The sequence below is a fragment of the Gemmatimonadota bacterium genome, from assembly GCA_041390125.1.
Lineage (GTDB): Bacteria > Gemmatimonadota > Gemmatimonadetes > Longimicrobiales > Gaopeijiaceae > JAGQIF01.
Genome location: JAWKQN010000007.1, coordinates 288,358 through 332,374 on the forward strand (window position 1 = coordinate 288,358; position 44,017 = coordinate 332,374).

The window sequence follows — 44,017 nt, forward strand, 5'->3', positions numbered from 1 at the left end:
GTGTCGCCCCCGTCCCGGGTGGCGAAGATCCCGCTTCCGGGGCCCCCGCTCCACCGGCCCCACGTGCGGATCCACATCTGCCACGTGGAGGCGTACAGCACGGACGGGTCCTCCGGGTCCATCTCCAGGTCGTAGGCGCCCGTGCTGTCGTCCACGAACAGCACGCGGTCCCAGGTTTCGCCACCGTCCCGCGTTCGGAAGACGCCGCGTTCCTCCTGCGGACCATAGAGGTGCCCGAGCGCGGCCACATAGACCGTGTTGGGATCGCGGGGATGGATGCGGATGCGTCCGATCCGTCCGGTCTCGGCCAGCCCCATGTGCGTCCAGGTGCGCCCGCCGTCGAGCGAACGGAACACACCGGCTCCGATGGAGACGTTGGAGCGGATGTGCGCTTCGCCCGTGCCCACCCACACGATGCTCGAGTCCGACGGTGCCACGGCGAGCGCGCCCACCGACATGACGTCCTGGTCGTCGAAGACGGGCGTCCAGTGCACGCCGCCGTCGGTGGTCTTGAAGACCCCGCCCGAGGCCGCGCCGAAGTAGTAGACGAAGGGCGCGCCCGGCACGCCCGCCACCGCGGAGACGCGGTTGCCCACCGGCCCGATATACCGGTACTGCAGCCCGTCGAAGAGGCCGGCGGGCAGGGCGTCGGCGTGCTGGGCCGCGAGCGGGGCGAAGGCCGCGCCGAGGAGGGCCGGCAGGAGGAGGGCGAGCGCGCGCAGACGATTCATCACGGGCGGGCCGGGGCAGAGGTGGAGGACGCGCGGGGCGCGCCAGGAGGACGGAGTGCAGCGGGTCGGGCCCGCGCGGCACAGCATGCGGACCGGATCAGTGCTCGGCCAGCAGACGGCGGACGGCCGGCTCGAAGGAGACCATCGCGAGTGGGCCGAGCGCGGCGTGGCGCACCCGACCGGACCGGTCGAGCAGGAAGGACGTGGGATAGCCGCGCACGCCGCCGAAGCGGGCCTCGGCCTCCTGACCGACCACGGCCACCGGGTAGGTGACGCCCCGATCGTCCAGGAAGGCCCGCACCTGCGCCTCGGGCGCCACGTCCCGCGAGAGGCCGAGCACCACGAGACCCGCGTCGGCGTGCCGCTCCGCCATGGCCTGGAGCGCCGGCATCTCCACCCGGCAGGGCGCGCACCACGTGGCCCAGAAGTTCACCAGCACCACCCGGCCCCGGAGCGCTTCGGCGGAGACCGTGTCCCCGTCCAGGGTGACGTACGCAAAGGCGGGCGTGCGGTCCCCACCCGTCTCGATCCCCACCACGGCCGCCAGGTGGGGCGCGAGGCGCACGAGCACGAAGATCCAGAGCGCCGCGAGCAGGACGCTCCAGAGGGTGATGCGCCTCCGGGGTGCGGGGCCGTCGTTCTCCGCCGTCATGCCGGAAGATCGCGCCAGCGGCGCGGCCGGTCACCCCGGCGCGGCCGCTCCCTGGTCCGGGGATTGCTCATCGCTCCCGGATCGGCTGGAAGCCGGAGGACGCGTCAGGCCCGGGGCAGGAGGACGGCCATGCTGTGGCTGGGGATCGGAGCCGGAGTGGTGATCGGGGCGCTGGCGCTCCTGTGGGGAGCGCGCTCCGCCTGGCGGGCGGCCATGCGTGCCGAGATCCGGGCGCACCTCGCCGAGACGTGGCCCGGATGGACCCTGGTGGAGGAGGGCTCCGCCCGTCTGCGCATCCAGGCCGGGGACGATGCCCTGCAGGTGGATCTCACCCACCTCTACCGCGAGCTCTCGGAGATCCGCAGCGGAGACGCCGCGGCCGACCGGACCGCCCGCCAGGAGCGGTTCCGCCACTTCTTCGCCGGTGCCGCCGATTCGCTGCGCGAGACGTCCGCGGCCCTCACGCCGGCGGACCGCGAACGCGTCCTTCCCATGCTGGTCGGACCGTCCTTCCTGGCCGAGCTCCGGTCCACGGTGGAGCTGCCCGTCCGTCCGGTCTCCGGCAGCTCGCTCGCGGTGGTCTACGTGCTCGACGGTGCGCACGCGATGTCGTATCTGACCGAGGTCCGGCGCTCGGAGCTGGAGCTGGACGCGGAGGCGCTCCACGCGCTGGCGCTCGCCAACCTGCGCGCCCGCACCTCGTCCGAGCCCGTGCGCACGGCGCTCGATCAGGAGGGGCTGGTGGCCGTGGCCACCGGCGACGGGTACGACGCGACCCGGCTGCTCCTCGTCGGAGAGCAGCTCGGGCCCGGCGAACGCCTGGCGGCTGCGGTGCCGGGTCGGGACATGCTGGTGCTGTCGAAGGTGCCCGCCGACGGCGACTGGAGCGGGCTCGCGGCGCTGGCGCAGACGTTCCAGGGCGACCGGCCGGTGCTCGACCGCCCGCTCCTGGTCACGGCCTCCTCCATCGCGGAGATGTAGAGGTCCGCGGGCGCGCGTGCAGTCGGCTGCGGTCGGGTCTGCGCCGAGCGGCCGCCCCGCTCCCTATTTCTCCGACCAGACCGCCAGGTGGTTGCCGCCCGGCTCCACGAAGTGGAACCGGCGCCCGCCCGGGAAGCTGTGCTCGTTCATCACGGTGCCGCCAGCCGCCTCCACCCGCGCGCGCGTGGCGTCGAGATCGGTGGCGTAGAGGATCACCAGTGGCGCGCCACCTGGCGTTCCCGCCGTGAAGCCCCCCGCCAGCCGGCCGTCCTCGAAGGACGTGTACTCCTCGCCCCAGTCCTGGAAGGACCAGCCGAAGACGTCGGCGAAGAAGCGCTTGGAGGCCTGGAGGTCGGTGGTGCCGAACTCCACGTAGTCGATCCTGCGGTCGTGGTCGCTCTGCATGGGTGCGCGGGGGATGAGGGTCAGCGTGAGGAGCGCAGGCATCAGGAGGGCCGGCGCCCGAAGGGCAAGGGGGAGGAGGTCCAGGGCGGACGCTCGCGCATCAGCGCCGCCCGGTCTTGAACGGATCGGACGCCGGCGCGCCCGCGTGGCCCGCGCGATGGCGCGACGGGGGCTGTCCGCTGAACCGAACGAACTCCCGCGTCATGTGCGCGTGGTCCGCGTAGCCGCAGGCGTGGGCGACCTCCGACAGGGTGGTCCGACCCCCGTGCAGGCGCACCAGGGCCCTCCGGAACCGCCCCAGGCTCCGCGTCTCGGCCGGGCTCAGCCCCCACAGGGCGAGGGTGCGGCGGTGGAGCTGCCGCTCGGAGAGCCCGAGCGATCGGGCCAGATCGCGCACACGCCCCGGGCCCACCGCCGACAGCGTGCGGGCCAGGGCGGCATCGGCCGGCTCGATCGGAGCGCGTGCGAGCGCGCAGGTCAGCCACTCGGCCAGCCGAGCCGGGCGCTCGCGCTCCGGGCTCGCCCGTACCCGGTCCGCGAGCGCTCCCGTGCCCGCCACCAGGTCGGCCGCGGGCACGGCCAGGTCGCGGAGCGCGCGCAGGGGAAAGAGCCGGGACGCCGGCCCCGGCCGGAACCGGATCCCCACGAGCTCGATCGAGCCCGGGGAGCGCACCTCCAGGCTCCGGGTCATGGGGCCGATGACCCGGGGCTCGACGATGCGCTCGCCCGCGGCGCCCCGCTCCACGTCGCCGGCGAGCGGGAGGAGCAGGTCGAAGCAGCCGTCCGGCAGGATCCGCCACGGGGACCCGGCCCCCGCGCCCTGCCCGCGCAGCGACCAGAAGCACACGACCGCGTCGCGCAGCGGGGCAGGAGGCGGGATCTCCCGGTACTCGATCATCGAAGCGTCCGGCAGGGGAGCGGGGTGGTGCGCATGGGGACCGGATGCCATCCTATCGAGCCCGGTGGTCCGGCGCATCCGGCTGCGCCCCACTCCGCCCGACCCTGCGAGGGAAGCCATGCTCCGCCCGGTCCTGCTGGTCACGTTGCTCGTCGTCCCGACCGCCTGCGCCTCCGTCTCGCGCGGGGGCGGGAGCGGCCCCTCCGCTCCCGGAGGCGGCGCCGACGGCCCCATGCCGCTCTACAGCGAGCAGGTGCTGGGTCCGCATCAGCGCACGGTGACCACGACGTCGCGGGAGGCGCAGGCGTACTTCAACCAGGGCATGCAGCTCCTGTACTCGTTCACACCGCCGGACGCGGCCCGCTCCTTCCGCGAGGCCCAGCGGCGCGATGCCACGTGCGCCATGTGCTTCTTCGGGGAGGCGTGGGCCCTGGGTCCCTACCTGAACGGCCCCATGCGTGCGGAGGACGCGCCGGCAGCCTGGGAGGCCGTGCGCAAAGCGCAGGAGCTGGCGCGCGACCGCTCCAACGAGATCGAGCGCGCCCTCATCGATGCCATGGCGGTGCGTTACGAGCGGCGGCACGACGCCGCTGCCCGCGTCCGTCTGGACAGCGCGTATGCGCGCGCGCTGGCCGAGGTCTGGCGGGAGTATCCGGACGATCCGGAGGTGGGGACCCTCTACGGGGAGTCCCTCATGCTGCTGCTCCCGCGCCGCGGCAACTGGGATCTGAACGATCCTACGGTGCAGGAGGTGCATCGGACGCTGGAGGCGGTGCTGTCCAAGGACATCCGCCATCCCGGCGCCTGCCATCTCTACATCCACGCCACGGAGTCCACGACGGCGCCCGGCAAGGCCGAGGCCTGTGCGGAGCATCTGGGCAACGCCATCCCCGGCGCCAGCCACATCAACCACATGCCCTCGCACACCTACAACCGCATCGGGCGCTGGGCGGACGCGGTGCGGGCCAACGTGCAGGCGTGGCACTCGGACCAGAAGTCCGAATACGGCGAGGGCTTCGCCATCTATCCTTCGCACAACGTGCACATGCTGCTGTTTGCGGCCTCGATGGACGGCCAGGGTGCCGTGGCTACGCAGGCCGCCCGCGACTACGAGAAGATCGTGGAAGGCGGACAGTTCTACCGCGGCCTGGTGCTCGTGCGCTTCGGGCGGTTCGACGAGGTGCTCGAGCTGGACGTGATGCCGGAGGATCCCACCTTCCGTGGCTTCCTGCAGTTCAGCCGTGGCTACGCCCACTACAAGCTGGGTGACGCCGACAGCGCCCGGGTCTATCTGGACGCGCTGAAGGCCAACGTGCGCTCGATGCCGGAGACCGCACAGTTCCGGGGACACCCGGGCACGGACCTCGTCTCGGTGGTGGGCGGCATCCTGGAAGGCGAGATGCTCGCCGGACAGGAACGCTGGAACGACGCCGTGCGGGTGCTGGAGGAGGCGGTGCGCATCGAGGACGGCATCCGCTACGACGAGCCCGAGCCGCTCATCTTCTCGGCCCGCCACTGGCTGGGGGCCGTGCTGCTGGAGGCGGGGCGGCCGGAGGAGGCGGAGGCCGTCTACCGCGCGGCGCTGGAGGATCATCCGCGCAACGGCTGGTGCCTGTTCGGCCTGGAGCAGGCGCTCCGGGCGCAGGACAAGACCGGGAGCGCCGATCAGGTGCGCACGCAGTTCGAGCGGAGCTGGGCGCGCGCGGACGTCTGGCTGCGCTCCTCCCGCTTCTAGCCGCGCACGCCCGGCCGAGGCGTGCGCACCACCCGGCCTAACGTTTGCGGGGGGCCGGCTGTCGTGGTCATGACGATCTGCGTCCTCGCGCGGCGCGGCCAATCCCAGAACCCCCCGAGCCCCGAGAACCGGTGTCGAACGTCTCCGCCCCGCTTCCCCTCGCCGCGCTGTTCCTGCTCGCCGCCCCTCTCGCGGCACAAGACCTGTCGGAGACCCTGCCCCCCGCCGCATCCGCGGCCGACTTCCGGCTGGAGGCGCTGCGGCTGGACGGCGCGAGCGAGATCCGCCTGGACGGACGGCTCAGCGAGACCGCCTGGGCACAGGCGACGCCCATCACGGAGTTCCGGCAGCAGGATCCGCGCGAAGGCGCCCTGCCCACCGAGCGCACCGAGATCTCGGTGCTGATCGACCAGGACAACCTGTACATCGGGGCCATGCTCTACGACAGCGACCCCGACGGGATCCTGGCCTTCCAGAAGCGGCGGGACGAGGGGCTCGGCACCGACGACCGCTTCATGTGGATCCTGGACACCTTCCTGGACGGGCGCACGGGGTACTTCTTCGAGATCAATCCCGCGGGCCTGATGGGCGACGGCATCCTCACCGGCGGGGGCGGCGGGGGTGGCTTCGGGGGGGGCGGCGTCAACAAGTCCTGGGACGGCATCTGGGAGGCCCAGGTGGCGCGGGTGCCGGAGGGCTGGTCGGCGGAGATCCGCATCCCCTTCCGCACGCTCAACTTCGATCCCACGCTCGACACGTGGGGGATCAACTTCCAGCGCACGGTGCGGCGCAAGAACGAGGAGATCCTCTGGAGTGGCCACCGCCGCAACGAGGGGCTGCGTCGGCCCATCCACGCGGGCCGCCTGACCGGCCTGGGTGGCATGTCCCAGGGGCTGGGTCTGGAGGTCAAGCCCTACGTGACCACCGGAGTCCGCACGGTGACGGAGGACCTGGACCCGACCACCTGGCCGCGCGACGTCGGGTTCGACGTCTCCTACAGCATCACGCCGGGGCTGCGCGCCGCGGTCACCGTCAACACGGACTTCGCCGAGGTGGAGTCGGACGACCGCCGCGTGAATCTCACGCGCTTCCCCCAGCGCTTCCCGGAGCGGCGGGACTTCTTCCTCGAGGGATCGGGTGTCTATTCGTTTGCGTCCTCGAGCGGGCCCTCTCCGTACTTCAGCCGGCGCATCGGTCTGAACGAAGGCTCCCCGGTGCCCATCCGCTACGGGGCTCGCCTCGGCGGCCAGGTGGGCTCGACCGAGGTGGGCTTCCTCCAGGTCTCGACCGGCGACCTGGGTGTGTTGGCGGGGGAGGAGTACACGGTGGCGCGCGTGCGCCAACCGCTCTTCCAGCAGTCCACCATCGGCGCCATCTACACGCGCCGCTCCAGCGGCGCGGACTCCACCGGCTTCCGGCCGGACGCCCAGCACACCGCCGGCGTGGACGTGGACCTCTTCACGTCGCGTCTGTTCGGGGACAAGAACGCCCAGTTCGAGGCCTTCGTGGTCTGGAACTCGGACCCGGACGCGGGGGCACCCGGTGCGCCGGCGAAGAGCACGGGAGACCTGACCGCGCGTGGCCTCCGCTTCGACTTCCCCAACGATCTCTGGAGCGGCCACCTCTCGTACCGCGAGTTCGGCTCCGCCTACGATCCTGCGGTGGGGTTCGTCACGCGCAACGGCTTCCGGCGCGTGGAGCCGTCGTTGCGCTACGGTCCGCGGCCCCAGGGCCTCACCTGGCTGCGGCGCATGCAGTTCGGGGTGACGTTCCGATCCATGTGGGATCTGGAGAGCCAGCTGCTCGAGCGCTCGTGGGACCTGAACCTGCTGGAGCTGCAGTTCGAGAGCGGCGACAACTTCGAGATCAGCTACGGCAGCCAGTACGAGTACCTCGACGAGTCCTTCGAGGTCTCCTCCGGGATTCCGATCCAGGCGGGAGGCTACGACACCCGAGAGCTGCGGGCGTCGGTGCGGACCGCCGGGCGCCGCCGGGTCTCCGGTCGCGTGAGCTTCTCGGACGGCGGCTTCTGGAACGGGGATCGCACGTCGTGGGACCTCAACGTCACCGTCCGCCCCAACCCGGGCATCAGCCTGGGGACGGGCTACGAGATCAACGACGTGCGCCTGCCCCAGGGCGCGTTCCGCACCAACCTGACCAACATCCAGGGCGCCTGGGACATCAGTCCCTGGGCCTCCGTGACGGGCAACGTCCAATACGACGACGTCAGCGAGCTCGTGGGGCTGTTCACGAAGTTCCGTTGGATCCTGAGCCCCGGCAACGACCTCTTCCTGGTCTACACCCACAACTGGGTGGACTATCGCGCGCTGGACGCGCTCGACCCTCGGACGCCCGGGTTCCAGACGGTGTCGCGCGGCGCCACGCTGAAGGCCAACTACACCTATCGCTTCTAGCCGCCGCTGCTCGCTTCTAGCCGCCGCTGCGCTGCGTGCCCGCCGCCGCTGCGCCGCGTGCCCGCCGCCGCTCAGCGATCCGGTAGCGCGCGCAGCTCCCGCAGGACGTCCTCGTTGGTGGGACGGACCTTGTAGTCCACCTCCACGAAGCGCCAGCGCACCACGCCGTCCGCATCCAGCACGAACGTGGCCGGATGCGCGATCTCACGGCCGCGCGGATCCTCCTGGTTGAAGAGGCCGTAGCGATCGATCACCGCGTGATCCGGATCCGAGAGCAGGGGGAAGTCGAGCGTATGGCCGTCCTGCGCCACCCGCTCGATCATGAGGCCCTGCTTCTCCCGGTCGTCCACGGAGACGGCGACCACCTCCGCGTCCAGCGCGGGATCGGCGTCCAGCAGCTCACTCAGCTCCCCGAGCTGACCGGCGCACCAGGGTCACCAGTGCCCGCGGTAGAAGACCAGGACGATCGGGCGTCCGCGCAGGTCGGACAGACGCACGGGATCGCCTTCGTAGGCCGCCAGCGTGAAGTCGGGAGCGGGAGTGCCCACCGCCACGCGCTCGAGATCCGTGCGCGGCAGGTCGCGCCCATCGGTGGGACCCAGCCGGGCGTCCTCCGCCGCGCAGGCGAGCGCCAGCGGCGTCAGGACGAGGGTGAGGCCACGGAGTCCGGTACGGGTTCGCATGCGTCCGAACCTAGGACCGGTCGGACGGCCGTGTCCAACGGGACCCCGCCCGGAGCCGAGCTCGGAAGGCGGCGCAGCCCGAAGCCCGTGCGCTCCCACAGACCCGCCCAGGTCAGCGAGAAGACCGGCCCCAGCCAGCAGAAGACCGCCCAGGGCGCGTAGGCCACGGTGGGCACGCCGAGCGTGGTGGCCATGAAGACGGCGGAGACCGTCCAGGGCATGAGCGGCTCGGTGATCGTCACCGAGTCCTCCAGGGAGCGCGACAGGTTCTCGGGCGCGAGCGCGCGCTCGCGGTAGGCACCCTGGAAGAGCCCGCCCACGATCAGGGCGGTCACCCCACCGTGGCTCGTCAGCGCGATGGTGGTGGCGCCAGCGCCCATGGTGGCCGCGATCAGCCCGAACGTGGAGCGCACGGTGCCCAGCAACCGCTCGACCAGCAGGTCGAGCGAGCCCGAAGCGTCCATGGCGCCCGCCAACAGGAAGGCCGCGAGTACGACGACGAGCGTGGGCGCCATGCTGTAGAGCCCGCCGCGCTCGACCAGACGCGCGAACGCATCCCCCGCCGACGCGCTCTCCGTCAGCATGGGAAGCCGCACGCCGCTCACCACCGCGGTCAGCGCGTCCCCGACCGCGACGCCCTGGATCCCGACGGCCAGCAGGACGGCGACGGCGGAGGAGACCGCGATGGCCAGGACCGGCGGCGTGCGCCGCACGATGCCGATCACCACGATCAGCGCGGGCACCAGTGCCACCGCACCCAGCGTGAACGAGGCGTCCAGGTCCGTCAGCAGCGTCCGGGCGCTGTCGGGCATGGCGGACGGGGCGCTGCCCAACCGGCCGACGAGCGCATAGACGACGGTGGCCACCAGGAACGACGGCACCGCCGTGTAGAGCATGTGACGGATGTGCGCGTAGAGCGGTGCGCCCGCGCCGATGGCGCAGATGTTCGTGGAGTCGGAGAGCGGCGACATCTTGTCGCCGAAGTAGGCACCCGACACCACCGCGCCCGCCGTCGCGGCCAGGGGTGCGTCCAACGCGGCGGCCGTGCCGAGCAGCGCGACGCCGATGGTGCCGGCCGAGCCCCACGACGTCCCCGTGAACAGCGACATCAACGCGGTGGTGAGGAAGGCGGTCAGCACCAGGAAGCGCGGGTCCACCCACCGGATCCCCCAGTAGACCAGCGTGGGGATGGTGCCGGAGATCACCCACGAGGCGATCAGCATGCCGATGGACAGCAGGATCAGCAGCGCGGGCAGCACGGAGGCCACCTTGGCGCCGGTCGCGGTCTGGATGTCGTCGAACGTGCAGCCCTGCCGCACGGCGACCGCGCCCGCGACCGCCGCGGCGCCCAGCAGCACCACGATCAGCAGCTCGGCCGTGGGCGACAGCACGAGCGCGCCCAGCACGAACAGGCCCGCCATGGCCGCGATCGGAAGCAGCGCGGCGCCGAGCGTGGGGGGGCGGCGGGTCACGAAGCGTTCGCCAGCGCGGACGCGAGATCGTCGATCAACACCTCCGCGCCCTCGAGGCCCACCGACAGCCGGATGAGCCCCGACGGGATCCCCTTGGCTTCGAGCGAGCGCGCATTGTCGGGCCGCATGGGGGAGATCACCAGGCTCTCCACGCCGCCCCAGCTCACCCCGATGCGGAACACGCGCAGGGCGTCGATGACCGCCTGCACCGACCCGAAGTCGCCCGGGGCCAGCTCGAACGCGAAGGTGCCGCTGTACCCGGTCATCTGCCGCTCGGCCAGATCGCGGTCGGGTCCGAGCGCCGGATGGTGCACGGCGCGCACGGCCGGATGCGCCTGCAGCCAACGCGCGATGGCCAGCGCGTCCGCTTCGTGCTGGCGCAGGCGGGTGGGCAGCGTGCGCATGCCGCGCAGCAGCAACCAGGCGTCGAACGGGGGCAGGATGCCTCCGTTGAGCAGGTAGGCGCGATAGAAGATGCGCTCCATGCGCTCCCGGTCGCTCACCACCACGCCGGCCACCAGGTCGCTGTGGCCGCCGAGGTACTTGGTGCACGTGTGCATGGAGATGTCGATGCCGAGCGGCAGGGGCTTCTGCAGGAGCGGCGTGGCCCAGCTGTTGTCGATGCCCGTCGTGATCCCGCGAGCCCGCGCCAGCTCCGCCACGGCCGCGAGATCCAGGGACCGGAACAGCATCGTGCCCGGGCTCTCCATCCAGATCAGGCGGGTCTCGGGGCGTAGGGCGGCCTCGATGGCGGCGGGGTCCGGGTCGAGACACACGTCGTGCTCGATCCCGAAGCGGCGCAGGTGGCGCGCGAGCTGGAGCGTGGGTCCGTAGATGTGGTTCAGGAACAGGATGTGGTCGCCCTGTTCCAGCAGCCCCAGGAAGACGGCGCTGATGGCGGCCATGCCGGACGCGAACGCCTTGGCGGCCTCACCCCGCTCGAGCCGGGCCACCTTGCGCTCCAGCTCCTCCACGGTGGGGTTCTGCCCGCGTGAGTAGACGTGATGGCTGCTCTCGGAGGTGAAGGCGTCCAGCAGGGCGCCGAAGTCCGGGAAGGAGAACAGCGACGTCTGCACGATGGGGACGGACGTGGGGACGCTGTCCCCGGGGCGGCCCGGCGCCACCTCGTCGGCGATGCAGAGCGCGATGTCACTGGGATCGATGTGCATCGGCCGAACATCCCGGACGGGCGGCTCCGGCGTCAAGCGTGCGGGACGCCGCCGCCGAGCGGACGGCTCCCGCCCGCGGATCGGTCGGTCGGCGGCACGCGCCCCCGCGGGGAGGCCCGCCCGCGGACCGGTCGGTCGGCGTCGCGCGTCCCTGGCGCGGAGGCCCGCCCGCGGGATACCATCCCGTCCATGCTCCGAGCCGTTCCCGCCGCTCCACGCCCTCCGGTCCCCGTCCGCACCGCCCGCTCGCTCGCGACGGTGTGCCTGTTCGCCTTCCTGGTCCCCCCGCCGCTCCTGGCCCAGGAGGCCGTGGACGCCGGTGGAGCCGGAGCCGAACCCGAGCGCATCGCCGACCTGGACGCCGCGCCGCGGCCGGCGGCGGCCGCCGTGCGAGCCACGGGTCCCATCGACGTGGACGCGCGCCTGGACGAGGCCGCCTGGGCGGCGGCGCCCGTCATCGATCGCTTCGTGCAGCAGAAGCCGTTCGCGGGCCTCCCGGCCACGGAGCGCACCGAGGTCCGCATCCTCTACGACGACGAGAACCTGTACATCGGCGCCGAGATGTACGACTCGGATCCGGGCGGGCTCGTCATCCCCACGCTGCAACGCGATCCCAACACCCGGGACGGCGACGCCTTCGGCTTCACGCTGGACACGTTCCACGACGGCCGCAGCGCGTATGCGTTCTTCATCAACCCGGGGGGCGCCGTCCGCGACTCGCAGACGTCCGACGACGGCCGGATCAACAACGCCGCCTGGGAGGCGGCCTACGACCTGCGCACCCGCATCCACGAGACCGGCTGGACGCTGGAGATCGCGGTGCCCTGGTCCACGCTGCGCTTTCCGGCGGGCGTGGACCGGCAGGTGTGGGGGCTGAACCTCCTGCGCCGGATCCGCCGCAAGAACGAGGATGCCACCTGGGCACCGATGGATCGCCAGTGGCAGCTCTATGTGATGTCGCGTGCCGGCACGCTGGAGGGCCTGGACGGCATCCGTCCTGGCCGCAATCTCTCGCTCAAGCCGTTCGTCCTGGCCGCGGAGCCGTCGGGCACGCTGCGCGCGGGGCAGGGCACCGAGCTGGATGGTGGCGCCGATCTGAAGGTGGGGCTCACACCCGGCATGACGCTGGACCTGACCGTCAACACCGACTTCAGCCAGGTCGAGGTGGACCAGGAGCAGGTCAACCTCACGCGCTTCTCGCTCTTCTTCCCCGAGAAGCGTGAGTTCTTCCTGGAGAACGCCGGCATCTTCGAGTTCGGCGACCAGGGCCAGCCCATGCAGAGGAACGGCGTCTCCAACCGTGACTTCACGCTGTTCCATTCGCGGCGGATCGGGCTGACGCCGGGAGGCGCGCCGCTGCCCATCCTGGGCGGCGGCCGCGTGACGGGCACCGCGGGTCCGCTGACGGTGGGTCTGATCAACATGCAGACCCGCAGCGAGGACGAGTTCGTCCCCGAGAACTTCACGGTGGCGCGGGTGAAAGGCACGGCGCTGCCGGGGCTGACACTCGGCGGGATCTTCATCAACCGCAGCGCCACGTCGGGCAACGAGTTCGCCAACCGCAGCTACGGGGTGGACCTCAACTACCAGGCGTTCCAGGACTACCTGCTGGTGCAGTCGTACCTGGCGGGCACGTCCGGCAGGGCCGCCGACGGCACCGCGAACGATACGGAGTGGGCCGGGCGCGTCTCCGCCATCTGGCGTGACCCGTTCTGGGAGGCGGTGCTGCTCTACCGCCAGTTCGACGACGACTTCGACCCCGCCGTCGGGTTCGTGCGCCGCAAGGGCATCAAGCACCTCTACGGCACGCTGGGTATCCGGCCGCGCGTGTCGAGCCCGGTGCTGCAGGAGCTCAATCCCTACGTCGAGGTCCACCACTACGACGACCTCTCCGGCTCGCTGCAGACCCGCGAGGTGGCGGGAGGGCTGGATCTGGACTTCCGCGACGGCGCCACCGCGCGCTTCAGCGTGAACAACCTCCATGAGGCCATCGACGATCCGTTCACGGTGAGCGGCGCGACCGTGCCGGTGGGCATCTACGACTACACCGAGTTCTCCGCCTCCTACGATGCCAGCCGCGCGCGGGCCATGTCGGGCCGCGTGAACGTGGGCGGTGGCGGCTACTTCGGAGGCAACCGCTTCTCGGTCGGCGGCAACGTGCTGGGACGGCTGGGCTACCGCTGGCTGCTCGACCTGTCCCTCAACCACAACCGCATCGACCTGCCGGGCCAGGCGCCCGTGACCGCGGACGTGTTCGGTGCCAAGCTGAACGGCTTCTTCTCCACGCGGCTGCTCACCACCGCGTTCGTGCAGTACAACGAGGCCAGCCAGCAGCTCGTCACGAACATCCGTCTCAACTGGATCCACGCGCCGCTGTCGGACCTCTTCCTGGTCCTCACCGAGCTGCGCGACACGGACTCCGGGACCGTCCGGGAACGGCTGATCACCCTCAAGTTCACGAAGCTGCTGTCGTTCTGAGCGGGCGTAACGCCCTTCCGCTCCCGCCCGTATCTGCGGGGTGGTGGCGGGGTGGGTCCGGCCGGGTCGGCTCGCATGTCCGCCGTCCGCGCCCCTCTCCGCCGGGAGGCCCCCGATGCCCCTGACCGTCCACCGTGCCGGCCGCGTCCTCGCGGTCGGGATCGTCCTCGCGGTCGCCGCCGCCTGCGGCGGAGACGCCACCACGTCCGGGCCGTCCACCCCGCTGATGGTGCGCCTGCGCACCCCCAACACGGTCGAAGGGGCTGCGGTCTTCCGCGTGCGTGGCGCCGGTGTACCGGAGCCGCAGGCGGAGGCCGGCACGCTCTTCACGCGGCCGCTCGCGGACGGGTGGTCCGTGGTGGTGTTGCTGGACACGGCGGGCGTCCCGCGCTTCCGCGTTCCCACCGACGCGGAGGCCGTGCAGGTGGAGCTCGTCCAGGTGGCCGCGCCGGACAACACGCTGCGCACCGATCTGTCCGGCTACACGGTGGAGGTGGCGCGATGAGCCGGCGGTCGCGGCGGCACGCCGCGCTCGCTCGCTCGCGTGCACCGTCGGATCCACACCGGTCCGGACCGCGGCGCCGGGCTACGCGCTCCGCGCATCTCGTGGGCGCGCTCCTGGCGCTCGGAACCGTCCTGACCTGGTGCGCTGCGCCCGGGAACGCCGCGGCCCAGGCGCTCCCGCCGTTCGTGCTCCACGTCGAGCCGTTCACGCCGCCGGGTGGCCCCGCCCTGCCCGAGGGTGTGCGCGTGCCGACGGGACTCGCGCGCGCCCCGGCCCTCACCGCCGCGATCCCACGGACCGGCACGGCCCGTCTGCCGGTGATCCTGGCGCGCTTCGCGGACTCGCCTGCGCCGCCGGTGACGCAGGACGAGATCGACCAGGCCCTGTTCACCGGACCGGCATCGAGCACGCTCAGCGGGTTCTATGCGGCCGCCTCCGGCGGACGCCTGACCGTGGAGGGAACGGTCACCCCGTGGGTGGACACGGAGATGACGGTGCTGGAGGCGTCGGGCAGCGTGGACGGGCACGGATGGATCACACCGGAGACCCGCACGTGGGTGGCCCAGGCCGTCGCGGCCGCGGACCCCTTCATCGACTTCCGGACCTTCGACGAGGACGGGAACGGCCTGATCGAGATCGCCGTGCAGTACCCGGACGTGGCCGGGAGCTGTGGCGGCCCCGCCATCTGGCCCCACATCGGGGGATTCCCCAATGGCGCGCTGCCCACGCAGGACATCGCCTCCAACGGGGAGCCCATCCGCGTGCAGCTCTACATCGCGCAGAGCGCGGTGGACTGCACGGGCGCCACCGCGCAGGTGGCCAACGTCATCGCGCACGAGTTCGGGCACACCATCGGGCTGCCGGACCTGTACGCCGCCACGCCCGGGGTGGGGCGTGAGGGCCGCTACTGGAACGTGGGCTGCTTCGACCTCATGTCGGCGGGTGCGTGGGGCTGTGGCACCGGGCCGCAGGTGCCGCGCTTCGGGCCGGTCTACTTCACGTCCTTCCTGCGGGATCTGGTGGGCTGGCAGCCGCTCGTGACGGTAGGCCTGGTGCGCGACGTGGAGTACATCCTCGATCCCATCAGCCGGGATGGAACCGGCCTGCGCATCCCGTTGGACCTCGCCGGCGACGAGTCCTTGATCGTCGAGTACCGGGACCGCAGTGGCTTCGATGCCGCGCTGCCCGACCAAGGGATCCTGGTCCTGCACCGGGACGAGAACGCGCAGCTCCTGCCCCCCAGCGATCCCCCGCTGACGCGCTACCACACCGTCGAGGCGGACGGGGACGCCGCACTCCGGCGTCTGGAGGCGGAGGGGGGCAACCGGGGCGTGGCCGCAGACCTCTTCGCGCGCGGGGGCAGCGTGGCGCGACTCGACAACACCACCGTGCCGTCCACCCGCACGCACCGGGGCGTGCCCACCACCGTGACGCTCCACGAGATGTGGATCGCGGACGGCCAGGCCCATGTGGTCCTGTCCACCGCGCGCGAGGCCCGCCTGCAGGACGGCAACGCGCCGGTGGTCCTGCGGCAGGACGCAGGCGTCGTGGCCCGCTACCGGATCGCGGGCGGCGCGCTGCCGTACAGCGTGGGTGTGGAGGGCGCGCTACCGCCCGGCGTGACGTGGTCCGCCACCGGCGACCACGTCGACCTGGGCGGGACCGCGGACGCGCCCGGCCTGTGGCGGGTCGCGGTCGGGATCCTGGACGCACTCGGCACCCAGGTCGTGGATTCGCTGGAGCTGATCGTGGATCCGCCGCTGGTGTTGGCGCGCATCGTGGACGCGCTCACCGGAACCGGCTCGCTGCCGGACGGCGAAGCGGACCACCTGGACCTCACCGGCAACGGAGATGGCACGCTGGACGTCGGGGACCTGCGCGCGTGGTGGCAGCGCACAGGGGGATAGCGGCGCGGGGCGCGCACAGGAGGATAGCCGAGCCGGGGCGCGCACAGGGGGATAGCCGCGCGGGGTGCGCGCAGGGCACCGCCGCGTCCGGCCCCGGACGTTGCCACGGGGAGGAACCGGGGCGCTCCGCGCCCCGGCCCCACGTCCGCGCCTCGCCTCAGCTGCCGGGCCGGTACTCGCGCTCGGTGTGGCCGTCCAGCTGGTTCGGGTAGAAGTAGACGGTGCGCAGGTCGCCGGTGGTGTAGCGCTCCGCCTGGTCGTCGAAATGGGGAGAGGCGGGATCGCCGCTCTGCCCCCCGGCGGTGATGGCGATCGCCCGCACCGAATCGCCGAACTCGACGCCGGCCACGAAGCTGTTGCCGCGCGTTCCGTAGATCTTCTTCGTGTCGCCGTAGTTGGCGACGCCGTACGCGGCGAGCGAGCCCCAGCGGGACGACGTGAAGCCCACCGGGATGCTGGGCTGGCTGTCGTCGAACGGCTGCACGATGTCTCCCGTCAGGCGCTGGAAGCGGTTGATGTCGCCCCAGGGTGTGGCCCACGCGCCGAAGTCGGTCTCCAGCTGCTCCACGACCGTGGCCAGGGCCTCCAGGCGCTCACGGTCCGACGCGCGGCGCGCCATGTAGTCGTACTGCGACATCCCGGCTGCACGCGCGTCGCGGCCGATCCGGCTCCAGAGCTCCTCGCCCCAGAACACCGCCAGCGACGTAGGCACGGATTCCACGCTCCAGGTCAGGTCCCAGTCGCGCAGGGCGTCGATGGGGCCTTCGAGACGGTCCTTGAGCGGGTCCGAGGTCGGAAGGCGCTCCCAGGCCCGGACCAGCGGTGGGATCAGATCCACGAACGCGGGCAGGAACGGATCGAACGCGGCGTCGCGCAGCGACTCCAGGGTGAAGTCGGTCTTGCCCTGCAGCACGCGTACGGCGTTGATCCCGCGCGGGTTCTCCGGAAAGGTCTCCATGTAGGCCGGGAAGTCCTCCTGGCGCGGGCTGTTGGGCCCCGCCGCCGAGAACGGCCAGTTGTTCGTGTTCTGGATCCAGCCGTTCGGGGGGTTCAACACCAGGGGCGACTCGTCCACCGAGTGCAGGCCCTGCCACTCCGTGGCGGGATCGCTCCCGTCCACCGGCGCGTTCCAGTCGAAGCGGGGATCCCTACGCGGGACGAAGTTGGCGTGGAAGTACGCGATGTTGCCTTCCGCGTCCGCGAAGACGGTGTTGTTCGACGAGTTGGTGTGGAGTTGCATCGTCTCCTTGAACTCGTCGAAGTTGCGGGCCTTGGTGCGGCTCCACGACTGGGTCAACGCCTGCACGGGGTCGTTCATCAGGCCGATGCTGATCCACTTCCCGTCCTCCTCGCGGATGACGGGACCCCGGTGGGTGTGGTAGACCGTGAACGTGCGCTCGGTCAGACCGGTCCCGTCCCGGTACGGCACGGTCAGCTCCGTCGTGCGCAGGGGCCGTTCCTCGTCACCCACCACGTAGAAGCGCTCCCCGTCGCGCTCGACGATCGTCTCGGCGAACTCGTCGATCGCGTCCGCCCCGCTGGACGTGTGCATCCATCCGGCCGTCTCGTTGAAGCCCTGATAGACGAAGAACTGGCCCCAGGTCACCGCGCCGTAGGCGTTGACGCCTTCCGCGCTGGTCATCTGCAGCTCAGCGCGGAAGTAGAAGGACGTGTGCGGGTTGATCCAGAGCAGGGCGTTGCCGCTGGCGGAGTTGGAGGGCGCGATCGCGAACCCGTTGGAGCCGGTGGGCTCGGCGGGGAAGCCGTCATCGGGACCGTCACCGCTGGCGGTCCCGGCGGTGGCGGGCACCCCCGCACCCTCGCCGTAGAAGCGCTCCAGGTCCCCCAGCGAGACGCGCTCGATGTCCCCGCCGATGCTGCCCTCGGTGAAGGAGAGCGCCATCCACGGCTCGAAGCGCGTCAGCACGCGCGGCTGCACGTCCGGATGGGTGTGCAGGTAGTAGTTGAGCCCGTCCGCCCAGGCGTCCATGAGCTGTTGCAGCCACACCGGGCTCTCCCCGTAGAGGCGCTGCAGCTCGGCGGGATCGATGAACAGCTTCATGCGCAGGTCGCGCCAGAGCTCGGACTCGCCCTCGGCCTCGGCCAGACGGCCCATCGCATTCAGGTAGTTGACCTCGATGCGGTTGAAGTCGTCCTCGGCCTGGGCGTAGATCATCCCGAAGACGGCGTTCGCGTCCGTGTCGGCGCGCACGTGCGCGATCCCCCAGTCGTCGCGGACGATGGTGGTGGCCTGGGCCCGCTCCTCCCAGCGACGGACCTCCGGATCGGCGCTCGGACCACCGCCGCAGGCGACGGCGGCGAGCGCGAGCGCCAGGACGAGCTTCTTCATCGTAGATCGACTCCAGGGGAGGGCGAAACGACGGCGGGGACCGCCTCGGCATCGCGAGCAGAGTGGCCCCGCGCCGCCCTCCGAGGCAAGCGGTCCCCGCGGTCGCGGGGCCCGGTCGGAGGGGTCCCCTCTTGATCCCGCACGCCGTTTCCGACTGATTCCCGGGGGCCCCGACGGGGCGTAGCGACCAGAGGAACTCCGGAGCGTTGCCGTGAAGATCGTCGTGCTGGGTGCCGGGCGCGTGGGTGGGGCCATCGTCCGCGATCTCTCGTCCGAAGGGAGCTTCTCGCTCTCCGTGGTGGACCTGGATCCGCTCGCCCTGGAGCGCCTGGAGGGATTCGGGGTCACGTCCAGCCTGGCCGACCTCTCCAATCCGGACGGGGTGGCCGAAGCGGTCGACGGCGCGGACCTGGTCGTGGGTGCCGTCCCGGGCTTCATGGGCTATCAGACCGTCGAGGTCGTGCTGGAGCAGGGCAAGCCCGTCGTGGACATCTCGTTCTTCGCAGAGGACGCCTACGGGCTGGACGGCCTGGCGCGCGACAAGGGCGTGCCCTGCCTCGTCGACTGCGGCGTCGCGCCCGGACTGACCAACCTGATCCTGGGGCGGCTCGAGGAGGCGCTCGAGGAGACCCACAGCTTCCGTGCGTACATCGGCGGGCTGCCGGTGGAGCGTGCCTGGCCGTGGGAGTACAAGGCGCCGTTCTCACCCCGCGACGTGATCCAGGAGTACGTGCGGCCCGCGCGTCTGCGCCGGAACGGGCAGGCGCTCACGCTGCCCGCCCTGTCCGAGGTGGAGCTGGTGGACTTCCCCGGCCTCGGCACGCTGGAGGCGTTCAACACGGACGGCCTGCGCTCCCTCCTGGACACGTGCCGCACGCCGGACATGGTGGAGAAGACCATCCGCTATCCTGGCCATGCGGAGAAGATGCGCATGCTGCGCGACGCCGGATTCTTCGAGGACCGCGAGATCCTCGCGCCCTCCGGCATGGTGCGGCCGCGGGACGTGACCGAGACGCTGCTGTTCGATGCGTGGCAGTTCGAGGAGGGAGAGCCCGATCTGACGGTGGGCCGCTTCACCGTCGAGGGCCGGCAGAACGGAAAGCACGTCCGCCACACGTACAACCTGCTGGACTACTACAACCCGGAGACGGAAACGTCCTCCATGGCGCGCACCACCGGGTACACGTGCGCGGCCATGGTGCGGCTGGTCGCCGGCGGCATGTGGACGGAGCCGGGCGTGGCGGCGCCCGAGGTCGTGGGGCGTCGCGCCGACTGCTTCGAGTTCGTGCTCGAGCACCTCAAGTCGCGGCGGGTAGGGCTCTTCCACCACCTGGAGGAGCTGGATTAGGCGCGGATCTCGACGCATCCGCGCGCGCTGCGCCGGCGGCGCCCTGCGTCGGCCTAGCCGCCGTCCTCGCCGAACAACGACGTCGTGAGGTAGCGCGCGCCGGAGTCGGGCGCGATGCAGGCCACGCGGTGTCCGGGCCCCAGCTCGCGCGCCACCTGCAGGGCGGTGTGCACGATGGCACCGCTGCTCATGCCCACGAACAGTCCTTCCTCGGACGCGAGGCGTCGCGCCAGCGGGAACGCGTCCTCCTCCCACGCCTTCACGACCCGGTCGAGGACCGTACGATCGAGGTTGGGAGGCACGAAGCCGGGTCCCATGCCCTGGAAGCGGTGCGCACCCCGAGGCTCTCCGGACAGCACCGCGGACCGCGCGGGCTCCACGGCGATCACCTGGATCTGCGGCCGGCGCTCCTTGAGGAAGCGGCCCACACCGCTGATCGTCCCGCCCGTGCCGCTCCCGTAGACGAAGGCGTCGAGGCGCCCGTCCAGCCCCTCCCACAGCTCCGGGGCCGTGCCGCGGTAGTGGGCCAGCGGGTTCGCGGGGTTGGCGAACTGGTCGGGCAGCCAGGCGCCGCGCTCGTCGCGGATGCGCTCGGCCTCCGCGCGCGCCGCGATCATGCGCAGCTCCGGATCCGTGAGCACCAGCTCGGCTCCGTACGCCTGCAGCGTGCGCTTGCGCTCCATGCTCATGGAGGAGGGAAGACAGAGCACCAGCCGGTAGCCGCGGGCGGCGCAGACCTGCGCGAGCCCGATGCCCATGTTGCCCGAGGTGGCCTCCACCACGGTGGCTCCGGACCGGAGCAGTCCGCGCGCCTCCGCATCCTCGATCATGGACAGGGCGGGCCGGTCCTTGATGGAGCCGCCCGGGTTGGTGCCCTCCACCTTGACCCACACCTCGGCCATGCCGGCTTCGACCACCCGCTCGAGCTGGACGAGCGGCGTACGCCCGATGAAGCGATCGATGCCGGTGGCCGTCAACGCCACATCTCCTCCTCCAGGACCTCGTCGATCACGCGCTCGAGCCACTCCAGATAGAGGTCCACGTAGCTCCGCCCGCCCGGTCCGTCGAGCAGCCACGGGTTCATCAGCGTGTGTCGCAGGATGAAGAGGTGATCGGACTCGCGCTCGGCATCCTCCGGCACCTGCACGAAGGTGTCGGGATCGACGCCCAGGGCCTCCAGGATGCGGAGCGCCTCCGCGCCGGGGAGCGTATCGCGCGTGAGCGACGTGTAGGAGCCGATGAAGTCGATGGTCTGCACGGGTCGGTCGGGTTCCACCTTCATGTGCGCGAAGACGCGCCGACCGAAGCGGTTGAGGGCGGCCAGGTCCCGGTTGCCCACCGGGTTGAGCGCCAGGCAGATCAGATTGGAATCCGGCTCGAACGGAACGATCAGACGCACCCGATCGGACAGCCGCTCGCCGGCGGCGCGGGCCGCGTCCCAGAAGACCTCGCAGGCGCGGATGGTCTCGCGCAGCACGCGCCCCAGGCCGTCGCGGTCCAGCGGCAGGACCTGGTGCGTCACGTGTACAGCCGCCGCGGCCGCGCCGGGCTTGGATCCCTCCAGGATGTACTGGCCCAGCTTGCGCAGGCTCTCGCTGCGCGAGACCGGATGCTCCTGGTCGCCCAGGTCGAAGACGTAGGCCGCCTCCTGCGCGATGAAATCCACGACCTCGCGGTTGCGCGCCACGAACGCACCGGCCGGATACGGCACGTATCCGAGCTTGTGCGGATCGACCGTGATCGAATCCACCTCCGGGAGCGCCGCGAAGGCCGAATAGAGCGTCTCGCCCGGGAAGTAGCGCAGACCCTCGCCGGCCTCGGCGCGCGTGGCCAACGAGCCGTCGGGACAGCGAAAGACCGCCGTGAGGTACCCACCCCAGGCGCCGTCCACGTGGATGCCGAAGTCGAAGCCGCGCTCGGCGCGGCAGCGTGTGCGTGCCTCCACGATGCGGTGGATGGGATCGACCGTGCCGAACTCCGTGGTTCCGAGCATGCCCACCACCGCCAGCACGGGGGCCTGGGCCTCGCAGGCCGCGCGGAGCTCTTCGTCCAGGTGGCCCGGATCCATGCGCATGTGATCGTCCACCCGGATCCGCACCAGGTTGGCCGTTCCGAAGCCGAGCGCCTTCATGCCCTTGGCCCACGAGTAGTGGGCGGAGCTGGAGACCAGCACGCGCGGCGGTGGCACCTCCGCGTGCTTCTGGAAGAAGCCGGCGGTGCCGAGGTGCTCGATCCGCTCGTGGCGGACGGCGTGGGCGAAGGCGTGGAATCCCTTCCGGGAGCCCTCCGCTTCGAGGCGGCTCGCGACGGCCCGGCGCAGCGCGATGGTGTCGTCGATGGAGAGGTTGAGCAGCTCCCACGTGCTGTAGGCGGAGAGCGGCTTGCGGGCCGGCCCCACGCCCTCGGCGTCCCAGCCCACCCGCCGCGCGCCCTCGCGCAGCGCCACCCCGTAGAACTTGACCGAGCGGAAGTTCCACAGGGCCTCGTAGTTGGCCACCGTGCCGCCGCTCGTCAGGTGCCCCCAGGCGCAGGGCTCACACGACTCGTCCACCGAGTAGCCGAACATGCGCGCCAGGTCCCGACCCGCGGCCAGCTCCATGTCCAGCGTGACGGGCGCGGCCTCCTCCGAGACGTTGTTGGGGTTGTAGAGCGTGGTGACCAGCTTGGCCACGAGGCCGGGCAGCAGCAGGTCGGCGCTCATGTGGCCCACGTACCGCGGATGGAAGAACGGCACGGCGCGCTTGAGGGCGGCGGACAGCTCGTGCAACGCCGCACGGGTCCGGGCCCGCGTCTCCAGGAAGTCGGGCCGGAAGTGTGCGTCGGCGGAGATGCGCAGGCCGTCGTCCGGATGGAAGTTGCGACGCCAGTACGTATGGTCGCGCAGGAACTCGAGCAGGAGGCTCTCCAGCAGGTCGGCGTTCTCGGCCGCGGGGCCGAGGAAGAGCGGCTGGAGGAAGCGCAGATCGTCCTGGTGCATGGAGGCCCTCGGGCGGGTGGCGGAAGCACCCGCTAGGCTACCGCCGAGGGCCGGAAAGGAGCCGCAGCACGGAGGGCGAGCGGACCCCGCCCCCGACGCTCAGCGTCCGAGGCCGAGCAGCGCCCCCAGGGTGCGGATCAGCGTGATCGGCTCGATGACCTCGCCCGGGTCGTCGCCCGGCAGGCCCGACGCATCGGACTTGAACAGCGCGAAGGCCCCGGCGACCGCCGCGACACCGCCCGCCACCGCCAGGATGGTGCGCGGCGTGGAGAGGGTGCGCACCCCGATGTCCCGCGTGTCGGCGCGGGCCACCTGCAGGGTATCGATGAACATCGCGCTGCCGTAGCCCAGCCGGCGGCCATCCAATCGTACCTCGAGCGTCACCGCGTCCCGGTCCGCATCCAGCACCGTGCCGGAAAGCTCCGGCAGGTCCACCCCGTTGGTCTCGCGGATGCGGTCGCGCCCGGCTCCGCTCAGCTCCATCCGCACCCGCTCTCCCGAGATCGGGCGCGGGGCCTCGACGGGGTGGTAGGTATAGCAGGCGGTGGAGCCCAGCAGCACGGCCAACAGGCTGGCCCGAGCGGGGCGGAGAAGCGCGGTGCGCGAGGAGGGAAGCGCGGGCATGACGGGACCTGTGGGGAGAGGGCCGATCGGGACCCCCGGCGGCGCCGGGGGCCCCTCACAGCGATACGACGATCCTTACGAGCAGCTACCCAGGATGTAGCAGTTGGACACGCGCTCGTTCTGGCCGATCACGAAGACCTGCCCGGTGAGCGTGGCCGCGTCCGACGCCGGACCCCAGGAGGCGTCCGTCTCGCCGAAGCGGTACATGTCCCAGATCCGACGCGTGGCCTGGAAGAACAGGTTCACGCGTCGCTCGTGCCGCAGCATCTCCTCGACACTGGGCGCGTGCGTGGCCGGATCGTACGCCGACGCGCCTTTGAGCGCGCGCACCTGATTGATCCGGCTCACTGCCTCGGCCGTGTTGCCCTGGGCCAGCGCCGCTTCGGCCAGGATCAGGTGCATCTCGCGCGCACCGACCACCGTCAGGCTCGGGTACAGGAAGCCCGTCACGAAGCCGTCGATCTTGGCCTGGAGGGCCAGGTCGGCCCCGCCGTCGATGGGATCCTCCAACGTGATGTGGTCCACCCGCTTGCCGGTACCGTCCGCCTGGGCGTAGGCCGGGCCCACCACGAACTCCTGGCGGGAGTTGATCCAGGAGCCTTGCGGATTGGTCTGCGAATTCGCGCTGTAGGCGAAGTCCCAGGTCCAGTCCGCGGTCGGCATGGCCGCCAGCGCCGCTTCCGCCAGCTGGTTGGCGGTGGCGTCGTCCACCAGGGGATTCGCCGGCACCGAACCCTGCGGGTTCAGCTTGTTCCAGAGCGCCTGCGCCCAGCGCGCCCGCGCCTTGAGGGCGGTCGCGGCCACCTTCAGATCTCCGGTGCCCAGCGACTCCGCCTGGTTCAGCCGCTCCACCGCGGTGTCGTAGACCGTGTGCATGTTCGCCTCACCGACCGGCGGACCATCCACGGTGCGGTCCGAGAACGCGAAGTCCTCGAAGTTGTCCGCGATCGTCATGTAGACGATGCCCGAGTACAGGTACGCCCGGGCCTGATCCTGCGCATCCGGCAGATCGGCGGCGAACTCCTCGGCGAACTTGATCGCCTCGTCCGTCAGCCAGCGGGCCTCCGCGAGCGCGTTGAAGAGCGCGTCGCTGCGACCCGCCGGGTTGGTGATGGTGCCGTCGTTCAGCTCGGCCGCCCAGTTCTGGGAGCCCGTGAACTCCAGCTCGTCGCTCACCACGGAGGTGGAGAGCGCGGCGTCCGCCACGGAGGTGGAGGCCAGGGCCAGTGCGCCGTTGACCAGCGCGCTGACCGACGTGGCGTTCTCCAGGTCCTCCTGGACGACGTTGTTCGGGTTCTCGACATCCAGCAGGGAGTCGCAGGCCGCCGTGGAGGCGACCGCCAGCGCGAGCGCCGTCTTCAGGGCTCCGGAGGTCCGCCGCTGCGTCGTCGAGCGTCGAGTCGTGTTGTGCATGATCGTCGCGCCTCCCTAGAAGCCGAAGCGGGCGGAGAAGGTGAACCGCCGCGGCGTGCCGGGACGCCAGCCGTCGATCCCGTAGACGAAGTTCTGCGTCGGGTCGTTGGAGCGGCCCGTCGTCACGTTGTTGTCCGGATCGATCCCGCTGTACTTGGTCCAGAGGTTCAGGTTGCGGGCGGCCGCGCTCAGCGTGAGGCGATCCAGGCCCATGCGCTCCACGACTCCACCCGGCACCGTGTAGCTGAGGCTCAGCTCGCGCCAGCGGATGTAGTCGGCTTCCTCGATGGCATTGAGCCCCGACCACGGCGAGAGCGACACGAACTTCGTCCACTCCTGCGCGGCCTCCAGACGCTGCTCCGGCGTGCTGGCCGGGTTGGCCAGGATGGATTCGATCCGCGCGGTCTCCACCGTGTTGCGGCCCAGCGTGGAGTGCGAGTTCCGGAACGAGCTGCTGATGTTCTGGCGGTAGAAATTGCCGAAGGCGTAGTCGAACTGCGTCGCCAGGCGGAAGTTGCCCAGGAAGGACAGCGTGCCGCCGAACGAGCCGGACCAGTCGGGCGCCGGCTTGCCGCGGTAGTACTCGCCGTCGGGGCCGTTCTCCGTGGCCGGAGCCGCGAAGAGGTTGAGCGCGTCCGGCGTGGTCGGGTTCGACAGGAATGCGAGCATCTCCGCCTGCGAATCCGCCTGCCCATCGCGGTTCTGGTCGAAGGGATAGGGCGTGTCCGCCAGCATCCGCGTGAAGAAGGAGCCGGGCGCGTAGCCCTCCGCGATCCAGGTCCGGTAGCGGTAGTAGCCCACCTTGATCGGCGGAGCGTCACCCATGTCGGTGACCTCCTCCTTCAGGTACGCCGCCGTCAGGAAAGCGTCGAAGGACGCCGACGGCGTGTTGAACACGCTGCCGCGCAGACCCACCTCCAGCCCATTGGCCGTCATCTCACCGAGATTGATGAGCTGGGCCGTGGTGAACCCGCCGGACGGGGCGAAGAGACGGGGCACCAGCACGTCCGTGACCGTGCGGTTCCAGTACGTCAGGTCCAGCGACAGCCGGTCCTCCAGCAGGCCCAGGTCGGCGCCCACCTCCCACTCCGTGGAGACCTCGGGCTCGAGATCGGGATTGCCCAGGTTGGACGGCCGGACTCCCGCGCCACTCGTGGCGGGCAACGGCGAGAACGTCGTGAACTTGTCGAACGCCCCCGGCTGCAGGCCGGACTGTCCGATGGCGGCGCGCAGACGGGCCGACGAGATGGGGCCCATCCCGCTCCAGCCGTCGAGGTCGCTGGGCACGAAGGAGATGCTGGCCTTCGGGTAGACCGCGCCACCGGCGCTCTGACCGAACGCGCTGTGCTTGTCGTAGCGCGCGCCCACCGTTGCGAAGAGGAAGTCCTGGTACCCGATCTGCTCCTGCAGGTACACGCCGGCGTTGACCGCCTCGACGATCTGCTCGCCGGCAGTGGGCTCGGCTGCGGCACCCGTCACTTCCAGGCCGGGGGCCGGGAAGGAGAAGCCGTAGCTGTAGTTCTGGTGGTAGTTGGACTGGAGCAGCTGCGCGCCGCCGATGAAGGACGACGAGAAGTTCGACGACACCTGGTGGTCCCAGGCCGTCTTCAGGTCCAGCGTGACCTCACGTCGGTTGTGGTCGCGCAGGCCGCGGTCGCCTTGCGGGGCGTACTGCGAGACCTTGTCCACGTCCCACCCGAAGCGGCGGAAGTCGATCTCCGAGGAAGACGAGAAGTCCACGCCGAACGTGGCGTCGACGGTCAGGTCCTGCAGCGGATTGTACTGGGCGTTGAAGCTACCCGCGAAGCGCTGGGTCTCCTCGTTCTGCTCGATGTTGTACATCTCGCGCATCGTGGCGAAGCAGCACGTCCCCGTCACGTTGGCATCGCTGGCCAGCTCGGGCTTGGACATGATGGCCATCGAGAACGTACCGGTGGTGTTGTTCCCGTTGGTCGGGACTTCGTGGTAGCGCTCCGTGTACATGGCGTTGAAGCGCAGCCGCACGTCCTCGCCGGGGAAGAAGGTCACGTTGCCGACCGCCTGCTTCTGCTGGTCGATGTCGGACGCCGGACCCCACTGGTTCCCGCCGAAGGACCCGTCTTCGTCCGCGTAGCGGCCGGACAGGAAGTACTGGATGCGGTCCGTGCCGCCCCGCACCGACAGGCTGTAGGCCTGGTGGTTCCCGGTCTCGAAGAGCGGGTCGAGCAGGGGCACCTCGAAGACGTCGTACGGCCCGAGCGAGCCCAGCCCCCAGTAGGAGGCGATGCGGTCCGCGTGGGCCTGCGTGCACCCGTCCTGGATGTAGGACTTGCCGGCGCGGCTGCAGGCGAAGCCTGCGTGCATCGGATACCGGTCCATGTTCTGCTGGGAGAAGCCACCCTCGATGGAGCCTTCCCACTGGGCCTGACCGGCCACGCCCTGCTTGGTGAAGATCTGGATCACCCCGTTGGAGGCTTCGGTCCCGTAGAGCGTGGCGGCGGCCGCGCCCTTGAGGATCTCGATGCGCTCGATGGCGTCGGGGTTGATGTCGTCCAGGCGGGACGCGGCCCCGGCGGCGCCGTCGTTGACCGACGCGTCCACCCGGATGCCGTCCACGTAGACGATCGGGTTGTTGTTCTGCGTGAGCGAGGACGTGCCGCGGATGCGGATCTGGGAGGCCTCGCCCGCCATGCCGCCCGTGGAGGAGAGGTTCACGCCGGCCTCACGACCCTGGATCATCTCCGAGAAGTTGGAGATGGGCGCGTCGCGCAGCTCCTCGACGTTCACCGAGGCCACCACGTTGCCGAGCTTCTTCTTCTCGGTGGCCTGGCCGGCGCCCGAGACGACGATCTCGTCCAGGGTGATGGCGGTCTGACGGAGCGAGAAATCCGCCACCACGGCCTGATCCCCGCTCACCGTCACGGTCATGGTGCCGGCCGTGTAGCCCACCATCTCGGCCCGCACTTCCGTCTGGCCCGCCGGCACCCCCGTGAGCAGGAACCGGCCGGACGCGTTGGACAAGGCGCCGAGGCTGGTGCCCGGCACGTACACCTGGACGCCGTCCAGCGGGCGTTGACTCCCCGCGTCGCGAACGGTCCCGGTGATGGTCCCCTGCTGGGCCGCGAGGCCCGGAGCGAGGACGGCGAGCGCGAGGGCCAAGCCCAAGGTGCTCCAGCGGAGCGTGCCTGCTCGCACGAGGAATCGGGAATGCATGTAGCCTCCAGTCTGTTGGGAGAGGCGTGACGGATTCCGGCCAGTCGGCCGTGACCGGCAGAGCCGGTCGTCTATGCGTCTCCGTTCCCCGCGAACGAAGACGGCATCCAATTCTCTGGACCGTGAAGCCCCGGGGGGACCTTCTGTTTGGGGTGGCGGGCAACGTGCGGCGCGCGCGGACCCGCTGTCAAGAAGGAGCTACGACGCCTCGCGCCCCGGTTTGCACCGTCACGAGAGGCGGCCCACATTGCCCGCTCGATGGGGGCCGTGCGAGCGAGTCTGTACCGGCTCGCGCTTCCGCCCCGAGGGATCGAGGCACGCGCTCGGGTCCCCTCCTCTCCCTCCGCTCGGTCCCATCCGCAACGTGGCGCTCCCGGCTCTCCTCGACCCCCGTGCCCCTGCCGCTCCGCTGCTGCGGGCCGGAGCGGTGTTGCTGGTGTGCGCGGTCGTGGCCGTCGCGGCGAACGGCCTCGCGCTCGTCGGGCCGCCGACCCCGCCGGGGACGCGCATCACGCTCGTGCGCGCGCTCGGCTTCGCGGCCGTGGCGCTGGGGGTCCTCGTCCTCCTGCGGCAGCGCGAGCGTCTGCGCGCCGAGAGCGCGCCGCGTGCGGAGCCCCTCGCCCGCCCGCTCCGCGCGGCGCTGCTGATCATGGTGGTGCTGGCGGCGTGGAGCGCGCTGCTCGGGCCGGCGCTGCCTGGGACCGAGGCGGGCCCCGGGTCCAGCACCGGAGGCGCGCGCGCGATTCCTGGCGATGGAGACACGAATCGTGGTTCACTCCCTCCGCCCCCGAGCCGCGGGGGGGATTCGCCCGTCACGGCGGGGCCCGATCCGACGAGCACCGAGTCACTCACCGATCCGGTCCCTGCTCCCGTGGAGAGCCCGCTGGCGGTCTGGATGCGACGACTGGGCGGCGTGCTCGTGCTGCTCGTGATCGTGGCGCTGGCGTGGGTCTATGCACGCGGGCAGGCGCGCAGACGCGGCCGGCGCTGGTCCCTCTCCCTGCGGAGCGCTCCCGAACCTGCGGTGGACGCGGGTCCCCCACCGGAGCTCCCGGTCGCCCTCGGGGACGACCCGCGGGGACGCACCACGCTGGCCTATCGTCGGCTCCTGGCCGCGCTGGCGGCGCGCGAAGCGGGACGCGAGCCCCACGAAGCGCCGCTGGAGCACCTGCGGCGCGCGCTCGCGCGCTTGCACGTCGAGCCGGCGACGCCCTTCCACCGTCTGGGGGCCCTGTACGTGCACGCGCAGTTCAGTCCCGTCCCGCTCCAGGAAACGCACGCGGTGACCGCCGCCGCCGCGCTCGAGGAGAGCCTGCGGGCGTTGGGCGCCACCGCCGCGCCGACGCACGCGCCGCACCCCTCGTCCGCCGGCCACGCATGAGCGATCCCACGCTGCGCGCCGGGCCCGTCACCGCGGCGGCCATCGCGATCGGTGGGATGGTCCTGCTGGCCGCACCTCAGCACGCGGCGAGCATCGTGAAGGTGGTCGTGGCCACGGCCGCCGTGGCCGCCGGGCTGCACGCCCTGTCGCGCAGCGTGCCCGCCACCGGCTGGATGTCCCCGTTCCGCTGGATGTCGCCGTTCGCGCGCGGCGGGGGCGCACGCCGACGCCGCGGGCGCCGGAGCGGCACGGGCGCGCTGCGTGCGCGCCTGTACGGCTGGCGCCAGCCGATCGAGGGTGGCCCCGCGCTCCCGCCCGCCGTGCTGCGCGCGCTGGCGCCGATCGCGCGCGCGGCGCTCGCGCTCGATCCGCGGGATCCTTCCGCTGGTGCCCGGGCCCGCGCGCAGTTGTCGCCCGAGGTGCGCGCGGTCCTGGAGGCGGCGCCCGAGCGGCGTCTGCGCTGGTATCGGGCGCATCCGCCGGCCCCCCGGGCCGTGGCCGAAGCGGTGGAGCGCATCCTGACCGACATCGACCGTGCCGCACGGGGCGCGCGCGGTCCTCGCCCCCCCTCGGGCCCCGGAGTCCCATGAGCACCACGCCCTCGCACGCGCCTTCGACCCCGATGGACGAGCGGCCATCCCCGCCGCCCGCCGCGCTTCCGCTCGAGGACGCGTTCGCGGTCGCGGAGCGCATCCTGGACGAGGTCTGCCGCGCCGTGGTGGGCAAGCGGGACGTGATCCGGCGCATCCTCACCGGTCTGCTGGCGGACGGACACGTCCTGCTGGACGACGTGCCGGGCGTAGCCAAGACGCTGACGGCCCGCTCGCTGGCGGCCGCAGCCGGACTCGACTTCGCGCGGGTGCAGTTCACCCCGGACGTCATGCCGGCCGACATCACGGGCTCGCTGGTCCTGGACCTGGCCACGCATCGGCCCGAGTTCCGTTCCGGACCGGTGTTCAGCCATCTGCTGCTGGCCGACGAGGTGAACCGCGCACCCGCCAAGACCCAGGCCGCGCTGCTCGAGGCGATGCAGGAGCGCCAGGTCACCGCGGACGGCACCACCTATCCGCTGCCGCGACCCTTCCTGGTCATCGCCACCCAGAACCCCATCGAGTCCGAGGGCACGTATCCGCTGCCCGAGGCCCAGCTCGACCGGTTCCTGCTCCGCACCACCATGGGCTATCCGGCCGAAGCCGACGAGGTCGCCATGCTGGAGGCCCGTGTGGCGCGGCGCACCGACGACGTGACCCTCACACCCGTCTGTGACGCGCCCACGTTCCGCGCGGTGCAGCAATCGGTGGAGGCGGTGCACGTGGAGCCGTCGCTGCTGGCCTACTGTGTGACGTTGGTGCGCGAGACCCGTACGGATCCCGAGCTGGCGGTGGGCTCGAGCCCGCGCGGCACGTTGGCCCTGGTCAAGCTGGCCCGCGCCACCGCGCTCCTGGCGGGACGCGCGTTCGTGGGGCCGGACGACCTGCGGGACGTGGCCGTGCCGGCCCTGGCGCATCGCGTGGTGCTGAGCGACGACGCCTGGGCCCGACGCGTGGACGCCGAGGAGGTGGTCCGGCGCGCCGTGGACCGCGTGCGCGTGCCGGGCGTGCGGTGAGCACGCGCGAGCCCGGCTCCGAGGCGCGCTGGCGGGCCGATCCGCGGCTGCCCGCGTATCTCGTGGCCGGCTTCGGCGCGCTGGTCGCCGCCCTGGCCACCGGGCAGGCGGTGCTGGTCGCGCTGGGCGCCCCCTTCCTGGTGCTGGCGGCGTTGGGGCTGTCCGATCGCGAGCCCTTCGCGCTCGCGGGCGCGGTGGAGCTGGACGCGCTGCGGGCCGTCGAAGGGGGCGAGGTCGCGGGCACCGTGACGGTGGAGTGGCGCGGGGACGCCGACGTGGACGTGCTGCTCACCGGCGCCCGCGGTGTCACGCCGGTCGATCCGGCCCCCGTCCTGGCGTGGTCGCTGCCCGCCGCCTCGGGACCCGCCACGTTCCGCTTCCGTCTGCGCGCGGACGCGTGGGGCGTGCACGAGACCGGCGAGCTGTGGGTGCGGGCCCGCCGTCCAGGCAGCCTGCGGATGGAGGAGCGCAAGCTGGCGGATGCGCCTACGCTCCGGATCCTTCCCACCACGCTGCGGCTCAGCCGCCTGCTCGAGCCCACCGAGGCGCGCGCCAGCGCAGGGATGCACGTCGCGCGGCAGCGCGGGCATGGGACGGACTTTGCCGAGCTGCGTCCGTACCGGCCGGGCGACCGGCTGCGCGACATCTCCTGGGCCACCTCGGCGCGCCTGGGGACGCCCTGGGTGCGCGTGAACCACCCGGAGCGCACCGGTACGGTGCTGCTCCTGCTGGACGTGGTGTTCGGGGACGATGCCGGCGGCAACGAAGCGCTCGCGCGCGCGGCCCGGGCCGCGTGGGCAGTGGCATCGGCCCACCTGCAGGTGCAGGACCGGGTGGGCCTGCTGGCGACCGGTCGCACGGCGGCCTGGCTACCGCCGCGGGGTGGACGGCGCGCGCGGTGGATGCTGCTGGATGCGCTGCTGGGCGTGGGTGGGGCGGCGGAGCGGCAGGCCCGCCCACGGGGCCAGCGCAGCCGTGTGGAGGTGCCGCACGACGCGCTGATCGTAGGCGTGAGCACGTTGCGTTCGCAGATGTTCCTGCCGCCGCTCCTGCACTACCGCCGCGTGGGGCACGCGGTGGCCGTGCTGGTGATCGACACGGAGGACCTGCTGCCGGACACGGGCGATGCGGTGGACCGCGCCACCCGCGCCTTGTGGCGCGCGCAGCGCGACGCCGAGCGACACGCGCTGGTGCGCGCCGGCATCCCGACCGCGCTGGTGACGGTCACCGACGGCGTCGGCCCGGCGGTGCAGACGCTCCGGCGGCGCCTGGATGCGCTGAGCCACCCCAACCGCGCGGCCGTGCGGGCCGGATGAGCGGGCGGACCCGACTCGAGCGGTGGGGCCCGGCCCGCGTGGCCCTGGCGCTGCTGGCGCTGGCGCTGGGGGTCGCCACCGCGCGCGCCTTCCACGTGGCGGGCGCGCCCGCGCAGCTCGCGCTCGTGTACGGCGCGCTGGTGTTGGGTGCCGTGCAGGTCCCGGCGGCCATCACGCTGCAGGTGGTGGCCGGGCAGGTCCTGCTCGCGGGGTGGGTGCTGAGATCGTCGGGACCGCTCGGCCCGGAGGCGCTGCTGCGGCTGGGCGCGACGCTCTTTGCGGTGGTGGCCACGGCCGAGCTGCTGGCCGCGGTGGCCCGGCTGGACCTGCCCGTGCGGCGGGGGGCGTCGGGGGAGCTGCCGCGCACGGCTTTCGCGGCCAGCCTGGCCGCGCTCTGCTTCCTGCTGCTCCTGCCCCTGCGCCGCGTCCCCGGCCCCGGCGGTCTGGCCGGCGTCCTGGCGGCCGCGCTGGGCTTCCTGGTCCTGGCCGGCCTGCTGCGGGTGGGCGGGGAGAGGGGCTGAGGGCGGGCGCACCGCTCGTCCCATCCGCTCCGCCGTCCTACATTCGCCCTCCGTGCGCGGCACCTCCTCCACGTCCGCGCCGTGCGGTCGCCTCTACACGTCCCTCCCCAAGGAGCGTGCCCATGTCCGTCCCCGTCCTGCGTCCCGTCTCGTTCCTGGCGGCGTGCGCCGCCCTCCTTCCTCTGGCGGAGGCCGCCGAAGCGCAGACCGTCGACTACAATCGCGCGGAGCGCTTCCTGTCCTGGCACACCGAGCGGATGATCTCGGGAGACGAGGTGGCGCCCGAATGGCTGGAGGACGGGCGCCGGTTCTGGTACCGCAACCACCTGGGCGAGGGTCACGAGTTCATCCTGGTGGACCCGGCGGTACCTTCGCGCCGGCCTCTGTTCGACGCGCATCGGCTGGCGGCGGCCATGTCGATGGCGGACGACACCGCCTACGTGGGCACGAAGCTGCCCTTCACGACCTTCGAGTTCGTGGATGAGCTGCGCTCGATCGAGTTCAAGGCGAGGAAGCGCCGCTTCGTCTGCGACATCACACAGTACGCCTGCACGGTGGGCGACACGTTGCCGAGCGACGTGCCCTACGTGGAGTCTCCGGACGGGCGCTGGGAGGCCTTCGTGGTGGAGCACGACCTGTACGTCCGTCCGACCGGGGGCGGCGACTCCGTGCGCGTCACCACCGACGGCGCGGAGTTCAACAGCTACGGCCTGACGGTGGCGCGTCCCAACCAGGTGCGGGAGAAGACCCCGCGGCGGCCGGATGTGCGCTGGTCCCCCGATTCCCGGCGCCTTGCGGTGGCACGCCAGGACGAGCGGGACGTGGAGCATCACCACTACCTGTCCATGACGCCGCAGCGACCGGTGCACTACTCCTATCCGTACGCGCTCCCGGGGGACTCCGTCATCCCGTTCCCGAACGTGCACGTGATCACGTTGGAGCCGCCGGAGGCGGTGGACAGCGATGCGGCCCTTCCGCGCGTGGTGGGCAACGTGGCGGTGACGTTCCCCATGCGTCCGCTGCAGTCCTCCTTCCAGGGCTCGCTGCCGGACTCGGCCTGGAGCGAGGACGGGTCCACGCTCTACGTGACGTCCACCACGCGGGCATACAAGGACATGTTCCTGACGGCGGTGGACGTGAACACCGGGCAGCACCGCCAGCTCGCGCACGAGACCAGCAAGACGTACGTGGAGATGTCGCACGGCAGCCGGCTGGACCCCGCGTCCTGGTACGTGTTCGGGGACGGGAACGTGCTCTGGTGGTCCCAGCGGGACGGATGGGCCCATCTCTATCTGCTGGACGAAAGCGGTGCGGTGGAGCGTCAGCTCACCTCGGGCCCGTGGATGGTGGAGCGCGTCATGCACGTGGACGAGCCGCGCGGACAGGTGTACTTCGTCGCGCGTGGCCGCGAGGCGGATCGACTCGTCTACGAGGCGTACCTCTATCGCGTCAACCTGGACGGCTCGGGCTTGACGCTGCTGACGCCGGAAGACGGCCACCACGACATCACCTGGTCGCCGGACGGCTCGGTGTTCGTGGACCGCGTCTCGAAGATCGGCTCCGCGCCGGAAAGCCTGCTCCGGTCGGGACGGGACGGCCGCGTGCTGCTCCCGCTGGAGACGGCGGACATCCATCGCCTCGAGGAGGAGATCGGCTTCCAGCCCGCGGAGGTGTTCACGGTCAAGGCCCGTGACGGTGTGACCGATCTCTACGGGCTGATCTACTTCCCGCCGGACGTGGACCCGAACGGCAGCTACCCGATCATCACGCACATCTACCCGGGCCCGCAGGTGGGCTCCGTGGGACGCACGTGGGACTTCCGCAGCGGCGGGGACGACTTCGCCCTGGCGCAGCTCGGCTTCGTGGTCATCCAGCTCGACCACCTGGGCACGCCCTGGCGGTCCAAGGCCTTCCACGACAACTACTACGGCGACTTCAACGACAACGGTCTGCCCGACCACATCACGGCCATCCGTCAACTCGCGGCCCGGTATCCCTTCATCGACCTGGACCGGGTGGGCATCTACGGGCATTCCGGTGGAGGCTTCGCCACCACGGACGCCATGTTCCGCTTCCCGGACTTCTTCAAGGTGGGCGTGGCCGGCGCGGGCAACCACGACAACCGCAGCTACAACATCTACTGGGCCGAGAAGTACCAGGGCGAGCTGGTGCGCGACACCGTGAAGGGCACGGACAACTTCGAGGAGGAGGCCAACAAGTCCCATGCGGCCAACTTGAAGGGGAAGCTCCTGCTCATGCATGGCGACATGGACGACAACGTGCATCCGGCCATGACCATCCAGGTCGTGGACGAGCTGATCAAGGCCAACAAGGACTTCGATCTGATCATCGCGCCGAACCGCGCGCACGGGCTCAACGAGCCCTACTTCGTGCGGCGGCGTTGGGACTTCTTCGTGGAGCACCTGCTGGGCCAGGAGCCGCCGGCGGGCTACGAGATCAAGCGACCGGAAGGATGAGCAGAACGGGATGGCGTGGGCGACCGCATCGTGACCGCAGGGACAGACAGACGGTGACCGGAGGGACGAGCAGACCGTGACCGGAGGGACGAGCAGACCGTGACCGCAGGGACGAACAGACCGTGATGGAGCTGGAGACCCTTCCGGCGTACGAGCGCGATCCGCGCCAGGTGCGCCTGGAGACCGAGGTGCTGGAGACCGGCGAACAGGACGGCCGGCCGTACGTGGTGCTCACCGACACCGTGCTGTATCCCGAAGGCGGCGGACAGCCGGCGGACCGGGGCACGGTGGCCGGCGTGGCCGTGCTGGACGTGCAGCGCGTGGAGGGCCGGATCCGCCACGTCCTGGCGGGTCCGGCGCCCTCCGGCCCGGTGCGTGTGGAGCTCGATTGGGCGCGCCGGTTCGACCACATGCAGCAGCACACCGCGCAGCACCTGCTCACGGCGGTGGCGGACACCCGGCACGGGTGGCACACCACCGCGTTCCATCTGGGGGAGGACGTCTCCGATATCGAACTGGACGTCCCCGGGCTCTCCTCCGCGCAGGTGGCGGATCTGGAGGAGGCCGTGGCGGCGGAGGTGCGCGCGGCCCGGCCCGTGACCGCGCGGCGGGTGGACGCGGAGACCTACGCCACGCTCCCGGTGCGCTCGCGCGGCTTGCCGGCCGGGCACACGGGCAGCATCCGCCTGGTGGAGATCGACGGCATCGATCTCAACACCTGCGGGGGCACCCACTGCGCGTCCACCGCGGAGCTGGAGGCGGTGAAGCTGCTGGGCACCGAGCCTGTGCGCGGCGGCACGCGGCTGTTCTACGTCGCGGGCGGCCGGATGCGCCGGACGCTGGGTGCGCACCATGCGCGCGCGGCGGCGCTGCGCGGGGTGCTGGGCGTGGGCGACAGCGAGCTGGTCGGCGCCGTGGAAGCGAAGCTGGCCCAGCTCAAGGAAGCGCACCGGAGCGTGCGGGCGCTGGAGGAGGAGCTGGCGGTGGCCACCGCGGAGCGCTTCGCCGCGGCCGGGCATGCGCTCTGGGACGCGCACTTCCCGGAGCGCGGTCTCCCGTTCCTGCAGCGCATCGCGCGCGAGCTGGAGCGCATGGCTCCGGCCGCCGCGGCCTTCCTCACCTGTGGCCCGGGCGAGGAAGGCGCCTTCGTGCTGGCCGCCGGCCCCGAGGCCACGCTCGACCTCCCGCGCGTCGGGCCCGCCGTGGCCGAGGCGCTGGGCGGCCGGGGGGGCGGGTCCGGTCGTCTCTACCAGGGGAAGGCGAGCCGGCTCTCGGGTCGGGCGGAGGCGCTGGCACGGGTGCTGAGCGCCTCATCGCCGCATTGACCAGGAACTGGCGCGCCCGCTGAGCCGTCGATCGCTCCTTGGCGCTTTCCTACCGAGGGATCTCCCAAACCCACGGAGGAAGCGATGCCCCCGAGGAACAGATCGTCCTGGCGTCTGCTGGTCGGCGCGTGCGTGCTGCTGGCCGGCTGCGACTCCCCCGCCCATCCGCCGGGCGAAGCGGAGGACGCCGAGTTGTATGCGCTGTACCAGCAGGCCATGTCGCTGCAGCAGCGCATGGAGGCGGCGGGCGACGTGCTCCCCGAGCACGTGACTGCGTTGAACGCGCTGGTCGACGATGTGGTGGCGTTCCAGAGCCGGTATGGGCGGAGCGACGTGTTGCTGAAGCACACGGCACCGTCCCGCCCGCTGGTGGGCACCGCGGTACCGATCGATCCTACGCCGACGCCCACCGGATGTCGGGGTCCGTGCCCATCCTTCCAGTGGTACTCGCCCACCCGCATCTGCTTCCTGAGCGAGGTGACGTGCGATCCAGACGGTCGCAACACGGTCTGCTACTACCGGACGTGCCTGAACTTCCCGATCTGGTTCGACAAGGCCGAGGCGCTCGCCCGCTGACCGCTACGGTGCGAGGACCCGCCCCCGCGCGGGTAGCGGGTCCTCGCCCGTCCCCTACTTCGTGTGCGTGGCGAAGAACGCACCGAACAGCCGCGGCGCATCGATGCCGCCCGGGTTGTTCGGCGGATAGCGCCGCCCCGGCCCGCGCGCGAACTCGTGCTGGAGGCCCGCGACGATCCACCATTCGAGCTCGTTGCCGCTGACGTTGCCCGGTAGTGGCGTCTGCCAGGTCATCCCGGTGGCTCCGCCGCCCGCCGACACCGTGAAGGCTGCGTCGTCGAGTTGCAGGGACGCGGCCATGGCCACGCGGCGTTCGTCCATGTCCGCGTAGCTGAACAGCACCGCGGCATTCAGCGGTACGGCCGCTACGGGCGGCTGGCCCGGCAGGAGGTCCGCGTTGATGCCCTGGATCGCGTACGAGTCCTGGGTTCCGAGGAGGAACTGGAAGGGGATCGGGACGGAGGCGACGAAGGCCTGCGGGAAGGGCCGGGTGACGGCCGCGCCCGACGCGACGCGGGCGCCGAGCTCGATGGCCACCCGGCCCGCGAAGCTGCCGCCGTTGGAGAATCCCGACACGTGGATGCGGCGGGTGTCGATGCGAGCGCTCGCCTCGGCGTCGTCGAGCAGCGTCGTGGTGAAGGCGATATCGTCCAGCGGCCAGGGCGAGCCCGCGGGCAGACCGGCCGGGACCCAGGTGGTATCGATCTCCTGGATCAGCCCGTATGCGTTCCACTTGGTCTCGGAGCTGCCACTCGACAGGCGGTAGGTCACTCCGCTGGGGAAGGCGACGATCCACCCATTGGCGTCGGCTTCCTCCTGCCAGGAGGACTGCTCGTAGAACAGCTCTCCATGCTGCGCGCTGCCGTGGTACATCACGATGAGCGGGACATCCGCGCCGGACGTCACGAGCGGATGGTTGGGAACGTGGACCACGTAGCGCCGGTCCACGCCGTCCACGGTGACGATGCGGCAGTTGATCCCCACGTCGAACGGCGTGCCTGCGGGGTGGAGCGTTCCGGCGGTACGGCAGGCATCCCAGACCGGACGAGCGGAGGACGGCAGCGACGCGATCACCTTCGCGGCCCACGCCGGAGCGGCCGCCCGCGTCAGCGCCTCGGGCCTGGGCTCGCGAGGCTCGCTCGGGGAGTCGTGGTCGCACGCGCCGACGAGGAGCGCGCAGAGCGTCGCAGTGAGAAGCGGTCGGATCGGAGTCTTCGGGAGTGCAAGGGACCGGGACGGTCCCGACGTCGTCGTATCGTACATGGCGGTATCCCCGTTCAGGTGCGGCCGGCATGGCCGCCGGGAATCCCGGCGTCGGGTCGGTGCCAGAGTGGACATGGATTCCGGCGGGGCGGCGACGGCACGCCCGCCGCCGCCCGCGCGGATCCGCGCCACCCGGGTCTCAGCGGTGCACCTCGACCCGGAACCTGTCCGGGAGTCGCTCCCTCAGCCGTGCACGAGCTTCCGGTACTTGAGGCGGTGGGGCTGCGCGGCCTCGGCGCCCAGCCGCTTCTTCCGGTCCTCCTCGTACTCCTGGTAGTTGCCCGGATACCAGACCACCTCGCTGTCGCCCTCGAAGGCGAGGATGTGGGTGGCCACGCGGTCCAGGAACCAGCGGTCGTGGGAGATGACCAGCACGCAACCGGCGAACTGCAGGATGGCGTCCTCCAGCGCGCGCAGCGTGTCCACGTCCAGGTCGTTGGTGGGCTCGTCCAGCAGCAGGACGTTGCCGCCTTCCTTGAGCAGCTTGGCCAGGTGCAGCCGGTTGCGCTCGCCGCCGGAGAGGACGCCCACCTTCTTCTGCTGGTCGGCGCCCCGGAAGTTGAACCAGGACAGGTAGGCGCGGCCGTTCACCTCGGCGCGACCGAACTGCAGCGTGTCCAACCCGCCCGTGACCTCCTCGAAGACGGTGTGGTCGCCTGCGAGCGCGGCGCGGCTCTGGTCCACATAGGCGAGCTGCACGGTCTCTCCCACCTTGAGCGTGCCGCCGTCGGGCTGCTCCTGGCCGGTGATCATGCGGAAGAGCGTGGTCTTCCCCGCGCCGTTGGCGCCGATGATCCCCACGATGGCGCCGGGCGGCACGTCGAAGGAGAGATCGTCCACCAGGAGGCGGTCGTCGTAGCCCTTCTTCAGGTGGTCGGCGCGGATGACCACGTCACCCAGACGCGGGCCCTTGGGGATCAGGATTTCGGCGGTGCGCACCTGCTCGCGCTCGTCCGCGGCCAGCAGCGCCTCGTACGCGGAGAGACGGGCCTTGCCCTTGGACTGGCGGGCGCGGGGCGCCATGCGCACCCAGTCGAGCTCACGCTCCAGCGTCTTGGCGCGCGCCGAGTTCTGCTTCTCCTCCACGCGGAAGCGCTCCTGCTTCTGCTCCAGCCAGGAGGTGTAGTTGCCCTTCCACGGGATCCCCTTGCCGCGGTCCAGCTCCAGGATCCACTGGGCCACGTTGTCCAGGAAGTAGCGGTCGTGCGTGATGGCGACGATGGTGCCGGGGAAGGCGGAGAGGTGATGCTCCAGCCAGGCCACGGACTCGGCGTCCAGGTGGTTGGTGGGCTCGTCCAGGAGCAGCATGTCGGGCTGCTCCAGCAGCACCTTGCAGAGTGCCACGCGGCGGCGCTCGCCACCGGAGAGCGTGGTCACGTCCGCGTCGGCGGGCGGAAGCCGGAGCGCGTCCATGGCGATCTCCAGCTTGCGGTCCAGCTCCCAGGCGTCGGCCGCTTCGATCTTCTCCTGGAGGGACGCCTGCTCCTCGATGAGCGCGTTCATCTGGTCGTCGTCGGTCACCTCGCCGAACGCCAGGTTGACCTCCTCGAAGCGCCGCAGCAGGTCCCGCGTCTCCTTCACCGCCAGCTCCACGTTGCCCTTCACGTCGAGCGTCGGGTCCAGCTCGGGCTCCTGCGCCAGGTACCCGATGCGCGTCCCCTTCATGGCCCAGGCCTCGCCCTGGAAGTCGGCGTCCACGCCGGCCATGATCTTGAGCAGCGAGCTCTTCCCCGAGCCGTTCGGTCCCACCACGCCGATCTTGGCGCCGGGGAAGAACGAGATGCTGATGTCCTCGAGGATCTTGCGCTGCGGCGGCACCACCTTGGTGAGGCGGTGGGTGTGGTAGATGAACTTCTGCTCGGCCATGGAGTCGGGGTCGGGTCGGGTGGATGGACGGTCCGGGCGATCGATCGCGCGTCTGCCACGCGGAGTTCCCGGTGCGGGCGCGGGGCCCTCTCCGCGGCGGCGCTGCGATGCGGGCCGGAATCTAACCCGACGGTCCCGTACCGGGAGTGCGGCCCTCCGCGGCCAGTCGCCGAATGATCGCCCTCGCCTTTCTGGACGGCTGCCGGCCGACCGCCCCCACTCTCCCCTGCGGACGGCTGCCGGTCCACCTCGCCGCCTTCATGGAATGCCGGTCGCCCTCGCCGCCCTCATCCGTGCCGGTCGATCGCCCTCGCACTCCCTCCCCGCCGGCCCCTCTGCGCCTGCGCGTGCGGGACCGGCCCCGTCCCCCGTAGGTTCCGGCCTCGAAGCGGCACTGCGGCCCCTCCTGTCCCACAGTACCCGAGGTCCTCCATGAAGCAGATTCCGGCGATCCTGTTGGGCGCCCTCCTTCTCGCCACCCCGCTCCACGCTCAGAGCGGTGGCATGGCCGACCGGATCCAGGCCGCCGTCGAGGCCGTCGAGGGACAGGTGGTCGAGTGGCGTCGTGACATCCACCAGCATCCGGAGCTCGGCAACCGGGAGTTCCGCACGGCCGCGCTGGTGGCGGAGCACCTGCGTGGGCTGGGCATGGAGGTCCGCACCGAGGTGGCCCACACCGGCGTCGTGGGCGTGTTGCGCGGCGGACGGCCGGGACCGGTGGTGGCGCTGCGCGCGGACATGGACGCGCTGCCCGTCACCGAGATGGTGGATCTGCCGTTCGCATCCAAGGTCCGGACCGAATACAACGGCCAGGACGTGGGCGTGATGCACGCCTGCGGGCACGACAACCACGTCGCCATCCTGATGGGGGTGGCGTCGGTGCTGGCGGGAATGCGCGCCGACCTGCCGGGCACGGTCAAGTTCATCTTCCAGCCCGCGGAGGAGGGGGCGCCCGCCGGAGAGCGCGGCGGCGCGGCACTGATGTTGGAGGAGCAGGCGTTCTCGGATCCCGTGCCCGAGGCCGTCTTCGGGCTGCACGTGTTCCCCGCGCCGGTCGGGTCGATCCTCTATCGCAAGGGCGGGTTCCTGGCGAGCGCGGACAACCTGCGGATCGTGGTACGGGGCAAGCAGACGCACGGGGCGATGCCGTGGGGCGGCACGGACCCGATCGTCACGTCGTCGCTGATCGTGACGGGACTCCAGACCATCGTGAGCCGACAGGTGGACCTGACCGACTCGCCCGCCATCGTGACCATCGGCTCCATCCAGGGTGGCGTGCGCGGCAACATCATCCCCGACTCCGTGGTGATGGTGGGCACCATCCGGTCGCACAGCGCCGCGGTCCAGACGCTCGTGCACGAGCGCATCCGCCGCACCGCCGAGTCGATCGCGGCGTCCCAGGGGGCCGAGGCCGAGGTCACGATCGACATCGGCTATCCCGTCACTGCGAACGACGCGGCCCTGACCGACCGCATGACGGAGACCCTGCGCGGCGTGGTGGGCACGCAGGGACTCGTCGAATCGCCGCCCATCATGGGGGCCGAGGATTTCTCCTACTTCGCCAACGAGGTGCCGGGCCTGTTCATCGGCCTGGGCGTGACCCCACCGGAGAACCCCGAGATGGGCGCGCCGAACCACTCCCCGTTGTTCTACGCGGACGAGCGCGCGTTGCCGATCGGCATGCGCGCCCTGGCGGGACTGGCGCTCGAATACCTGAGCGCGCGTCCGGCGATGGACTGACCGGTTCCGGAGGGGACGTGGAGCCCGACAGCATCGACGGCTACATCGAGGCCCAGCCCGCCGCGGTGCGCGGGCGCCTGCACGAGCTGCGCGCAACCATCCGCGCAGCCGCGCCGGATGCGTCGGAGAAGATCAGCTACCGCATCCCGACCTTCGAGCATCACGGCTCGTTGGTCCACTTCGCCGCGTTCGCGAACCACGTCGGGTTCTATCCCACACCGAGCGGCATCGAGGCGTTCGCGCACGAGCTCGAGGGATACACGCACGCGAAGGGCTCCGTCCAGTTTCCCCACACCGAGCCGCTGCCGCTCGATCTGGTGCAGCGGATCGTGCGTTTCCGGGTGGCGGAGAACGAGGAGAAGAAGGCGAGGAAGGACGACGCCAGGAAGGCGAAGTAGGGCGAGGCCCGGAGGGGGAAGAGGCCCGCGGGGAAGAAGGACGAGGCCAGGAAGGCGAAGAAGGGCGAAACAGGAAGGCGAGGAAGGACGAGGCCCGGACGGCCAAGAAGGACGAGGCCCGGAAGGCCAGGGAGGACGAGGCCCGGAAGGCCAAGCGGGCCGCGGGGACGAAGGGCCCAGCGGGCGGCACGAAGCGGCCCCGGCGGTAGCGTCCCTCCGCGGTGGCCGGGACTGCGGGTCGGCCGTACCCACGCACCCGCGGCGGAGGCCGCCCGGCGAAGCCCGACCCATCCCGCCATGGCCGCGCCGCCCGGGCCGCGCCTCCGTTGGTCGATGGAGAGACGCCCCATCGCCCGCGTCCGGATCCGGGCCGACGACCGGATCGAGATCACGCTGCTCCGCGGATTCAGCGCGGCGGACCTCGCGACGGTCCGCGCGCTGCCGGGCCGCACGTACGTTGCGGAGCGCAAGGTCTGGCAGGCTCCGGGAGCCGAGGCGGCGCTGCGCGCCCTGAGGGCGGCCTTCGGCGAAGACGGGGTCGTCGTGGTGACGGAAGAGGGAACCGGCGCGCGCGCCAGGGGCCCCGACGGCCCCCAGCCGGTCCAGCCCTCCGTGGCGGCGGGGACGCGACCGTGGGAGCGACCCCACGTCCCCTCCGGTCCGCGGGATCGATCGGAGGTACCGGAACGCTCGGCCCCACGGCGAGGCTGGTCTCCGTCGCAGCGACCGGACGCCCTCTCTCCTCCAGGAGACCGACCCGCTCCGGCCGGTGCGCCCCCGCCGACGAGACACGGCCGCCCGGCCGGCCCGCCACCGCATCTCCCGGTTCGCCACGGCGATCTCCCCGAAGCGGAGGACCTGCTCGATCGCGTGCGGCAGGCCCTCGTCCTGCGCGGGTATGGGCGGACGACGGTGAAGGTCTACCTCGGCCACTTGCGGCGCTTCCTGACCTGGTGCGGGAACGGGATCGCCCGCCTGCCGGATGACCCTGCCGGGAAGGGGCAGGCGTACCTGCTGTCCCTGGTGGAGGATCGCGGGGTGTCGCGGAGCTACCAGAGCCAGGCGGTGAGCGCGCTGCGGTTCCTGTGCGAGTCGGTGCTGGGACAGCCCACGCTCGCGCTCCGCATCCCCAGACCGAAGAGGGACCGTCCCCTCCCCAGCGTGCTCAGCATGGAGGAGGTGTCCCGCCTGCTCAAGCGCACGAGGAATCCGAAGCATCGTGCCTTGCTGATGCTGCTCTACTCGGCCGGCCTGCGGGTGAGCGAGGTCGTGCGCCTGAAGCCCGAGGACCTGGACCTCGACCGGGGGCTGGTGCGGGTGCGGAGAGCGAAGGGCCGGAAGGACCGCTACACCCTGCTGGCCCGCCGCGCCGTCGACGCGGTGCGGATGTACACGGATGCGTATCCCACCGGCCCGTGGCTCTTCCCCGGGGACCGGCGAGACCGTCACCTCACCACCCGCTCGGTGCAGCGGATCGTCAAGCAATCGGCGCGCGCCGCCGGCATCATCAAGAACGTGACCACCCACACCCTGCGGCACAGCTTCGCGACGCACCTGCTGGAGGGAGGCACCAACCTGCGTGTCATCCAGGAGCTCCTGGGCCACCAGAGCACC

General features: G+C 71.5%; 33 protein-coding genes (1 of these 33 cut by a window edge). 18 read left to right on the forward strand and 15 right to left on the reverse strand.

Features of this window, described 5'->3' with window-relative positions:
• Both R3E98_09145 and R3E98_09150 read right to left on the reverse strand, forming a co-directional pair.
• Positions 1-731, reverse strand: the start of a protein-coding gene (locus R3E98_09145; GenBank protein ID MEZ4423563.1) for a sialidase. It extends 2,443 nt beyond the left edge of the window; only the first 731 of its 3,174 coding nucleotides appear in the window; it begins with the start codon at positions 729-731; its stop codon lies beyond the left edge, outside the window.
• 97 nt (positions 732-828) lie between these two features.
• Entirely contained in the window at positions 829-1,383 is a 555-nt protein-coding gene (locus tag R3E98_09150) for a TlpA disulfide reductase family protein (protein ID MEZ4423564.1), read from the reverse strand.
• 129 nt (positions 1,384-1,512) lie between these two features.
• Between R3E98_09150 and R3E98_09155 the strand changes: the two genes are divergently transcribed.
• Entirely contained in the window at positions 1,513-2,364 is an 852-nt protein-coding gene (locus R3E98_09155) for a DUF1444 family protein (protein MEZ4423565.1), read from the forward strand.
• A 63-nt stretch (positions 2,365-2,427) separates the two neighbouring features.
• Here R3E98_09155 and R3E98_09160 read toward each other — a convergent pair whose 3' ends face one another.
• Positions 2,428-2,811 carry a VOC family protein gene (locus tag R3E98_09160; GenBank protein ID MEZ4423566.1) on the reverse strand — a complete coding sequence of 128 codons (384 nt, stop codon included), beginning with the start codon at positions 2,809-2,811 and terminating at the stop codon, positions 2,428-2,430.
• Between the two features lie 58 nt (positions 2,812-2,869).
• On the reverse strand, positions 2,870-3,667 hold the full coding sequence (locus R3E98_09165) for an AraC family transcriptional regulator (protein MEZ4423567.1): 798 nt from the start codon (positions 3,665-3,667) through the stop codon (positions 2,870-2,872).
• A gap of 118 nt (positions 3,668-3,785) precedes the next feature.
• Here R3E98_09165 and R3E98_09170 point away from each other — a divergent pair, with 118 nt between their 5' ends.
• On the forward strand, positions 3,786-5,402 hold the full coding sequence (locus tag R3E98_09170; GenBank protein ID MEZ4423568.1) for a hypothetical protein: 1,617 nt from the start codon (positions 3,786-3,788) through the stop codon (positions 5,400-5,402).
• A 131-nt stretch (positions 5,403-5,533) separates the two neighbouring features.
• The gene (locus tag R3E98_09175) at positions 5,534-7,816 is read left to right on the forward strand and encodes a DUF5916 domain-containing protein (protein MEZ4423569.1); all 2,283 of its coding nucleotides are present in this window, start codon (positions 5,534-5,536) and stop codon (positions 7,814-7,816) included.
• A gap of 71 nt (positions 7,817-7,887) precedes the next feature.
• On the opposite strand, the gene R3E98_09180 is transcribed toward R3E98_09175, so the two are convergent.
• From R3E98_09180 to R3E98_09190, 3 genes are read right to left on the reverse strand one after another with little or no spacing between them, the layout of a single operon-like run.
• Positions 7,888-8,499 (reverse strand): peroxiredoxin, encoded by a 612-nt coding sequence (locus R3E98_09180; GenBank protein ID MEZ4423570.1) that lies wholly within the window; start codon positions 8,497-8,499, stop codon positions 7,888-7,890.
• A complete protein-coding gene (gene nhaC, locus R3E98_09185; GenBank protein MEZ4423571.1) occupies positions 8,457-9,971 on the reverse strand; it encodes a Na+/H+ antiporter NhaC in 1,515 nt (504 codons plus the stop codon). Before nhaC ends, R3E98_09180 begins: the two co-directional genes overlap by 43 nt.
• Complete coding sequence (locus tag R3E98_09190; GenBank protein ID MEZ4423572.1) at positions 9,968-11,140, reverse strand: PLP-dependent aspartate aminotransferase family protein; 1,173 nt, start codon at positions 11,138-11,140, stop codon at positions 9,968-9,970. Before R3E98_09190 ends, nhaC begins: the two co-directional genes overlap by 4 nt.
• Before the next feature lie 189 nt (positions 11,141-11,329).
• On the opposite strand from R3E98_09190, the gene R3E98_09195 reads away from it, so the two are divergent.
• From R3E98_09195 to R3E98_09205, 3 genes are all read left to right on the forward strand, one after another.
• Positions 11,330-13,618 carry a DUF5916 domain-containing protein gene (locus R3E98_09195; GenBank protein ID MEZ4423573.1) on the forward strand — a complete coding sequence of 763 codons (2,289 nt, stop codon included), beginning with the start codon at positions 11,330-11,332 and terminating at the stop codon, positions 13,616-13,618.
• 115 nt (positions 13,619-13,733) lie between these two features.
• Positions 13,734-14,123: a hypothetical protein gene (locus tag R3E98_09200; GenBank protein MEZ4423574.1), complete on the forward strand. Its 390-nt coding sequence runs from the start codon at positions 13,734-13,736 to the stop codon at positions 14,121-14,123.
• A gap of 101 nt (positions 14,124-14,224) precedes the next feature.
• Positions 14,225-16,030, forward strand: a complete 1,806-nt coding sequence (locus tag R3E98_09205; GenBank protein MEZ4423575.1) for a M6 family metalloprotease domain-containing protein — start codon at positions 14,225-14,227, stop codon at positions 16,028-16,030.
• A 157-nt stretch (positions 16,031-16,187) separates the two neighbouring features.
• Here R3E98_09205 and R3E98_09210 read toward each other — a convergent pair whose 3' ends face one another.
• Entirely contained in the window at positions 16,188-18,380 is a 2,193-nt protein-coding gene (locus tag R3E98_09210) for a penicillin acylase family protein (GenBank protein ID MEZ4423576.1), read from the reverse strand.
• A 211-nt stretch (positions 18,381-18,591) separates the two neighbouring features.
• On the opposite strand from R3E98_09210, the gene R3E98_09215 reads away from it, so the two are divergent.
• Positions 18,592-19,728 (forward strand): saccharopine dehydrogenase C-terminal domain-containing protein, encoded by a 1,137-nt coding sequence (locus tag R3E98_09215; GenBank protein ID MEZ4423577.1) that lies wholly within the window; start codon positions 18,592-18,594, stop codon positions 19,726-19,728.
• A 53-nt stretch (positions 19,729-19,781) separates the two neighbouring features.
• Here R3E98_09215 and cysK read toward each other — a convergent pair whose 3' ends face one another.
• The 5 genes from cysK to R3E98_09240 all read right to left on the reverse strand — a co-directional run bounded on the left by cysK (position 19,782) and on the right by R3E98_09240 (position 27,934).
• Positions 19,782-20,705, reverse strand: a complete 924-nt coding sequence (gene cysK / locus R3E98_09220) for a cysteine synthase A (protein MEZ4423578.1) — start codon at positions 20,703-20,705, stop codon at positions 19,782-19,784.
• On the reverse strand, positions 20,702-22,705 hold the full coding sequence (locus tag R3E98_09225; GenBank protein ID MEZ4423579.1) for a pyridoxal-dependent decarboxylase: 2,004 nt from the start codon (positions 22,703-22,705) through the stop codon (positions 20,702-20,704). The genes cysK and R3E98_09225 overlap by 4 nt, the downstream gene beginning before the upstream one ends.
• A 99-nt stretch (positions 22,706-22,804) precedes the next feature.
• The gene (locus tag R3E98_09230) at positions 22,805-23,329 is read right to left on the reverse strand and encodes a hypothetical protein (GenBank protein MEZ4423580.1); all 525 of its coding nucleotides are present in this window, start codon (positions 23,327-23,329) and stop codon (positions 22,805-22,807) included.
• 75 nt (positions 23,330-23,404) lie between these two features.
• On the reverse strand, positions 23,405-24,742 hold the full coding sequence (locus tag R3E98_09235; GenBank protein ID MEZ4423581.1) for a RagB/SusD family nutrient uptake outer membrane protein: 1,338 nt from the start codon (positions 24,740-24,742) through the stop codon (positions 23,405-23,407).
• A 15-nt stretch (positions 24,743-24,757) separates the two neighbouring features.
• Positions 24,758-27,934, reverse strand: a complete 3,177-nt coding sequence (locus R3E98_09240) for a SusC/RagA family TonB-linked outer membrane protein (GenBank protein MEZ4423582.1) — start codon at positions 27,932-27,934, stop codon at positions 24,758-24,760.
• Positions 27,935-28,298: 364 nt separating this feature from the next.
• On the opposite strand from R3E98_09240, the gene R3E98_09245 reads away from it, so the two are divergent.
• From R3E98_09245 to R3E98_09280, 8 genes are all read left to right on the forward strand, one after another.
• Positions 28,299-29,315 carry a DUF4129 domain-containing protein gene (locus R3E98_09245; protein MEZ4423583.1) on the forward strand — a complete coding sequence of 339 codons (1,017 nt, stop codon included), beginning with the start codon at positions 28,299-28,301 and terminating at the stop codon, positions 29,313-29,315.
• Positions 29,312-29,905: a hypothetical protein gene (locus tag R3E98_09250; protein MEZ4423584.1), complete on the forward strand. Its 594-nt coding sequence runs from the start codon at positions 29,312-29,314 to the stop codon at positions 29,903-29,905. The genes R3E98_09245 and R3E98_09250 overlap by 4 nt, the downstream gene beginning before the upstream one ends.
• Positions 29,902-30,921, forward strand: coding sequence for a MoxR family ATPase (locus R3E98_09255; protein MEZ4423585.1), 1,020 nt, complete (start codon positions 29,902-29,904; stop codon positions 30,919-30,921). The genes R3E98_09250 and R3E98_09255 overlap by 4 nt, the downstream gene beginning before the upstream one ends.
• Positions 30,918-32,237 carry a DUF58 domain-containing protein gene (locus R3E98_09260; protein ID MEZ4423586.1) on the forward strand — a complete coding sequence of 440 codons (1,320 nt, stop codon included), beginning with the start codon at positions 30,918-30,920 and terminating at the stop codon, positions 32,235-32,237. The genes R3E98_09255 and R3E98_09260 overlap by 4 nt, the downstream gene beginning before the upstream one ends.
• Positions 32,234-32,758, forward strand: coding sequence for a hypothetical protein (locus R3E98_09265; protein ID MEZ4423587.1), 525 nt, complete (start codon positions 32,234-32,236; stop codon positions 32,756-32,758). Before R3E98_09260 ends, R3E98_09265 begins: the two co-directional genes overlap by 4 nt.
• 122 nt (positions 32,759-32,880) lie before the next feature.
• Positions 32,881-35,235 carry a DPP IV N-terminal domain-containing protein gene (locus R3E98_09270; protein ID MEZ4423588.1) on the forward strand — a complete coding sequence of 785 codons (2,355 nt, stop codon included), beginning with the start codon at positions 32,881-32,883 and terminating at the stop codon, positions 35,233-35,235.
• A 125-nt stretch (positions 35,236-35,360) separates the two neighbouring features.
• Positions 35,361-36,560 carry an alanyl-tRNA editing protein gene (locus R3E98_09275; GenBank protein ID MEZ4423589.1) on the forward strand — a complete coding sequence of 400 codons (1,200 nt, stop codon included), beginning with the start codon at positions 35,361-35,363 and terminating at the stop codon, positions 36,558-36,560.
• Positions 36,561-36,644: 84 nt separating this feature from the next.
• Positions 36,645-37,136 (forward strand): hypothetical protein, encoded by a 492-nt coding sequence (locus R3E98_09280; GenBank protein MEZ4423590.1) that lies wholly within the window; start codon positions 36,645-36,647, stop codon positions 37,134-37,136.
• Positions 37,137-37,190: 54 nt separating this feature from the next.
• On the opposite strand, the gene R3E98_09285 is transcribed toward R3E98_09280, so the two are convergent.
• Positions 37,191-38,399: a hypothetical protein gene (locus R3E98_09285; GenBank protein ID MEZ4423591.1), complete on the reverse strand. Its 1,209-nt coding sequence runs from the start codon at positions 38,397-38,399 to the stop codon at positions 37,191-37,193.
• 183 nt (positions 38,400-38,582) lie between these two features.
• Positions 38,583-40,265 (reverse strand): energy-dependent translational throttle protein EttA, encoded by a 1,683-nt coding sequence (gene ettA, locus R3E98_09290; GenBank protein MEZ4423592.1) that lies wholly within the window; start codon positions 40,263-40,265, stop codon positions 38,583-38,585.
• 432 nt (positions 40,266-40,697) lie between these two features.
• On the opposite strand from ettA, the gene R3E98_09295 reads away from it, so the two are divergent.
• The 3 genes from R3E98_09295 to R3E98_09305 form a co-directional block, all read left to right on the forward strand.
• A complete protein-coding gene (locus tag R3E98_09295) occupies positions 40,698-42,005 on the forward strand; it encodes an amidohydrolase (GenBank protein ID MEZ4423593.1) in 1,308 nt (435 codons plus the stop codon).
• Between the two features lie 17 nt (positions 42,006-42,022).
• The gene (locus tag R3E98_09300) at positions 42,023-42,403 is read left to right on the forward strand and encodes a DUF1801 domain-containing protein (GenBank protein ID MEZ4423594.1); all 381 of its coding nucleotides are present in this window, start codon (positions 42,023-42,025) and stop codon (positions 42,401-42,403) included.
• A 333-nt stretch (positions 42,404-42,736) separates the two neighbouring features.
• Positions 42,737-44,017 (forward strand): tyrosine-type recombinase/integrase (locus tag R3E98_09305; protein MEZ4423595.1); only part of this gene is annotated, 1,281 nt, incomplete at its 3' end.

Bases quoted from the DNA above. Each gene is read 5' to 3' on its own strand.
- R3E98_09235 (MEZ4423581.1), bottom strand. From the start codon at position 24,742: ATGCACAACACGACTCGACGCTCGACGACGCAGCGGCGGACCTCCGGA.
- R3E98_09225 (MEZ4423579.1), bottom strand. From the start codon at position 22,705: ATGCACCAGGACGATCTGCGCTTCCTCCAGCCGCTCTTCCTCGGCCCC.
- R3E98_09165 (MEZ4423567.1), bottom strand. From the start codon at position 3,667: ATGATCGAGTACCGGGAGATCCCGCCTCCTGCCCCGCTGCGCGACGCG.
- R3E98_09155 (MEZ4423565.1), top strand. From the start codon at position 1,513: ATGCTGTGGCTGGGGATCGGAGCCGGAGTGGTGATCGGGGCGCTGGCG.
- R3E98_09210 (MEZ4423576.1), bottom strand. From the start codon at position 18,380: ATGAAGAAGCTCGTCCTGGCGCTCGCGCTCGCCGCCGTCGCCTGCGGC.
- R3E98_09190 (MEZ4423572.1), bottom strand. From the start codon at position 11,140: ATGCACATCGATCCCAGTGACATCGCGCTCTGCATCGCCGACGAGGTG.
- R3E98_09270 (MEZ4423588.1), top strand. From the start codon at position 32,881: ATGTCCGTCCCCGTCCTGCGTCCCGTCTCGTTCCTGGCGGCGTGCGCC.
- R3E98_09150 (MEZ4423564.1), bottom strand. From the start codon at position 1,383: ATGACGGCGGAGAACGACGGCCCCGCACCCCGGAGGCGCATCACCCTC.
- R3E98_09280 (MEZ4423590.1), top strand. From the start codon at position 36,645: ATGCCCCCGAGGAACAGATCGTCCTGGCGTCTGCTGGTCGGCGCGTGC.
- R3E98_09265 (MEZ4423587.1), top strand. From the start codon at position 32,234: ATGAGCGGGCGGACCCGACTCGAGCGGTGGGGCCCGGCCCGCGTGGCC.
- R3E98_09200 (MEZ4423574.1), top strand. From the start codon at position 13,734: ATGCCCCTGACCGTCCACCGTGCCGGCCGCGTCCTCGCGGTCGGGATC.
- ettA (MEZ4423592.1), bottom strand. From the start codon at position 40,265: ATGGCCGAGCAGAAGTTCATCTACCACACCCACCGCCTCACCAAGGTG.
- R3E98_09160 (MEZ4423566.1), bottom strand. From the start codon at position 2,811: ATGCCTGCGCTCCTCACGCTGACCCTCATCCCCCGCGCACCCATGCAG.
- R3E98_09170 (MEZ4423568.1), top strand. From the start codon at position 3,786: ATGCTCCGCCCGGTCCTGCTGGTCACGTTGCTCGTCGTCCCGACCGCC.
- R3E98_09295 (MEZ4423593.1), top strand. From the start codon at position 40,698: ATGAAGCAGATTCCGGCGATCCTGTTGGGCGCCCTCCTTCTCGCCACC.
- R3E98_09285 (MEZ4423591.1), bottom strand. From the start codon at position 38,399: ATGTACGATACGACGACGTCGGGACCGTCCCGGTCCCTTGCACTCCCG.
- R3E98_09230 (MEZ4423580.1), bottom strand. From the start codon at position 23,329: ATGCCCGCGCTTCCCTCCTCGCGCACCGCGCTTCTCCGCCCCGCTCGG.
- R3E98_09250 (MEZ4423584.1), top strand. From the start codon at position 29,312: ATGAGCGATCCCACGCTGCGCGCCGGGCCCGTCACCGCGGCGGCCATC.
- R3E98_09275 (MEZ4423589.1), top strand. From the start codon at position 35,361: ATGGAGCTGGAGACCCTTCCGGCGTACGAGCGCGATCCGCGCCAGGTG.
- R3E98_09240 (MEZ4423582.1), bottom strand. From the start codon at position 27,934: ATGCATTCCCGATTCCTCGTGCGAGCAGGCACGCTCCGCTGGAGCACC.
- R3E98_09195 (MEZ4423573.1), top strand. From the start codon at position 11,330: ATGCTCCGAGCCGTTCCCGCCGCTCCACGCCCTCCGGTCCCCGTCCGC.
- R3E98_09255 (MEZ4423585.1), top strand. From the start codon at position 29,902: ATGAGCACCACGCCCTCGCACGCGCCTTCGACCCCGATGGACGAGCGG.